The organism is Mycobacterium sp. (genome assembly GCF_049585075.1).
In the GTDB taxonomy this organism is placed as follows: Bacteria; Actinomycetota; Actinomycetes; order Mycobacteriales; family Mycobacteriaceae; genus Mycobacterium.
Genome location: NZ_JBAUZA010000460.1, coordinates 1 through 51,582, shown reverse-complemented (window position 1 = coordinate 51,582; position 51,582 = coordinate 1). Strand labels below are relative to the sequence as shown.

Genomic DNA, 51,582 nt, shown 5'->3' with positions numbered 1-51,582 from the left:
CTCCAACGGGATTCCCTGACACACCCGGTCGAACAACCTCCAGCGCACAGCCCTCGAATGCGGATATCCACTCGGCATCGCAACCCCTTAAATCCACGGATGTTGCACTGACCGTATGAATCCGCCCGCGGAAGCCGCGCATTAAGCCCACGCTCGGCGAGTGGATAGCTCCTCGGCCAGCAGCGTCAGCAATTCCGAGCAGCCGCCGTCGACCTTGACGGTGGCCATGTCGTCGCCGCGGGTGGGCCCGCGGTTGACGATGGCGACCGGAATGCCGCGCGCCGCGGCATGGCGCACAAACCGGTAGCCCGAAAACACGGTCAACGATGATCCGGCCACCAACAGCGCATCGGCCGCATCCACAAGTGAAAATGCTTGTTCGACAACAGCTTTAGGCACACTCTCGCCGAAATATACGATATCGGGCTTGACCATGCCGCCACACGATGGGCAGTCCAGGTAGCGGAAGCCGACAGTGTCGGTGACGACGGCATCAGCGTCCGGAGCAACCGACAGCGCGCCGCCAGCCCCGACGCGTTCGATGAATCCTGGGTTGAGCGCATCGAGTTTTTCGCCCAGCGCCGCGCGGCTCATCGACTCGCCGCAGTTTAGGCAGATCACCTGCGCATAGGTGCCGTGCAGGTTGACGACGTTATAACTGCCGGCCTTGGTGTGCAATAGATCAACGTTTTGGGTGATCACGCCGGTCACCACACCCTCGCGCTCCAGCGCAGCCACCGCCCGGTGCCCGGCGTTGGGCAGCGTTTCATCCATGTGCCGCCAGCCGACGTGATTGCGCGCCCAGTACCGCTGACGAAATAACGGGTCGGAGGTGAACTGCCGGATCGTCATCGGAGTGCTCGGCGGCGAATCAGGTCCGCGGTAATCAGGGATACCGGAGTCGGTGGAAATCCCCGCGCCGGTCAACACAACGACCCGGCGACCGGCCAACAGCGCGACCAGCTCCGGAGATTCCTCGCACGCCGTCACCCATTCGAGGGTACGGCCCCCGGCTGTCCCGCCGCGCTGTCGGTGGACGCGCCGGTCCACATGGTTGCCGCTTGAAAAGACTGTTTGCTGTTTACCCGCTTCGGGCGCCTCGCCGGAATACACTCCCGTTTGCTGGGTAGGAAACCATCCTAGGGCGTGCGCCGATGTCGCAACTGTTCATAAGCCATTCGAGCGCGAACAACGCGGAGGCCGTGGGCCTGCGCGAGTGGCTCGCCGATGAAGGCTGGGACGACATCTTTCTCGATCTGGACCCAGTGAAAGGAATAGCTGCCGGCGACCGGTGGGAGCGCGCGTTAAATGAAGCGGCGTCACGCTGTGAAGCGGTGCTGTGTCTGCTATCCCGCCCTTGGCTGGATTCACGTTGGTGCCTAAGGGAATACATGTGGGCCCAACGGCTTAACAAGCGTTTGTTCGGCGTGCTGATCGATCACCTCGACCCGAGCGCCATTCCGGCGGACCTGAGCGGAACCTGGCAGCTTGTCGATCTGGCTTGCGGCCGCGACCACCGGACTTACTCGGTGACCCTGCCAAAGACGCATCAGCAGTGTGAGGTCAGCTTCTCCGGCGAAGGACTTGAGCGGCTGCGGGCGGGGTTGGTTCAGGCGGGCCTCGATCCACGGTTCTTCGATTGGCCGCCAAAGTCAGACCCGGAGCGACCTCCCTACCGCGGCCTGAAACCCCTTGAGGCTGAAGACACCGGCATCTTCTTCGGCCGGGACGCGCCGATCGTCCAAGCGCTGGATCAGCTTCGCGGCTTGCGCGAGGCGGCGCCGCCACGGCTGATGGTGCTGCTCGGGGCATCGGGCGCGGGCAAGTCGTCGTTCCTGCGAGCCGGCATATTCGCGCGAATTGAGCGCGACGACCGCGCGTTCGTGCCGTTGCCCATCATCCGGCCCGAGCAGGCGGCCATCTCCAGCGAGACCGGTCTACTGCGTGCACTCAAAGGCAGCCTCGATGCCGCGGGGATCGTCAGGCCGCGCGCCGAGTTGCAAGCCGCGATCGACGGTGGCGCTGAAACGCTGCGGCCGATCCTGCAAGGGCTGATCGACAAGAAGACGCCGCCGACCCTCGGCGACGATGCGCCTAAAAAGCAACCGACACTGGTGATATCGATCGACCAAGGCGAAGAACTCTTCGTCGCAGAAGGCCAACAGGAAGCCGACAAGCTGCTGGCCCTGCTCCGAGCTTTACTCGTCGCCGATCAACCCGCGGCGATCGTCATCGTCGCCATACGTTCGGATACCTACAGCCACTTGCAGGAAAGCCAAGCATTCCAGGGTATCCAGAAAATTCTTTTCGATCTCGGGCCGATGCCACGAGGGTCGTATGCAGAAGTAATCAAGGGCCCTGCAACGCGATTGGAGAAAACGAACCGACCCCTGAAGATTGACGAGAACCTGGTTGAAACGCTGCTCGGCGACATTGAGGCTAGCGGCGCCAAGGATGCCTTGCCGCTCTTGAGTTTTACCCTTGAGCGCCTTTACCTGCAGAACAACGGTGCGGGCGCCTTGACGACAGTGGACTACGAAGCACTGGGCGGCATCAAAGGGTCGATCGAGGCAGCAGTCGAGCGAGCTTTTACAACGGCAGATGCCGACCCAACTGTCCCGAACGACCGCAAGACCCGACTGACCCTGCTGCACAACGGTCTGATTCCCTGGCTCGCCAGCGTCGATCCCGACACACGCGCGCCTCGCCGCCGCGTGGCGCGCTTGTCGGAGATACCTGGGGAATGCCGCCCGCTGCTCAAACACTTGGTGGACCAGCGCCTGCTCACCAAAGACGTCGTGAAGAAATCCAAGGAAGTCAGCATCGAGCCGGCGCACGAGGCGCTATTACGGCAGTGGGATCTGCTCGCGGGTTGGCTCAACGAAGACGCGGGACTCCTCGCGGTGCTCGAAGGCGTCAAGCGGGCCACTGGCGAATGGGTGCAAAACGACAAGAACGCAACTTGGCTGGCGCACTCAGCCGGGCGGCTGGCGGCTGCCAACCGGCTGTGCGAACGCTCCGATCTCGCGGCCAACCTCGAGCCGAACGAGCGCGACTACATTACCGCATGTCGGAAGGTCGAGTCGGCAGGGCGGAAAAGAAGGCGCCGCACCAGGATTGGTGTGTACACCATGCTGGTGGGCATCATCATCGGTCTTGTCGGCTGGATCAACCAGGCCACGATCAAAGACCAAATCAATTGGTACACCAAGATGCGCCCGTACATGCTGGCGAACTACCGCCCTTACCGACTCACTGCCGATGCTGAGCGAGCGTTGAAGCCGGGCAACCACTTCCATGAGTGCGGCACGAACTGTCCGGAGATGGTGGTCATTCCGGGCGGCGAATTCACCATGGGATCACCCAGCAACGAACCGGGGCGGGACCGCAACGAAGGCCCGCAGCACCAGGTGAAGATCCCGCATGCGTTGGCGGTGTCCCAGTTCGATGTGACATTCGATGAGTGGGACGCCTGCGCCAAGGTCGGCGGTTGTGCGCAGGCTCCCGACGGTGGATACGGGCGCGGGCGGCAGCCGGCCATCAACGTCACCTGGGATGACGCCGACCGGTACGCGAGCTGGCTCTCGAAAATGACCGGCCACACCTACCGGCTGCTCAGCGAGGCCGAATGGGAATACGCGGCGCGGGGCGGCACGTCGACCGCCTTCTGGTGGGGTGACACGATCGGCAACGGAAACGCCAACTGCAAAGGGTGCGGCAGCACGTGGGACGCCCACGGGCCATCTCCGGTCGGGTCGTTTAAGCCGAATCCGTTCGGCCTCTACGACGTCAGCGGTGACGTCTGGCAATGGGTGCAAGACTGCTACCACTCCAGCTACAACGGCTCCCCAACCGACGGTTCGGCGTGGATCACTGGCGCGGATTGCAGCCTGCGCGTCGACCGTGGGGGATCCTGGGTGACTGGCCGCGACACCGCGCGCGTCGCCGAACGGGGCAACTACGACGAAAACAATCGCAACTACAGCCGCGGGATCCGGGTCGTCAGAGAGCTCACCCAATGAGCCTGGCAGGCTGTGCGTCATGCCGGTCATATCTGCTTGGCGCGTTGCGCTGATCGCCTGCCTGATGTGGTCCGCTGCCACAGCACCGCTTGCGGTGCATCGGTCGGACGCGCCGGCCGTACGGTTGGCTGACACGCTCTCGCCCAACGCCACCGGTCGGATCATCGCGCTGTATCCCCGGATCACGGACGCACAAGCGTTGGCCGTTCCCGGCGGCGAACAGGTGCCCGATTTGCACCTGACCCTGGTGGACTTCGGCGACACCGGTTGCAACCTCGACGAGGCCGCATTGCAACGACGGCTCGACGAACTCACCGCGACCAACGCCCATCCGATCGAGGCCAAGGCGTTCGGTCATGCGATTTTCAACCCGCAGAGCGGGCAGTCCGACACCGCGGTGGTGTATGTGGTGGGAGATTCCGCCGATCTGGACCCCTGGCACGACCAGGCGGTGCAGCTGGCGGCCCAGTTCTGTGCTCTGCCTTCTCAACACGACCCCTGGGTACCGCATATCACTGCGACTTACGGACCCTCGGATGGGGTGCTGACCTTTACCGGCCCGGTGGTCTTCGACCGTCTTGGGCTGATTTGGGACGGCCGCACCACATACTTTCCCCTGCAACCCACCGCGCCCGGCTCCGGGTAGCTATCCGGAGTCCAAACACGCCGCGGCTGACGTCAACTTGACGTCCATGTTCTGCTCCATCATCGTCAGCGCCGCCTTGCCCAACTCGGCGTCGATATGGGCGACGGCGTCCGTCGGGATCACAACCGGGATGTGGCGCACGTAGGCGTCCAGCGCGGTGTAGAGGATGCATTGCTCAGTCACCTGACCGGTGAGAATCAACCGCTTGGTCTCGAGCCGATCAAGCAAATACGCCAATGCCGTCGCGTAGAAAGCACTGTGGCGGACCTTCGTCAGCACCCGGCTTCCCTCGGGCGGGACAATCGGATCCACCAGGTCGGGGCGCGCCCCGTTACAGGCGGAGCAAACAATATCGGAGAACTCGGCGGTGAAATCGCCGTAGTTGTCGTTGACGTACACCAGGTCGACGTCGTCGGATTCACCGGCGCGTCGAACCAGGTCGGATAGCGGTTCCATGATTTCTGCCACATTGGGTATCAGTACTTCAGCGTCGGGATGCTGATAGGTATTCAGCATGTCGACCACTAGGACAGTGGTGTCGCTCATGCTGTGGTGATACCCGATGGTCGGGTGTTGACACCGGCCGGGTGAGAATGGAAGGGCGATGGACTTTTATAACGCCTACAGCCAGGGGTTTGTCCGTGTCGCGGCGTGCACTCACCATTCCGCGATCGGCGACCCGGCGACCAATGCCGCGTCGGTTCTGCGGCTGGCTCGCCAGTGCCACGAGGACGGCGTCGGTCTCGCCGTTTTCCCGGAGCTGACGCTGTCCGGGTATTCGATCGAGGACATCCTGCTGCAAGACGTGTTGCTCGACGCCGTCGAGGATGCCGTGCTGGATGTCGTCACCGCGTCCAGTGACCTGCTGCCGGTCTTGGTGGTCGGTGCCCCACTGCGTTACCGGCACCGCATCTACAACACTGCGGTGGTCATCCATCGCGGTGTTGTGCTTGGCGTGGCACCCAAGTCCTACCTGCCCACTTACCGGGAGTTCTACGAGCGCCGCCAGATCGCGCCGGGTGACGACGAGCGTGGCACGATTCGAATCGCCGGTATGCAAGCGCCGTTCGGTCCGGACCTGCTCTTCGCCGCTTCCGACCGGCCCAACTTCGTGCTGCACGTGGAAATCTGTGAAGACATGTTCGTGCCGGTTCCGCCCAGTGCTGAAGCGGCATTGGCGGGCGCGACCGTGCTGGCCAACCTGTCCGGTAGCCCGATCACGATCGGTCGCGCCGAAGATCGCTGCCTGCTCGCCCGCTCCGCATCGTCGCGGTGCCTCGCCGCTTACGTCTACGCCGCCGCGGGGGAGGGCGAATCGACGACCGACCTGGCCTGGGACGGCCAGACCATGATCTGGGAGAACGGTGTACTGCTCGCCGAATCCGAACGGTTCCCCAAAGGGGAACGGCGCAGCATCGCCGACGTCGACGTCGAGCTGATTCGCGCGGAGCGGCTGCGGATGGGGACATTCGACGACAATCGGCGTCACCACCGGGTGATGGCGGAATCGTTCCGGCGCATCGAGTTTCGCCTTGATCCACCGTCCGGCGACATCGGACTGCTTCGCGAGGTCGAGCGTTTTCCGTTCGTGCCGACCGATCGTAACCGGCTGCAGCACGACTGTTACGAGGCCTACAACATTCAGGTCGCCGGGCTTGAACAGCGGATGCGCGCATTGAACTATCCCAAGATCGTGATCGGGATTTCTGGTGGTCTGGACTCGACGCACGCGCTGATCGTCGCTGCACGCGCGATGGACCGGGAACAACGCCCGCGCAGCGACATTCTGGCGTTCACACTGCCCGGCTTCGCGACCGGGGACCGCACCAAACGCAACGCTGTTGAGCTGTGCCGAGCCCTTGGTGTCACGTTCTCCGAAATCGACATCACCGAGACCGCGAAGCTGATGCTCAAGGAGATTGATCATCCATTCTCACGCGGCGAAAAGGTCTACGATGTCACCTTCGAAAACGTCCAGGCCGGGCTGCGCACCGACTATCTGTTCCGACTGGCCAACCAGCGCGGCGGAATAGTGCTCGGCACCGGCGACCTGTCCGAACTGGGGCTGGGCTGGTCGACATACGGTGTCGGCGACCAGATGTCGCACTACAACGTCAATGGCGGCGTGCCCAAAACGCTTATCCAACACCTCATCCGCTGGGTGATCTCCTCCGACCAGTTCGAGTCGGAGGTGGGTGAGGTACTGCAGTCTGTGCTCGACACTGAAATCACCCCTGAACTGGTGCCCAGCGGTGAAGAAGAAGAACTGCAGAGCAGCGAGGCAAAGGTCGGGCCGTTTGCCCTGCAAGACTTTTCACTGTTCCAGGTGTTGCGCTACGGCTTCCGCCCGTCAAAGATCGCGTTCTTGGCCTGGCACGCTTGGAGTGATCCCGAGCATGGCGGCTGGCCGCCGGAGTTCCCGGAGAACAAGCGACCCTCATACTCGCTCAAGGAGATTCGGCACTGGCTGGCCGTCTTCGTGCAGCGTTTCTACTCGTTCAGCCAATTCAAGCGTTCGGCGCTGCCCAACGGGCCCAAGGTGTCGCACGGCGGCGCGTTGTCGCCGCGCGGGGACTGGCGCGCCCCGTCGGACATGTCGGCGCAGGCCTGGCTTGACGAGATCGAGCGCGAGGTTCCCGAGGAGTAGGACTCGAAGCCCTCTTGATCAGTCCGCCGAAGTCGCTTCGTCGATCGCATCGGCATACGGTGCGCAGTCCCCGGCGCCGGGCACCAGAGTGGCCAGCGCGCCGGCGGCACAAGCCCGACGCAATGCTTGGTCGCGGCCGTTGGTCCACCCCGCGGAGAGCACGCCGGCAAATACGTCGCCGGCACCCGAGGTGTCGACGACCTCCAGCGCCGGTGACGCGACGTTGAGCTCCTCACCGCCGCCGGCATAGCTGGCGCCGCTGCCGCCGCGGGTGATCACTCGATGCGCAACCGGCCAAACCCATTGCGCCGCTTCGGCTTCGTTGACCACCACCACATCGGTCACTTCGGCTAACTCGGCCAGCTCGCCTGGATCGCCGCCGGACGGTGAAGCGTTGACGATCACGGTCGCTCCGGCCGAATGCGCCTCGCGGGCAGCGGCCGTCGCTGTCGTGACTGGGATCTCCAATTGCAGCAACAGCACATCGCAGTCGGCGACGAGCCCGCACAGCGCGGCGGAGTCTAGCGTCAGGCGACCGTTGGCGCCTGGCGCGACAACGATGAGGTTCTCGGCCGCCGAGTCCACCACGACGACTGCGCTTCCGCTAGGACCGGGCAACGTGATCAGTCCATCAGTGCCCACACCATTCGCGATCAAGTGCTCGCGCAGCGCCAGAGCGGCCGGGTCGTCACCCACGGCTCCGACGAACTGCACCTGCGCTCCGGCGCGCGCCGCAGCCACTGCCTGATTGGCGCCCTTGCCGCCGGGTGTCGATCGGGCCGACGTCGCCAGCACCGTCTCGCCCGGGTGCGGCAGCGTGTCGACGTTCAACCCGATGTCCATATTCACACTGCCCACCACGCATATGCGTGTCATTCCGCCGACGGTATTTCAGTCGCGCTCCGTTTCACAACGGGGCGTTGATAACGGTTTTCGGCAAATCCGATTTCAGCAGATCGTTCGCGTTACGCTGCTGCGTGATCTGCGCTTTTCCCGTTTGACAGCGAAAGGAAGCCGATTGACGCCGCCGCGCTCAACTGATCCGGTGCCGGAAGAGCAAACGGTCCCGGCCGGCAAGGGCAGGCGGAACCCACGGGTGCTGTCCCGGCTCAGCATTCAGTCCAAGATCATGGTGATGCTGCTGGTATCCAGCCTTGCGTCGTTGGCGGTGATCTGCGTCGTCGAGTACATAGCGGGACGTCATGCCCTGTTGCCCGCTGCCGAAGATCGAGCGGTCCAGGCGCGTGAGGCACAGAAGCGGGCAATCGAGATGCTGTTCGCGGACTTGACGAATTCCCTGATCGTCTACAGCAGCGGGTCAACCGCCGTCGATGCGCTGCAGGCGTTCACCGCCGGCTTCGACCAACTGGCCAATGCGACGATCGAGCCTGACCAACAACAGTCGCTGATGACCTTCTACAACGAAAAGCTGATCAAACCTATCCAGCAGGCTACTGGCGAGAAGCTGAGCATCGATGCGGTGCTGCCGGACGACAACGCGCAAAAGTATCTTCAACTGCACTACACCGTCCCGTCGTTCGGCACTTCAGCCCCGCCCGATGACCCCGGTGACGGCAGCGCGTGGTCGGCCGCGAATGCCCGTTTCAACAACTACTTTCGCGAAATCGCGACGCGCTTCGAATACCGCGATGCAATGCTGCTCGACGCTCGGGGCAACCTGGTGTACAGCGTGAACAAGGGCCCCGCGCTGGGCACCAATATCCTGACCGGTCCCTATCGCGAGTCCAACTTGCGCGGCGCATATGAAAAGGCAATGGCGGCCGACTCGGTGGACTTCGTGTGGATCACCGACTTCCAGCCGTTCCAGGCCGCGCTCGGGGCGCCCGTCGCATGGCTGGTATCGCCGATCATTGCAGCGGGCAAGACGGCGGGAGTGCTGGCGCTGCCGTTGCCGATCTCGAAAGTCAACAGGCTGATGACGGCCAACAAACACTGGAAAGCTGCCGGCTTGGGAGAGACCGGCGAGACGTATTTGGCCGGTCCGGACAACCTGATGCGTTCTGACTCACGGTTGTTCCTCGAAGACCCGAAGAAATACCAGCGCGAAGCCGTGGCGGCAGGTACACCACCCGACATCGTCGAAAAAGCGATCAAGTGGCACGGCACGACGCTGGTCCAGCCCGTCGAGACGAAAGCTGTTCGCGCCGCCCAGCGCGGACAGACCGGAACCGTCGTCGACACCGGCTATTTGGGAGACAAGGAACTGGCGGCCTACGCGCCGTTATCCGTGCCGAATTCCGACCTGCGCTGGTCGATCGTTGCAACCCGGGACACCGCCGAAGCCTACGCCCGGATCAGGTCATTCACCCGGACCCTGGTATTGACGGTCACGGCGGTAGTTTTCGTAATCTGCGTCGCGGCGATGCTGGTTGCCCAGATATTCGTGCGACCCCTCCGGCGGCTGCAAGCCGGCGCACAGGAGGTAAGCGCAGGCAAGTATGACATCACGATACCGGTGACATCGCGTGACGAGATAGGCGATCTCACTGTCACTTTCAACGAGATGAGCCGGAATCTTCAGATCAAGGAAGACCTGCTTACCGAACAACGCAGAGAAAACGACCGGCTGCTGCTGTCGTTGATGCCCGAGCCGGTCGTGCGGCGCTACCGCGACGGCGAACAGACTATCGCCCAAGAGCACCAGGACGTCACGGTTATCTTCGCCGACTTCGTCGGCCTCGATGAGATCTCGGACCAACTCTCGGGTGACGAATTGGTAGGAATTGTCGACGCACTGGTCCGTGAACTTGATTCAGCGGCAGAAACCCTTGGTGTTGAGCCGATTCGGACCGTGCACAACGGTTACCTCGCCAGCTGCGGCTTGAACGTTCCGCGGCTGGACAGCGTGCCCCGAACCATCGACTTTGCCCTAGAGATGCAACACATAATTGAGCGATTCAATAGCCAGACGGGCCACCACCTCAGTCTTCGGGCCGGCGTTAACACCGGCAACGTCATCAGCGGATTAGTCGGTCGCACTAGCGTGATCTATGACATGTGGGGTGCCGCCGTCAACCTTGCCCACCAGATGCATAGCGGTGCAGGGGAGTCGGGGATCTATGTCACCTCCGAGGTATACGAGGTGATGCATGACATTCGGCAGTTCACGCCCGCAGGCAGCATTACGGTCGGCGGCGTGGAGCAGCCGATCTGGCGATTGGCGGACCGCAGGTGAAATTCTCTGAGCCAGCTTGGCTTTACTGGGCCGTCGGGCTAACGGTCGCACTGCCCGTCACGCTGATTGGTCTCACCGAATTGCACCAGGTGCTCGCACGTAGGCAAAGCGCTCTGGCCCGACCGATCAACGTGCTGCGCAACTATCTGGTTCCGCTGACCGCCCTGTTGCTGCTGTTGACCGAGGTGGTGCAGGTTCCGGCACAGGTCACCTCGGTGCGGGTACTTGCTACGGTATTCGGCTTTTTGGTGCTGGTGCTGCTGTTGTCCGGGCTGAACGCCACCCTGTTCGAGGGAGCCCCGCAAGGTTCTTGGCGCCGACGGGTACCGACGATATTCCGCGACGTAACAAGGCTTTTGCTGATCGCGGTGGGTTTGGCGCTGATCTTCTCCTACGTATGGGGAGTGCGTGTCGGTGGGCTGTTCACCGCGCTGGGCGTTACGTCGGTGGTCATCGGCCTGATGCTGCAGAATTCGGTCGGTCAGATCGTGTCGGGCCTGTTCATGTTGTTCGAGCAACCCTTTCGGATCGGCGACTGGCTGGATACCCCGGCGGCGCGGGGACGCATAGTGGAAGCGAACTGGCGCGCCGTTCACATCCAAACCGACCGCGGATTGCAGATCACCCCAAATTCGGTGCTCGCCGCTACCTCGTTTACGAATCTCAGTCGCCCCCCAGGTGCACACAAATTGTCGATAACCACCATGTTTTCTCCGGCCGACCCGCCCGACCTGGTGCGACGGCTGCTATCGCGGATCGCGGACATGCTGCCGCAGCGCAAGCCCGGCACCACACCGACCGCGGTGGCGACCGGCAGCGGCGAGTACCTCGTCACCATCGGGTTGAAGTCGCCAGCCGACGACGGCCCGGCGCGCTCGACTTTCCTGCGATGGATCTGGTACGCGGCCCGGCGTGAGGGCCTTCATCTCGACGGCGCCGACGACGACTTTTCCACTCCCGCACGGGTGCAGATGGCGATGCGAACTGTTGTGGCACCGGCCTTGCGGCTGAGCCTCACCGACCAACAGTCCCTGCAGGCGCACGCCAGAATCGTTCGATACGGCACCGACGAATTCGTGCTGATGGCCGGTGAAGTGCCCACCGCGATGACCTTTTTGGTCAAGGGCACCGTCCGGCTGACAACCACTACCGAAGACGGTTCAGTGCTGCCACTGTCTGTGCTGGAAGAAGGGTCCTTCCTCGGGCTGACCACACTGACCCGTCAACCACACCTTGGTTCGGCTTATGCGCTGGAAGAAGTCACAGCGCTGGAGATCGACCGCGAGCACATCCAAGATCTCGTCATGCGGTCACCTCTGCTGCTTCAAGAACTGGGACGCATCATCGACGACCGGCGAAAGCGCGTCGGCAGCCCGGCGCCGTGAGTGCGGCCGGCCGAGATGAAGTGGGGTTTCCCATGCAGGTAGAAGGCCACTACTTCGCCGCAGACGCAGACTCGCACGACGAACTTTCGCGGCTGAGGCTGTTGGAGAACGAATGCGATCCGCATACCCGCCGCTTTTTCGAGGCCATCGGCGTCGGCCCTGGATGGCGTTGTTTGGAGGTCGGCGCCGGCGCGGGTGCGATCGTGCGCTGGCTTGCCGAGCGCGTCGGTCTAACCGGACATGTAGTCGCTGCCGATGCCGACCCGAGGTACCTCAGAGATCTATGTCTGCCGAATGTCGAAGTGCGCCAATGCGACATCACCCTCGATGACGTGGAGTCCGAGTCATTCGACCTGGTTCACTGCAGGTTTGTCCTGATGCACTTGGATGACCCTGCAGCTGCGTTACGGCGCATGACCGGCGCGCTGCGTCCAGGCGGTTGGCTGGTCGCAGCCGACCCCGATAACGACGTCGCGGGGTCGGTGGATCCCGATCATCCGCTGTCCGAGTTGTTCGACTCTTGCTATCGCAAACGCGTTGAGTTCGCCTCGGCGGCCAAGATTGCCGATTTTCGGTTCGGCAAGGTCTTGCTGTCACACATGGAGGCGCTCGGACTGGTGCAACTGGGCAACGAGGGCGTCGCACGTGTTGTGCATGGTGGCGACCCATTCTCGGATATGTGGATCAAAACCTGGCAGCGAATCGACGATGCGGTCATCGAGCGTGGCGTCCTGAGCGAGGGCGAGATGGCCAAGATGCGGCAGGCCTACGAGGATCCGACCTTCACCTACCGAACTCAGTTGACCCAATATGTGTGGGGACGCAAGCCCACGCGAGATTGATCGCCTATTTGTGCTTGTGGTGATGCTCGCCCAAGGCTAGTTTCTCGGCACTGTCCGCATATCGCCCTTCGAGATCGGCAATCAGGCCTTCGTCGGTCAAGTCAAGCGGCCGTGAATTCCCCCAGTCATGTTGAGCCACTTCGTGCAAGCGTTCCGTGACGTCGTCGTCGCGCACTTCGATGGCGAGCTCACGCCGGCTATCGAAGCTACCCGGTGCCAGGTTGATGGACCCGACAATGCCCCGAATGCCATCGGCCAAAATCATTTTGGCGTGCAGTTTGAGATGCTTCAGCCGGTGGATCTTGACCTCGACGTCGTCCAAGATGCGTAGGCCGCCGACTCCTTCAATGAGCTTTTCCTTCTTGAGGGTATGCGGCGGCCGAGCCATCACATGAACTTTCACACCACGACGGGCCGCGCGCACCAGACGCTCGATGATGATGGCATCTTGATAGCGCTCATTCTGGATGAAAAGGAAATGCTTGGCTTCATCAATGAATTCAGCGATACGATCTCGCCCGTTGGTGGGACACCAAATCAGGTGTGAGCGGGACCCAGGGTCAAACGCCTGTCGGTTCCAATCGGCTTCAAAGCAGGCGATGATCTCCTTCACCTCGGCGCCGCGGGAGGTCACGACGGCGTAGTCGCGGGTCTCGGTGAAGTTCTCGGTTGCCCAGTTCAGCGACTTGACGAAAGCGTGCGCGTCATCCACCACCATGGACTTCTCGTGGGTGAGATCGAAAGCCGGGTTGCTATCGAGAACTTCGACGCCGCCTGCGGTCAGTCGAGCCCGTGCGTCCTCGTTGTCCGCCTCACCGCTACGCCGGGCGGGATTCAGCATCACTTGAACCTTTACGCCACGTTTCTGCGCGGCGATAACGGCCTGCAACAACGCCGGATCGGAGAAGACGAACATCTTGATTCGCAGCGACTGCGTTGCGCCGTTGATGGCGTTGAGCACAGGCCGCGCGGAGTCGTCAGGGAGAACGATTATCGAATGGGACATTTGACCTCCACGGTATGCCTGAAAGCGCGGCCTACGCCGAGGATTCCTCGTACTGGATGCGATGCAGGCCAGCGTAGACGCCGCCCAGCGCCAGCAACTGCTGATGGGTGCCATTCTCGGCGATCACGCCGTCCTTGAGGACGATGATGTCGTTTGCGTCGCGGATCGTGCTCAGTCGATGCGCGATAGTAATCACCGTCCGACCCTTCATCAGCCGTTCCAGCGCCTCGACCACAAGTTGTTCGGACTCGGTGTCTAGTGCCGCGGTCGGCTCATCGAGGATCAGGATCGGGTTGTCGCGAATGATCGCGCGGGCGATGCCAATTCGTTGCCGCTGGCCACCGGAGAGCGTGAGACCGCGCTCACCGACCGCGCTGTCGTAGCCGTTGGGCATGCGGCTGATGAACTCATGGGCATTGGCCAGTTTCGCCGCCTGCACGATTTCGTCCTCGGTGGCCCGGGGGTGGCCGTAGGCGATGTTCTCGCGGATCGTCCCGCGGAATAGCACGGTCTCCTGTAGGACAAAGCCGATGTGCTTGCGGAGTTCGTGCAGCTTGTAGTCGCGGACGTCGACGCCGTCGATCTTGATGCTGCCCGAGTCTCCGTCGTAGAACCGCGGGATGAGGCTTACCACAGTGGATTTCCCACTGCCGGTGGGGCCGACGAACCCGACCAGTTGGCCCGGCTTGATTGTGAAACTGACGTCGCGCAAGACCGGGCACGCCGGGTCGTAGCCGAAAGACACATGGTCGAATTCGATGAGGCCGCGCAACGTCTCAGGCTCCAGACCATCGGGGCGGTCCGGAATAACGGCGTCGGCATCGAGAATCGCCCGGACTCGCTCCACGCCCACCGATGTCTGTGCGATCGTATTGGTCATCGTGGCGAGATCCTGCACTGGCTTGAAGAACATGGCCAGATACGAAAGAAACACGGTGAGGGTGCCGACTTCCATGGCGTCGGCCAACACCAGCGATGTGCCCCGCCAGAGCACCAAACCGGTGCACAGCGCGACCACGATGGAGACGAACGGAGCGAGCAGTGCCTTGATCCGCCGGGCCCGCAGCGCCGCGTCGATGGTTTGTTTCCCGACCCGGCTCAGCTCCGCCTCCTGCAGGTCCTCGCGCTCGAATGCCTGAACGACGCGAACCGACTCCAGACCCTGCTGCACTGCGCTGACGATGTCGGCCTGGCGTAGGCGCACCTCGTGTGTCGCTTTCTTCACCGCCGTCCGGACTCGCGAGACGAAGAACAGCAAGAACGGCGTCACGATGATCGCGATCAGCGCGAATTCCCAGTCGATTGCGAACATCACGCCCAAGATGCCCACGATGGTGAGCGCGTCGATGAGGATGTCGGTGATGGAGTCGGACGCGAAGCTTTGGATGGTGTCGACGTCATCGTTGATGGTGCTGACAATCGCGCCAACCTGGTGGGTGTCGTAGTAACTGAGCGAAAGCCGCTGCAGATGGTGGTAGGTGCGCGTGCGCAGATCGTAGGCAACCCACTGGCCGACGGTCTCGGTGTAGTAGTTGGCGATGTAGGACGCGACGGCGTTCACGATGGCGATCACGATGAAGAACAGCGCCGCCAGCTCCGCGATGTGCATTTTGTTTTTGCCGCCGAGGATCGGCAGCAGGTCCGTCATCCAATGCGGAAGCGGGTGCTTGGCGACCACCACATTGTCGAGGATGACTTTCAGCGGCCAAGGGCCGGCCAGGCTCATGGCCGTTTGCATCAGCATGGCCGCCAAGATGATCGCGATGACCCACCGGTATGGCCGGACTAATTCAAGGATTAGGCGCGTCATAGCAACCTTCTTCCTTTGTGGGCAGAATGCCAGACGGACGTGATCCCAGCTAACAACTCCGTGTACTCGAAGTGAAGCCCTCCGCGACGAAGCTACCAGCGCAAAGGACGTTTTCGCGCTGCTTTGGTGCAAAACCGGCTGCGCTCGAACACAGCCGCGCTGCCTGGGTAAACCCGCCAAGAGTCGAGCAGTGGCAACTAACGACGAAGGCCCATAGCGAGTTTGGACGGCGGTCGCCGAATTCGCCTCTGCGCAGCTTTCGCGGGCCTTACCCTTAAGCGGCAGCATGTGTGCCGGGGAGGTTCAATGCGGGTCGTTGTCCCGATCGTTTTCGTCGCAGTTGCCGCGGTGGCGGCAGCGGGTTTCGTCGGCGCCGAACCACCGCCCACCCAGGTGATCACGGCAGTGACTGTCGGCCCCAATGGAGAACCAATCAACGGCTACCAAGTGGCGCCGTCACAAAGCAACGTCGACAACGTAGTCGACTGCACCACACCATCTCCAGCTGCGGTAGCCGATGACATTTACTACTGCTCACCGAGCGCGGCCGGCGCTGACGTGTGCTGGCCGTCAACACCGGGATCCCTACTCTGCGGTGACGATCCCTGGAATAGAGAGCTGCATCGGGTGACCTACCCCGATCCGCTGCCGCATGTTCAGCCCGTTGCGGCACCGCAACCGTATGCGCTGCTGCTCGACGACAACACCCACTGCTTGTTGCGCAACGGCGGCGCCTGGGGCGGACGCCAAGACGGCTATGTCGGGGCCTACATTTGCGGCGCGCCCAGCGCGAACCTGGCCGTGCTCGTGTTACCCAGCCAGGGCGCCACTGCCGCGATCGATCGCTCGATGCCGGCATGGACCGTCAAAACCGGCCAGCTCGGATCCCCGACGGCGGTCTTCCCGCCGCCCCAAACGCACACGGTGACCAGCGCCTGGTTCGCCGGTGACTTCATGCCCGTCTGAAACGTGGGGAGGACCAGCATATGAGCGGCATATCAAGGCGTGAGTTCGGCCGGCTCGCAGCCGGGGTGGGTGTGCTCGGCTTGGGCGCGACGACGGTGGGATGCGGGCCGTCCACACCCCCGATGCAAACCGAGACCGCCAACCCGGTGCCGGATGCGACGACCCGGGCCATCAGGCTGACGCAGCCTGCGCTGAACCAGATCATCGGTAACCACGCCCAGACGCTGCTCCAGAATCTGCATGCGAAGACCAACCAGCCCGGGGCCAACTACGGGGTCGCGGTGGCGTTCGCGTATCCGAATCGCCAATTCAATCCCTATTACATGTATGGCACGGTGGCCGACCAGACCCCGCCCACGCCGAGAACGTTGTTCTGCATCGGGTCGATCACCAAAACCTTCACCACTGCGCTGTTTGCCAACGGGGTGGTGACAAATCCCGGTTGCTTCGATTGGGATGCGGGCCTGCAGCGCTACTTGTCCGGATACCTCGGCGGCAGCGGCAATCTCAGCCAAACAATGCTGAAGATCACCCCGCGAATGCTGGCTCAGCACACTTCCGGTCTGCCCACTCCGTCGGGCAGTCCCCAAGACGGCGTGGGTCTCTTCCAAACCAGCCCGTCGGCGCCACCGCCTGGGCTGCTTGACTTCTGGCGGACCCACAACGGTCTGCCCCCGGGTAGCTGCTGGCGTTATTCGGACATGGGTTTCATCACATTGGGCTTCACCACGGCCGCTGCCTACGGCTGCGCGGCCGGGGGCAATCCTCCACCGGCACAGGCATATTCGGCTCTGCTGCAGAGCCAGATCACCGGGCCGCTGAACATGCCCGACACAGTGACGATCGTGCCGGGCGGCGCTCCGGTGGCGCAGGCCTATCCCGACGGCGGCCAGATGGTCTCCGCCAGCGCGGCGTCCGATCTCAAGTCCTCGGCCACCGACATGCACACCTGGCTGCAGGCGCAGCTGGCGGCGCCTAACGGATCTAGGCCGCTGGACAAAGCGCTGGCGTCGACCACCCAGTCGTCGCCGCTGTCGCTCAACCAGTGCGGCGAATCCCAGCGCGGACCTGCGAATATGGGCTTGGCCTGGCAGGTCTCGCCCGGTCCGCCGCGAATTGTCTGGAAGGACGGTCTGACGTCGCTGGGCGGCTGTTCGTGTTGGATCGGTATGACCATGGGCGGTCCGAACGAAGAGCCGCTCGGCATCGCGGTTCTGGCCAACACCTACTGGACCAAGGGCCAGCCGAACATCATTGCCGACAACGCCGGAATAGCTATGCTCAAAGAGATCTCAGCCGCCATCTGATGCGCTGGGCGAGCATGCGCACGGATGCGAAGCCCGGCTTGCCGGGCGGCCATCCTAGAGTCAAATGGGGCCGTGTCAACCGGGCCGTAGGAAGATCGATACCCTGGGTTAATGACAGTGCATGCTCCGTCGGCTCCTGACTTGCGCCAACAGGTGCACCAAGCCGCACGTCGGGCACGGGTCGCCGCCCGAGTGCTGGCCTCACTGCCGACGGTCGCCAAGGACCAGGCATTGTGTGTCGCCGCCGACGCAGTCGTCGCTAACATCGATCGGATCCTGGCGGCTAACGCCGAAGATTTGAACGCGGCGCGGGCCGCCGAGACACCGACCTCGATAATCGACCGGTTGGCGCTGGACCCGAAGCGGGTCGACGGAATCGCCGCCGGCCTGCGTCAGGTCGCAGGACTGCCCGACCCGGTCGGAGAGGTTCTGCGCGGCTACACCTTGCCCAATGGCCTCGCACTACGCCAGCAACGGGTGCCGCTCGGCGTTGTCGGGATGGTTTATGAGGGTCGGCCCAACGTCACCGTCGATGCCTTCGGTCTGGCGCTCAAGTCCGGCAACGCCGCGCTGCTGCGCGGTAGTGCATCGGCGGCCAATTCCAACGAGGCGCTGGTCTCGGTGTTGCGTGCTGCGCTGCGAAGTGAAGATTTGCCCGCCGACGCCGTCCAGCTGCTGTCGTCGGCCGACCGCTCGACCGTCACCCATCTGATCCAGGCCCGCGGCTTGGTCGACGTGGTGATCCCGCGCGGGGGAGCAGGGCTGATCGACGCGGTGGTTCGCGACGCGCAAGTGCCGACCATCGAGACCGGTGTCGGCAACTGCCACGTCTACGTGCACGATGCCGCCGATCTCGAGATGGCTGAACGGATCCTGCTCAATTCCAAGACCCGTCGGCCCAGCGTCTGCAACGCGGCCGAGACGCTTTTGGTCGACACCGCGATCGCCGGACAGGCCCTGCCGCGACTGATTTCGGCGCTGCAAGACGCCGGCGTGACCGTACATCTCGACCCCGACGAGGCCCACTTACGGCGCGAATACTTGGCGATGGAGATCGCAGTCGCCGTCGTCGATGGTGTCGACGAAGCTATCGCACATGTCAATGAGTACGGCACCGGTCACACCGAAGCCATCGTGACCACCAATATGGCTGCCGCCCAACGGTTTACCGAAGCGGTCGATGCGGCTGCGGTGATGGTCAACGCGTCGACAAGCTTTACCGACGGTGAGCAATTCGGGTTCGGTGCCGAGATCGGCATCTCCACCCAGAAACTGCACGCCCGCGGGCCGATGGGACTGCCGGAACTGACCTCGACCAAATGGATCGTCTGGGGAGACGGTCAGACCCGCCCGGCCTGAATTGCTGAGGAGACCACAAAAGTGACTGTGCCCGCGCGGCCCGCACCGCTATTCGCCGACATCGACGATGTCGGTCAGCGGCTGGCCGAAACCGGCTACCTGCCCGACACCGCCACTGCGACCGCCGTTTTCCTCGCCGACCGGCTGGGCAAACCGCTGCTGGTGGAAGGACCCGCCGGGGTGGGTAAGACCGAGCTGGCCCGCGCCGTCGCGCAGGCCACCGGATCCGGTCTGGTTCGGCTGCAGTGCTACGAGGGCGTCGACGAGGCCCGCGCGCTCTACGAGTGGAACCATGCCAAGCAAATCCTGCGCATCCAGGCCGGGTCCGGCGACTGGGACCAGACCAAGATGGACGTGTTCAGCGAGGAGTTTCTGCTGTCGCGGCCGCTGCTGACCGCGATCCGGCGCACCGAGCCCACCGTGCTGCTGATCGACGAAACCGACAAGGCCGACATCGAAATCGAGGGTCTACTGCTAGAAGTGCTGTCGGACTTCGCAGTGACGGTCCCCGAACTGGGCACTATCACCGCCGAGCGGGCGCCGTTCGTGTTGCTGACTTCCAACGCCACCCGCGAGCTGTCCGAGGCGCTCAAGCGTCGCTGCCTGTTTTTGCACATCGACTTCCCCAGCCCTGAGCTGGAACGCCGAATCCTGTTGTCCCGCGTCCCGGAATTGCCCGGACACATCGCCGACGAACTAGTGCGCATCATCGGTGTGCTACGCGGAATGCAGCTCAAAAAGCTGCCGTCGGTGGCCGAGACCATCGACTGGGGACGCACGGTGCTGGCGCTGGGCATGGACACCATCGATGATGCGACCATCGCCGCCACGTTGGGCGTCGTGCTCAAACATCAATCCGATCAGCAGCGCGCTACCGGCGAACTTCGGCTGAACTAGGACACTGATGGCCGTCCGCCGCGTTCGTCCCAGCCATCCACTGGCGCCGAACGGCTTGCCCGGTCATCTGGTGGGCTTCGTCGAAGCGCTTCGTGGACAAGGGATTTCGGTTGGGCCATCGGAAACGGTGGACGCCGGCAAAGTGATGGCGGTGCTGGGTCTCAGCGACCGCGAGGTGCTTCGTGAGGGTCTCGCATGTGCGGTGTTGCGCAGGCCCGAGCACCGTGAGACCTACGACGCGATGTTCGACCTGTGGTGGCCCGCCGCGCTGGGTGCGCGTGCGGTGGTGGCCGAAGAGGTGCAGGCCGATCCCGAGATGCAGCTGCCGCCTGACGATGTCGAGGCGATGCGGCAGATGCTGCTGGATCTGCTCACCGCCAACGCCGACCTCGCCGACATGGATGAGCGGCTGGTCGCGATGATCGCGCAAATCGTCGACGCCTACGGCAAATACAACTCCAGCCGTGGCCCGTCCTACTCGTCGTATCAGGCGCTCAAGTCGATGGCGCTCGACGAGCTGGAGGGCAAGCTGTTGGCCGGTCTGCTCGCCCCCTACGGCGACGAACCCACGCCGACTCAGGAGCAGATCGCCAAAGCGCTTGCTGCCCAGCGAATCACACAGTTGAGGAAGATGGTCGACGCCGAAACCAAGCGGCGCACTGCCGAGCAACTCGGTCGCGACCACGTCCAGATGTACGGAATCCCGCAGCTGGCTGAGAACGTCGAATTCTTGCGCGCCTCCGGCGAACAGCTTCGCTCGATGCGCAGGGTGGTGCAACCATTGGCCCGCACCCTGGCCACCCGGTTGGCCGCCCGTCGGCGCCGTGCCCGTGCCGGGGCGATCGACCTGCGCAAGACGTTGCGCAAGTCGATGTCCACCGGCGGCGTCCCGATCGACCTAGTGCTGCGCAAGCCGCGCCCGGCGCGTCCAGAACTAGTGGTGCTGTGCGATGTGTCGGGGTCGGTCGCCGGTTTCAGCCACTTCACCCTGTTGTTGGTGCATGCACTGCGGCAACAGTTTTCCCGCGTTCGCGTGTTTGCCTTCATCGACACCGCCGACGAGGTGACCCACATGTTCGGTCCGGACGCCGACCTGGCCGTGGCGATCCAGCGGATCACCCGCGAAGCGGGTGTCTACACCCGCGACGGGCACAGTGATTACGGCAACGCGTTCGTCTCGTTCATTCAGGCGCATCCGAACGTGCTGTCGCCGCGCAGTTCGTTGCTGGTGCTCGGGGACGGCCGCACCAACTACCGCGACCCGGCGACCGACGTGCTGGCTCACATGGTGACCGCCAGCCGGCACGCGCACTGGCTCAACCCGGAGCCCAAACACCTGTGGGGCAGCGGCGACTCGGCAGTGCCGCGCTACCAAGAGGTGATCACGATGCACGAATGCCGCTCCGCCAAGCAGCTGGCCGCGGTGATCGACCAGCTGCTGCCGGTCTGACGCAGCTCTTGAAATTCTGCATCATCACATCTGCCCCACCCGTCCCTGACCGCCGTCGTGCGCGATGTGCCCGCCTCACAGCGACAATCGCGGTCTTAGGTCCGCTGCTTTGGCTTCTGCCATGTGGTTGACGAGAGTTGTCGCTGAGAGGCGGGCAGATCGTTGCTCTTGCCGGCGCGGAGATTTCTGAGGCAGATGTGACGATCCGCCGTCCGGAGCTGCGTCGGGCCCTCCAGTAAGCTGGCAAACCATGCGAAAGCGGCGGCTGGGAGTGATGGGTGGGACATTCGACCCCATCCACAATGGCCACCTGGTCGCAGCCAGCGAGGTCGCTTATCTGTTCGATCTCGACGAGGTTGTCTTCGTGCCCACCGGGCAGCCCTGGCTGAAAGGTCGCCAGGTCAGCGCCGGCGAGGACCGCTACCTGATGACGGTCATCGCCACGGCGGCCAACCCCCGTTTTTCGGTGAGCCGGGTCGACATCGACCGCGGCGGGCTCACCTACACCAAGGACACATTGCGGGATTTGCACAACCTCAACCCCGACGCCGAGCTGTATTTCATCACCGGCGCCGATGCGCTGGCCTCGATCTTGTCGTGGCAGGACTTGGAGCAAATGTTCGCGATGGCGCGGTTCGTGGGGGTCAGCCGGCCCGGCTACGAGCTGGGCCGCGACCATCTCGCCGATGTCCTCGACGGCCTTCCCGATGACGCCCTGACGTTGGTCGAAATCCCGGCGCTGGCTATTTCGTCCACCGATTGCCGTCGGCGTGCGCAAGAGTCGCGGCCGTTGTGGTACCTGATGCCCGACGGCGTCGTGCAGTACATCTCCAAGCGTGAGCTCTACCGCAAACCTGGGGACCAGAGGTGACGGCCAGCCCGGAGGCGATCGAGATGGCCCGGGTCGCGGCGTCCGCGGCGGCGTCGAAGCTTGCCGAAGATGTCGTCGTGATCGACGTCTCCGGTCAACTGGTAATCACCGACTGCTTCGTGATCGCCTCGGCGTCCAACGAACGACAGGTCAACGCGATTGTGGACGAGGTCGAGGAGAAGATGCGCCGGGCCGGCTACAAGCCTGCACGCCGCGAGGGTGCCCGCGAGGGCCGCTGGACCTTGTTGGATTATGTCGACATCGTCGTGCATATCCAACATCAAGACGAACGCAATTTCTATGCGCTGGACCGGCTTTGGGGCGACTGCCCGCTGGTGGCGGTGGACTTGTCGGCGGACTCTGCGAGCCGGTCATGACGACGCGCCGACTGGTGATGCTGCGGCATGGCCAAACCGAATTCAATCTTGGCAGCCGGATGCAGGGCCAGCTAGATACCGAGCTGAGTGAATTGGGTCGCGCGCAGGCGGTGGCCGCTGCCGAAGCGCTGGCCAAACGCCAGCCGCTGCTGATCGTGTCGTCGGATCTGCGACGCGCCTTTGACACCGCGGTCGCGCTGGGGGAGCGCACGGGCTTGAAGGTTCAGGTCGACGAACGGTTACGCGAGACTCACCTCGGCGACTGGCAGGGCATGACGCACGCGGAGATCGACGTGAAAGCGCCGGGCGCTCGGCTGGCCTGGCGCGAGCACGCCACCTGGGCACCGCACGGCGGCGAAAGCAGGGTCGACGTGGCGGCGCGCAGCCTGCCGTTGATCGCCGAGCTGATCGCTGGTGAGCCGGAATGGGGCGCCGACGAGGAGCCGGAGCGGCCGGTAGTGCTGGTCGCCCACGGCGGGCTGATTGCGGCCCTGACCGCGGCGCTGCTGCGGCTGCCGATCGCTAACTGGCCCGCGGTGGGAGGCATGGGCAACGCCAGCTGGACGCAGCTGGCCGGGCACTCCGCCGAGAACGTCGATGACATTCGGTGGCGCCTGGACGTGTGGAATGCTTCGGCACAGGTCGCCGGCGATGTCCTCTGAACAACCGCCGCGCCCGGCGCTGCTGATCTTCGCCGATTCACTGGCCTACTACGGCCCGACCGGCGGCCTACCCGCAGATGACCCCCGCATCTGGCCCAATATTGTTGCTGCGCAGCTAGGTTGGGATCTGGAACTGATCGGCCGCATCGGCTGGACATGTCGGGATGTGTGGTGGGCAGCCACTCAGGACCCGCGGGCCTGGGCGGCGCTGCCTCGCGCCGGGGCGGTGATCTTCGCGACGGGTGGAATGGATTCGCTGCCGTCCCCGCTGCCGACCGCGTTGCGTGAGCTCATCCGATATGTGCGGCCGCCGTGGCTGCGGCGATGGGTGCGCGACGGCTACGGTTGGGCGCAGCCGCGGCTGTCTCCGGTGGCCAGGGCTGCACTGCCGCCACATCTGTCGGCCGAATACCTCGAACTGACGCGCGGCGCAATCGATTTCAACCGGCCCGGCATCCCGATCGTGGCGTCGTTGCCGTCGGTGCACATCGCCGGGACTTACGGAAAGGCCCACCACGGCCGTGCAGGCACGGTCGGGGCGATTACCCAGTGGGCTGAGCAGCACGGCGTCCCGCTCGTTGACCTGAAAGCCGCTGTCGCCGAACATGTTATGAGTGGTCGCGGTAATCCCGACGGTATCCACTGGAACTTCGAAGCCCACCAGGCGGTCGCGGAGTTGACGCTGAAGGCGCTGGCCGAGGCCGGCGTGGCGACGATGCAGAACGCGCAGCGTGATGAGGAGGAGCCGCGCAATCAAGCCGAAGCCACGACCGAGACGCAGCGGGGCTGACCTCAGATGCCTGTCATGGTGGTCACTGACTCGTCGGCGCGTCTTCCCGGCGAACTGCGCCGACAGTGGGGAATTCGGCAGGTGCCATTGCATATCCTGGTCGACGGCCTCGACCTGCGGGACGGCGTGGATGACGTTCCCGACGACATCCACGACTTCGGGCAGGCCACCACAGCCGCAGCCACTCCAACAGAACTGAGCGAGGCTTACCGGCAGGCGCTGGATGACAGCGGCGGCGATGGCGTGGTGGCGGTGCACCTTTCGGCGGCATTGTCGGGAACCTTTGGCGCCGCCGAAACCACTGCGGCCGAGATCGGTTCAACGATCCGGGTGATCGACTCGAAATCGACTGCGATGAATACGGGTTTCGTGGCGTTGGCCGCCGCCCGGGCAGCGGCCGGCGGGGCCGATCTGGACACGGTTGCGGAATCGGCGGCCGCGGCGGTGGGCCGCAATCATGGATTCATCGTCGTCCATCAGCTGGACAATTTGCGGCGCAGCGGACGGATCGGTGGTGCCGGTGCCTGGCTGGGCACCAAGCTGTCGCTCAAGCCGCTACTGCGGATTGAAGACGGCAAACTTGTGCTGGCACAACGGGTTCGCACCGCCAGCAAAGCGGTCGCAACGATGATCGACCGGGTGGGTGAAGTCGTCGGGGAGCGGTCAGCCACCATCGCGGTGCATCACGTCGCCAACCCCGACGGAGCCGCCGACCTGGTCGCCGCACTCGGCGAGCGCCTGCCTGCGTGTGAACCGGCGGTCGTCACCGACTTGGGCCCAGTGCTGGCGTTGCACGTCGGCGCCGGCGCGCTCGCGGTGTGCGTCGAAGTAGCCGAGTAGCCGGGCGCAGCGGGTCGCCGCCATCATCACCGCTGCGCCTGGACCGCCAATGGCGCGGTGTTGTCCTCCTCGGCGGGTGATACCGGCCGAGGCTTTCGTTTGCCGTAGTCACCGCGCGGATGGACCACCAGGGGCCACCAGAACCAGCGGCCCAGCATCGTCGCGAGCGACGGCATGAACAGGGTGCGCACCACCAGCGTGTCGAGCAGCAGACCGATGCAGACCGTCGAGCCGAACTGACCTAGCACCGTCAGGTCGCTGCCCAGCATCGCCGCCATGGTGAAGGCGAACACCAGACCCGCCGATGTCACCACCGCGCCGGTGCCGGCCATCGACCGGATGTATCCGGTCTTGAGCCCGGCGTGAATTTCTTCTTTGAACCTGGATACCAACAACAGGTTGTAGTCGGAGCCGACCGCCAACAGGATGATGACCGAAAGGGCCACGACGATCCAGTGTAGGTGCACGCCGAACAGGTCTTGCCAGATCAGCACCGACAGCCCGACGGACGCGGCGATCGAACTGCTTGCCGTACCGACGATGACCAGTGCTGCCACCACGCTGCGGGTGAGCAGCAACATGATCATGAAGATCAGCGTCAAAGCCGAAATCACCGCGATCATCAGGTCGTATTTCTCGCCGTCGGCCATATCGCGGAAGGTCGCTGCGGTTCCGCCGAGATACGCCTTGGCGTCGGACAGCGAGGACTGCTTGAGTCCCTCTTGGGCGGCGGTTCGCTCCGCGGACACTCGGGAAATTCCCTCGGGTGACATCGGATCACCCTGGTGAGTGATGAAGAAGCGCACCGACTTTCCGTCTGGGGAGAAGAAAAGCTTCACGCCGCGTATGAATTCCGGGTTACTGAACGCCTCCGGCGGCAGGTAGAACAAGTCGTCGTTTTGCGAGGCGTCGAAGCTTTGCCCCATCACGATCGAGGTGTTGCTCATCGCCTCCATCTGGTTGATTATCGCGTTGAACGTTTGGTACAGCGTCAGCGTGATTCCCTTAGTGGTCTTCAGCGTCGCAATCATCGTGGGGATCAACACCAGCATCTCGTGGGTGGCCGTGGCAGTGCGTCCGATGTCACCCGAAAGTTCGTGAAACTTCTCGGCGAGTTGGTCGAAACCATCGAGCGAGTCGAACAACGACCGGAACGAGATGCAGAGGGGGATGTCGTAGCAGTGCTTCTCCCAGTAAAAAAAGCTGCGCAGCGGGCGCCAGGTGTCGTCGAAGTCCGCGATGTGGTCACGCAGGCCATCGGTAATCTGCGAGGTTTCCTCCGTCGTCTTCGCGCTGTCGTCGGCGGCGCTCGAAAGGTCTTTCGTTATTTGAAACAAGCGCTCGGTGTAGTCGATCTGGACCTGCAGCTCGTCGGCCATCTTCAGAATGTCTTTCATTCTGTCTTTCAGAAAATCCATGTTCTGCATGGTTGTCTGGGCTTGGATGCTGTTCTGGAACGGAATCGAGCTGTGCTGGATGGGAATTCCCAACGGCCGGGTGATGTCCTGGACCATCGCGATACCGACGGTGCGGATCTCGTTTTTGGCAACCTTGTCCAACACCAGCATGTCGGCCGGATTGCGCATGTCGTGGTCGGCCTCGATCATCAGCATGTCCGGATTCATCCGCGCTTCGGAGAAGTGTCGGTCGGCCGCGGCATACCCAATGTTGGACCGCGCTGACTCGGGCAGGTAGTGGCGGTCGTTGTAACTTGGTGTGTACCCGGGCAATGCCACCATCCCGACCAGCACGACCGCGCCGCTGATTGCGAAAATCGCTGCGGGCCAACGCACGACCGCGGTACCGACCCGCCGCCATAGCCGGCCGCGGGATTGGCCCTTCTTTTCGAACAGGCCGAAACGACTGCCCAGGAACACCACGGCCGGGCCCAGCGTCAGGCCGGCCGCAACCACGACGATCATGCCGACGAACACCGGTACGCCCATGGTGTGGAACCAAGGCAACCGGCAAAACCACAGGCAGAACGTTGCGCCGGCGATCGTCAGACCCGAACCCAGCACGACGGGGGCGACCCCGCGAAATGTCGTGTAGTAGGCGGTCTCCCGGTCTTCGCCGGCCGCGCGCGCTTCCTGGTACCGGCCGATGAGAAAGATCCCGTAGTCCGTCGCGGCGGCGATCGCCAGCATTGTCAGGATATTCGCGGCGAATGTGGTGAGGCCGAACGCGTTGTTATAGCCGAGCACTGCAACGGTTCCGCGCGCACATAGCAGCGCTAAGAACGTCATGAACAGCTGAATCAACGTGGTGACGATCGATCGGTAGACCAGCAGCAGCATGATCGCGATCGCAGCCAAAGTGAACAACGTGATTTTGGCCAGGCTGGCGTTGCCGATGACGTGCATGTCGTCGGATAGCGCCGCCGAGCCGGTGACGTGCGCCTTGACCCCCGGCGGCGCTTGTTCGTTGTCGACAACCTTGCGGACTGCTTCCACGGATTCGTTCGCCTGCGTGGTGCCCTGGTTACCGGCGATGTTGACCTGGACGTAGGACGCCTTGGCATCGGCGCTCTGCGCACCTGCCGCGGTGAACCGATCTCCCCAGAAGTCCTGGATGTGCTGAACGTGGTCCCGGTCCTGCCGCAACTTACGGACGATGTCGTCGTAGTAGCGGTGCGCGGCGGCGCCGAGTGGCTGCTGGCTTTCCACCACCACCATCACGGTGCTGTTGGAACTGAATTCCTTGAAGTTGTGCCCCATCCGCACCATCGCCTGATTCGACGGTGCTTCCAAGGGCGCCATTGGCGCCGAATGGTTCTCGCCGACGATTTCCAGGCTCGGGACGGCGACGTTGACCAGGACGGTCAGCGCGATCCAGCCCAAAACGATCGGAATCGCGAAGATACGGATGAAGTGCGGGATGACCGGTCGGTGCGGGTGCCTGGACTGGCTTGTCGCGGTGTCGGTCATGCCGACTTCACCAGGCAGAAGGCTTGGGCGTTGTGGCCGTCCGAGCTCCGTTGCTCGCGCAGGACGCCATCGACGGTGATCCGGCAGCCGATGTGGCCGGCGTCAGTTTGGGCCATGATGTTGGCGCTTACCGCGGGCAGCGTGGTGGAAATGGTGTACGACCACGGCAGCGGCGCACCGTTGACCTGGTGCGTGTTGGCGTCGGCGTCCCAGTAGTTGATGTTCGCGACGCTGCCGGGTGGCCCGTCGATCTCATACTTCACGACTTTCGGGTTGAACTGAACGATCTTGATCCCGGCCCCCGCGTTCGCATTGAGGTCTTGCGAACCGAACACCTTGTGCAGCCGAAACACCACCAGTGCCGACACAGCCACCACGACGACCAGAAGCAACGGTATCCACCAACGTCGGAGCAAACCGCCAACCGTCATTCGGTCTACCTCCCGCCCGTCCGCCGCCGTCGAAGCTTCAGTCCGAAACCACCACCGCTGGTCATGTCCATAGAACCTTCGCTCGGCTAACTATGCTAGACGGTAGGGCACGATAGCGTTCCGCTAGGTTCCCTCGATGTGTCCGGTGTCATTACGGCAGTGCCGCACGCCCGGTGATCGGGGGCAGATCGGCGAGCGTCACGATCCCGGGCCTGGCCGCGACGACCGCCGGCACGGCGTTGGTCACCGGCATCGCGGTGTAGATCATGCCCAGCCCCATGAATCCGGGCTCGGTCCAATCCTTCGGCGGTAGGCAATGAACCACCGTGCGCATGTTGGGCAACCCGAAGACTTGGATGACGTGGCCGTGTTCGAGCGGCTTAGGCGGCACCACGTGATTGCCCATGATCCAGTTGAAGCCGACGCTGACCACGTTGCGGTCGCCGACCCAGCCGCGGTGGTAGCCGTACACGCTGCCGACGGTTCCGGCCGGGATCTTCATGAACCCCAAGTCGGAGTCGGCGGTGGCCGCAGTGAAGGTGACGTCGAAGGTGATCTTGTCCAGCGTGGCGCCGATCGCGTCGGCCATCATTGCGGCCGATTCGGCGAAGACTTCGCTTTCGCGCCGGACATTCTCGGCCAGCCCCGGCGTATCCGGGTCCTGCGAAAAACCCATCGCGGTTTGAGTTTCCGCGGACTCGTAGGTGGAGCAGTCCACCGATTCGGTGATGCGGATCTCGTCGACGCGTTCGCAGGACCCGCTGAGCGCCATGCCAACGAGGTTGGTCATTCCAGGATGCGCGCCGCTGCCGAAGATGGTCGAGCCGCCGCGCTCGCAGGCGTCGAGGATTCGCTGTCGGTCTTGCGGGGTCTGCTTGCCGCCGGTGATCCAGGCCGCGCTGGAGCACACGTTGACTCCCGATTCGAGCAGCCGCACGAGCTCATCGATATTGGGCCATAACGGGTTATAGCAACACGCGTCGGGCCGCAGTGCCAGCAGCGCGTCGATGTCACTGGTGGCCTTGACCCCCGTCGCCTCAGGCCAGCCGGACAGTTCGGCGGCGTCGACACCGACCTTGTCTTGGCCGTGGGCGTAGACGCCGACCAGCTCCATGTCCCGTCTGCCGATGATGGCGTGCAACGATCGCCGCCCGATGTTGCCGGTGGTCCACTGGATCACCCGAAACGGACGGTCTGCGCTGATCTTGCTCATCGGGGCCTCCTTTGCCGGTTGCGCCCAACGGTGGGCTTAGGCGTCCAACCGGGTGAATTGGTCCTGGTGGTAGTGCTCGACACACGCGGCGCGCCGGATCTTGCCGCTCGTCGTGGTGGGGATCGACCCGGGGGATACCAGAACGAGGTCTCCTACGTTCAAGCCGTGTGCATTGGAAATCGCTGAGGTGACATCGCTTTTGACGCGGCCGAGCCACTGCAACGCCTCGTCGGTGGAATCGTATCGCTTCTTAAGTTCGACGACGGTGACCAGCTCCTCGGTACTGTTCACCGGAACCGATATCGCCGCGACCCGGCCACCTGTGATCTCTTGGACGGTCGCCTCGATGTCCTCGGGATAGTGATTACGGCCGCGGATGATCAGTAAATCCTTGATGCGGCCGACGATGAACAGCTCACCGTCGAAGATGAAACCCAGGTCGCCGGTTTTTAGCCAGGGTCCGTCCGGGGTGCCTGGTGACGGGTCGACGAGCGTTGCGCCAAAGCAGCGCTGCTCCTCCGGTGGTTTGTGCCAATAGCCGTCGGCGACATTGGCGCCATGGATCCAGATCTCGCCGACTACGTCTGGCGGGCACTCGCGGTTGGTGTCGTCGACGATTCGCACCGTGGGTGATTGCGGCACTTTGTATTTCACCAGCGTCGTGCCCGTCCCGGCCGCGCACGGCTGAGCGCGGCCTGCGGACAGCTCCCCGAGATCGAAGTCAACCGCCCCCGACGAATCACTCCACATGCCAGTCGCCACGAAGACGGTTGCCTCCGCCAGACCATATGACGGACGCATCATGCGGTCTTGAAAATTGAAGTGAGCAAACCGATCAGCGAAACGTTGCAAAGTGGCCGGCTCGACACGTTCGGCACCGCTGATGATGCCAAGCACCCCGCCGAGGTCGAGACCGGCCAGGTCACTGTCAGTTGTCTTGCGCGCGGCCAAGTCAAAGGCGAAGTTCGGCGCCGCCGACCACGCATGAGGATTGCCAGCCAGTGCTCGCACCCATCTGGCCGGCCTTTCCAAGAACGAAACCGGAGTCGTCAGCTCGACGCGATGCCCGTTTAGGATTGGCGCGCAAACTCCCAGCATCAAACCCATGTCGTGGTACAAGGGCAACCACGACACCATCGTGGTATCGGATGGGGCGACCAGGCCGGCGTCCGCGAAGAAGGCGCGCATGAGCTGCTCGACATTCACCTGCAGGTTGCGGTGCGAGATCGTGACGCCGGTCGGCAGCCGGGTCGAACCTGAGCTGTATTGCAAATAGGCGATGTCAGGCAAATCGGCTGTGCCAACAGTCGTTCCGCCATCGACGTCCAGATTCATCGCATCGATTTCGATGATCTTCGGAACAGCGTCCAAACGTGCTTCATCAACGTAATCGGCGATATCTTCGGCGACCGCGGACGTTGTGAGAACAACCGAGGGTGACGTATCGGCAAGGATCGCGCTTACCCGCTCATGACTCGAGCCGCGGTGCGGCAATGGCAGCGGAACTGCGATGAGCCCGGACTGTATGGATCCCAGAAATGCCGCAATGTAATCAAGGCTCTGGGGAGCCAGTATCACTGCCCGGTCTCCGGCCGATCCGTAGGGACGCAGCTCGCCCGCGAGATTTAGTGTCCGACGGGATAACTGCGACCAGGTGAGACTCTCGGCTACACCCGGCCAGTCGTCTTCGTAGTTGGTAAAAGTGAAGGCCACGTCGTTGGGCCGCAGGCTGGCGCGCCCGTGCAGCATTGAGAGAACAGATGACTGGGGCATAAGCGTCTCAGTGGTCAGCTTCGCCTGCGCCGTGCGACAACACGGACATGGCACCAGCGAGGATCTGCGAGAACGGGTCTGCGCCGCCGCCGAATGTCGCCTGGTTGGCTGGCGCAGTGACTTCTGCTGGGTCGAAGCCGTGCACCGGGTCCACCTGAACCGGAGCGGTCGACGGGTCGTCGTTTCGCGAATAGCCTGCGTTCACCCGGGGGATCAGGATTGCGTCGAGCTTGTTCAGCGTGCCCTCGTCAATCCCGATGTATTTCAACGGCATGACAAGAGGAAGGTGCCTCTCCGGGACCATGATCGTCGTGTCTTTTGCGCCCCTGGAGTTGATCGTGGTTCTGATGTTCTGCGGCGGCACCATGCTCTTGTTCGTGAACGCCACCGCGGTGTGACCGGTGGCCAGACCCATCAGCGTGTTAGCGAGAGCAAACATGTTGTCCGGCCGGTCGGGGAAGTCTGCGATGGAGTCGTACGCGGCCACGAACCGGTTGGTGTCGTACTGGCTCTCGTACGGCGGCGGCATGGTGAAGTCGAGTGCGGGAACAACGCTGCCGACCGGGAACGTGGCGGTGAGGAAACTCTGACCGAAGGCGTGATGCCCAATGGGGTCGCCGAACGTTGCGAAGTTCAGAGTGTTCGGCGGGGGAGCAGCCGGGTCAGTCGCCAGCCGGGCCTGCGCGCCATCGACCACGAACCCGCCCTCGGACAAGCCGATCGCCGTACCGGGGCGACCGGTTTTGATCGCCGCTTCGAGGTTGTCTACTCCCGCGTCGACCGACTCGCCGACGCTGGGACCGTCGACCCCCAGGCCGGGGAACAGCGCATCGATCTTGCCGATGCCCGGAAAGAGTCGCTCCAGCACGTGCCCCTGAACCTGGCCTGCCGGGTAGCGGACGATTTCGCGCTTCTGGCCGGGGAACCATTGGGCGCCTTCCTGGCGGATGTACTCGTCGTAGGGGATGCCCAGCACGTGAGCGCCGCCGAGGGCAAACGCTGTCTGGTCGCCCGGCGCACCGGGGGTTGGCGGACCGCCGATGGGCGTGTCGTCGGCCGACGCGACGCTAACGCCGAAACATGTTGTGGCACTGAGAGTTACCAGCGTCGTAACCTCTGCGAGTAGTTTCTTCATACCTACTCCTGACCCCTCGGCTTCTCTCGTAGTCTCACATACGTCATGGGTGCGCGCTAACCCGGCTGTGGCTCGGCACGTCCGGCCGATTTCCGCGACATCGACCGTCGCATTCCCAGTCGTGACGGCCACCAGTTCGCCCGCCCGACCAGCGCCGCGATGGCGGGAACCGTGATGGTGCGTACCAAGAAGGTATCCAGCAAGATTCCCACACCGATCACGAAACCGCCTTGGACCACGGTGCCGATGCTGGAGAACAACAGGCCGCACATCGAGGCAGCGAAGATCAGACCCGCCGCGGTGATCACACCGCCTGTCGAACTCAGGGTGCGGATGATGCCATAACGCATGCTGTGCGGTGACTCGTCACGCATTCGCGAGACAAGCAGCATGTTGTAGTCGGCTCCCACCGCGACCAACACCACGAATGCAAGCGGAGGCACACTCCAATGTAAGTGCTCGCCGAGGATGAACTGATATACAAGCGCACCAATGCCCACCGCTGACAGATACGAAATGACTACGGAGGCAACCAGATACAGCGGGGCGACAATCGCGCGCAGTAGCGCGATCAAGGTGAGCAGCACGACGAAGAGGGTGACCGCGATGATGAACCGGATGTCGTGCTGGTAGTAGTCGCGGGTGTCCTTCAGCCCAACGGTGTAGCCCGCCATCGATATCTTGGCGTCCGCCAACGCGGTATTCGGTTGAGCTCCCCGCGCCGTCGCAAGGATGGCGTTGACCTGATCCATGGCTTCGGTGCTGAACGGATTGAGTTTGGTTTGAACGAGGTACCGCACCGAGTGACCGTCTCGCGAGATGAATACCTTGGCCGCCTCCTGGAACTCGTCCAGATGCAACAACTGGGCCGGGATGTTGAACCCGGCCATTGCAGGTTTTGCAGCGTCGTGCTTCAACGACAACAAGAATGTCGCTGCCTCATTGAGCCCACCGCCCAGCTGTTTGACCTGGTCGACGAGCTGGTTCACCGCGTCAGCAATTTGCCGGCTCCCGCCGGCGAACTGGTTGGCGCCACTTTGCAGCTGGTCGAGGTTCGCCTGCAGACCGCCGGGCTGGTCCATCCCCATGGAGCGCAGCACAAGGGTGAGCTTCTCGACTCCCGCACGCATCCGGTCGGTCGTGGCTTTCAGCGCCTTTTTGTCCGGGTAGTCCTGCAGCTGGTGGGCCAGGTCATTGATCGCGTCGAGGTCTTCTTGATCACGCGAACCAACCAGCTGCTCGAACGCGCCGCGGGTGGTGCTGCAGGACTCATCGAGATCGCAGACCGGGTTGCCCCGCAGCGCGGCCAGCACCGGACCGATCCATTCGAACATGTTCTTGGCCGCGCTGTAGTTCCAGCCCATGGTGTTGCTGAGCGAGTTGACGTGGTCGACGAGTTGGGCCGCGATGTCGACCTCGTGGACCAACGTGTCGCCGCTGTATTGGTCCTTGGAGGACTTAAAGGTGTTCTCCAGTTCCTGCACGCTGGCCGCGAGTTCGCCGACTTGACCGCGCACTTCGTCGAGTTTGTCGGCAAGCGTGACCGACCCTGCCGACAGCTGGTTGAGGTCATTGGTGTGGTCGTTGATCAGCGTGGAACCGCCGGCCAGAAACGTGCCGATAGCGCCCGCCTGATAGGTGGCCCGGAACTGTTCCGGCACGTTCCCGGTGGGGCGCGTAATGCCGCTGATTGCAGCGACATTCGGCAGTTGGCTCACGCGGTCCGCCATCTGCTCCAGGTCTGCAAGGGCTTGCGGCGTGCGAAGGTCACGCGGTGACTGGATGAGGATGTACTCCGGAATCGACTGGTTTACCGGGAAATGGTGATCCAGCGCGGTATAGCCGATGGAGCTCGGAGCAGAAGATGGCAAGGCCTTGCGGTCGTCGTAGTTGTAGCGCACCAAGCCCGCGCAGCTGGCCAGGATGGCCAACACGAGCACACTGGCGACCAGATGGGCCCGTGGCCGGCGCACGATGCGAATGCCCGAACGCCGCCAGAACCGGGCGGTTAGTTCGCTTCGTGGGTTGACCCAGCCGCGTGGTCCGGCGAGCACCAGAATCGCCGGCAGCAACGTCACCCCGGCCAGAAATGCCACGCCGACGCCAATTGCCGCGGCGATGCCGACCGTTTTGAACACACCCATCCGGGCGAAGCTGATCAACAGAAACGTGATTCCCACGGTGGTGGCGGATGCTGCGATCACTTTTCCGATTGAGATCAGGGCCCGCTTGACTGCCTGGTCGAAGTCCTCACCTCGCCGCAGATAGTCGTGATAGCGGCTGATGAGAAAGACCGCGTAATCCGTTCCGGCGCCGGCCATGATCGCGCTCAGAAACACGATGGATTGGTTCGAGACGCCCGTGCTGGTCAGTTGCGAGTAGCCGGCGACGATCGACTGCGCGATCACCAGGGAGACCCCAATGGTGATCAACGGCAGCACCATGGTGACCACGCTGCGGTAAACGACCAGCAGAACGATGAGCACCAGCACGCCGATTGCCAACTCAATTGGAAGCCGATCCCGATCGCCTGCGACCGTGAGGTCGGCGACGGTTGCCGCGGGCCCGGTGATGTTTACCGTCATGCCTGATCCGGCGACCGAGTTTTTGACGAGGTTGCTGATCTGATTGAAGGCGCCGTAGGACCTCGGAGTGCCTAACTCACCCGCGACGCCGACCGGTAGCACCCAAGCCTTGTTGTCCTTGCTGGTCACGATCGAACGCAGTTGCGGCGTGCTGATGAAATCCTGCAACATCACGACGTCTCGCGGGTCCTGGCGCAGAGCGCCCACCAACTGCGAGTAAGTGGCTTCGTCGGCTTTGCCAAGCCCCTTGTCGTCGGTCAGGACCACCAGCAGCAGGTCTTCTGTGCCCGATTCGTGAAACGCTTCGGTCATCTTTCGGGCGGTGACGCTCGACGGCGCATCGCTGGGCAAGATGGCGAGCGGATGCTTCTGGGACATCTCACCCAGGGACGGCAAAGTCAGTGGCAGTGCGACCGCGATCGCGACCCAGATCCCGATGACTGCCCAGGGCCACCGCACCACAAAATTGGCTAGCCGTTGCATGTCGCCCTCACCGCCCGCACATCACTCAAATTGCGCCACGCTATGCGACGCGCCCCCAGTGCCCGCTGTCAGCGACCCGCACGCACACAGACTTCATCGCCTCCATGTAGCGGGTAACTGATTTCTGGGCGACCGGGTTATCGGGATGCATGATCGCCATGACCGTGCCTTCGCCGTACCGGAATATATAGATGGTCAGTTGATAGGAATACCGACCGTCGGGGTAGATTCCTATATTGTTCGCCAGGCCCAGGTCGGCGGCCGCCAGAATAGCGTTGAGCGGTGCAGCGCCGCCATGGAAGAAGTTCGACACGGGAAAGTTCGGCTCTGGCCACTTCAACCACGGTGCCAATTCCAATACCCGGTAATACGGCACCTTCGCCATGTCCAAAGCTGAATCGAAAGAGGCCTGCGCCGCCCACGCGGCATCGCTGAAAGAGGTCGCCGCTATTGGGACAGTGATCGGGATCAAGCCGGTAAACCAACCCTGCGTCATGAAATTGTCGCTGGCTGTGCGGGAATCCCTCGGAGTCAGTCCGTAGTACGTGAGAGCACCCGTGAACTCGTGTTCCACTAGGCCCAGGCAGGCGAACAAGCCGCCGACGAACCGCGCACTGGCCGCAGCGCAGGCCGATTCGAATCGCTCCGTCTGTTCTGGGTCCATCAGGACTTCGGAGGTCATGTAACTGCTCGTCGCCTCCGACGAGTTACCTAACGGCAGTGGGAACTCAGGAAAGCCACCATCGTTGTTCTCGGCGAAGTCAATCCACGCGCGTACCTGAGGCGAATCGACGGTTAACGTTGACGTGAAGTCGCGCTCGCGGGCACAGAAATCGTCAAAGCTGCCCGCGTCGGGGAGCGCAAGGGCCGCACCACCTCCGCTCAACGCCGTATACATTCCGTTGGCTTCCAGCATCGTTGTGCCGATCAGCGTTGCGTCTCCGTGGACATGGTCCATGGCGGCAAAGAGTGTGAAGTAATCTTCGGTCTGGATTATCCCGAAGGTGAAACAGCCCCATTCCAGCGGATTCGGTATGGCCACCACATGAGCTCGTATTTGATCAACGGTCATGTTGCCGTAATTAATGGGCTCAAATTCAATATCAGCTGGATCGCTGATGGCATGCCTGATGAACTCTCCATCACCGTTGTGCTCGAACCAACTGCGGAACGTGTCATGTCGACGCAGGTATGCGTTAAGGGCTTGATCCATTGCAGAAACATCACACTGGCCGGGCACATCACAGCTACCGATGATTTGCCGGGAAAAGCTAAGCCCCGCGGCTGTTCGTTCGCAATAATTACGAAGATGTTGGCCCTGCATGTAGCTGACCGGCACGGAACTGACCGGCGCGTGCCGGGCCTTTTCGGCAGCTGCGGAGGTCGGGTGCCAGGAGGTGACTGAGCCTGGGGTCAACGTCCACTCATTGAGTGAGCCGACGGTAATCTTCCCGATACGCAAAACTTCCTACCCTCCTCGGTTTTGGACGGTTCGCCTCCGGCCACGCTGAACAAGATAACCCTCGCGGCTGTCACTGTGGCGGTCATACATGCGCCTGTGAAAGCTCACAGTAAGTTGACATGTCGCCACGCGGCGTGATGCGCAAGCCGTCAACCATATTTGGCGTAGGGTGCGCGGTGTGTGCGGCGCCCGCTTTCGGCGCCACTTTTGCAATACTGGCGGCGGTCGTGCTTCTGGCGCGTAACCGGGCCGCCCGCTGCAATCGGTCTTCATCGTCCTAAAGCAGAAAGGACAACCGCATGGCATCCGTCGCAGGTCAACAGCACCCGGCACCGGGTTTTGCGATCGTTGGCTATGCGGCGCGCTTTCCGGGTGCCGCGGATGCCAACGAGTTCTGGCAGGTGCTGGCCGAAGGCAGGGATGCGATATCGGAGGTGCCTGCCGACCGGTGGGATGTCGACGAGTTCTTTGACCCGGATCCCGACACGCCCGGGAAGGTTGCGACCCGTCGGGCGGGTTTCGTCGATGACGTGACGGGGTTCGATGCGCCGTTCTTTGGTATGTCGGCGCGCGAGGCCAGGATGTTGGATCCGCAGCATCGGCTCTTGCTGGAAACGGCGTGGCGGGCAGTGGAGCACTCGGGTACCGCGCCAACGGCTTTGGCGGATACCAACACCGGTGTGTTCGTCGGTTTGGCCACCCACGATTACCTGGGGATGGCATCGGGCGAACTGACTTTCCCCGAGATCGAAGCCTATATGGCAATCGGGACGTCGAACGCCGCCGCAGCGGGCCGGATCAGCTTCCGGTTGGGGCTGCAAGGCCCGGCAGTCGCCGTCGACACGGCGTGCAGCTCGTCGTTGGTGGCAATTCATCAGGCGTGTCAGGCGCTGCAGTTGGGGGAATGCGACCTCGCCCTGGCCGGCGGTGCGAATGTCCTGCTCACTCCGGCGACCATGATCACTTTCTCCCACGCTCACATGCTCGCGCCGGACGGTCGGTGCAAGACGTTCGACGCGGCGGCAGATGGCTATGTGCGCGGCGAGGGTTGTGGCGTCATCGTCATCAAACGCCTTGAGGACGCGATCCGCGACGGTGACCGGATCCGGGCCGTGATCCGGGGCAGCGCGATCAACCAGGACGGCGCATCGGGTGGCCTGACGGTGCCGAACGGCGTTGCCCAGCAACGGGTTATCGCCGACGCGCTGAAGCGGGCCGGCCTGGCACCGACCGATGTTGACTACCTGGAGGCGCACGGGACCGGTACATCGCTTGGTGACCCGATCGAGGCTCAGGCCGCCGGTGCGGTGCTCGGTGCGGGCCGCGAGACGAGCGACCCGCTGTTGATCGGCTCGGCAAAGACGAACATCGGGCACCTGGAAGCAGCCGCGGGCATAGCGGGCGTCATGAAAGTCATCCTGTCGCTCGAGAACGAGCTGTTGCCGCCGCATCTGCACTTCCGCAACCCGTCGCCGCACATTCCGTGGGACCGCCTGGCGCTGCAGGTCGTGCAAGAGCCCACCCCCTGGAAACGCAATGGCCGGCCACGCATCGCGGGAATCAGCTCGTTCGGATTTGCCGGCACCAACGCGCACATCATCCTCTCCGAAGCCCCCGCCGAGGCCGTCCCGGCCATCGCGGCGCCGGCCGACCAGCCCGCGGAAGGGCGGTTCAGCATCCTGCCCATCTCGGCGCGCACGCCCGATGCACTGGTTCAGATCGCTGATCAGTACCGCAGCTGGTTGAGCGGGCACCCGGAGGCCACCCTGGCCGACGTCTGCTTGACCGCCGGGGCGGGGCGAGCGCACTTCGAGCACCGGGCCGCGCTGGTGGTGAACTCCAAGGAATCCGCCAGCGAGCTGCTCGGTGCACTCGCTGACGACCGCCCGGCGCCCGGCTTGGTGCGCGGGGTTTCCGATGCCACACCGAAGACAGCGTGGTTGTTCACCGGTCAGGGCAGCCAGTACCCGGGCATGGCGCGGGAGCTGTTCGAGACCGAGCCGGTGTTCGCCGAGACATTGAACCGCTGCGCGGCCGCTGTCGCCGATGTGCTCGACAAGCCTTTGCTGGACGTTATTTTCGACGTGGATAGCCCGCAAGCAGAGGAAACGCTGCGGCAGACCACCTACGCGCAGCCCGCCTTGTTCGCGGTGGAGATGGGTCTGGCCCGGCTATGGCAGTCCTGGGGATTCGAGCCGGCCGTGGTGTTGGGTCACAGTGTCGGCCAGTATTCGGCGGCCTGCGTTGCGGGCGTGTTCAGCCTGGAGGATGGCGCGCGGCTGATGGCCGAGCGCGGCCGCCTCTTCGGCAGCCTGCCCGCGGGCGGCCGGATGGTCGCGGTCTTCGCGGCCGCGGACCGCGTCGAGGGCCTGACGGACCGGTTCCCGAGCTTGTCCGTCGCCGCCTACAACGGGGCGAACACCGTATTATCCGGTCCTGCAGGTGATTTGGACCAGGCCGTGGCCATTTTGACGGCTGACGGTGTGCGATGCGACTGGCTGGAAACCAGCCACGCGTTCCATTCGGCGCTGCTGGACCCGATCCTCGACGAGTTCGAATCGTTTGCGAACGGGTTCAAATACACGTCGCCGCAACGGATTTTGGTGGATAACCGCACCGGTGCCGTGATCGGCCGCAGCCAGAAGCTGGACGGCAACTACTGGCGTCGCCACGCGCGCCAGCCCGTCGAATTCGCCAAGAGCGTGCAGACGCTGTCCGACCTGGGCTGCAAGGTGCTGCTCGAAATCGGCCCGCAGCCGGTGCTTACGGCCGCGGCCCTGCGGGCATGGCCCGACCCCGCCGCCACGCCGCGCGCAATCGCGTCTCTGCGTAAGAACACCGCCGACCACCGCCAGATCATCGAAGCCCTCGCGGACGCATACGCCCTTGGACATCTCCCGAACTTCGGTGGTGTGCAACAGGGGGCGGCGCGAAAGCTCGACCTGCCCACCTATCCGTTCCAGCATCGCCAATACTGGTTCCGGGAAAATCGCGATCTGCCTACCCAGCAATCGCATATGTCGTCGAGTAGCGAGACCGTTCGGCTGCTCGAAGACGGCAAGATCGAAGAGCTGGCCGCGCTTCTCGGTGGTGCCGGCGATGACGGCCAAACCGTGAATGTGTTGACAAGGCTGGCGGCGCAACACAACCAGCAGCGCAAGACCAAGTCGATCTCAGACGCGCGTTACGAGTTCCGTTGGGAGAAGAGCAACGCCGCGGCATCCGCCGCGGGTGAGGCGGCTACCTGGCTGCTCGTCGGCGACGACGGCGAGGCGATCGCGCCGATTGTCGAGGCGCTGACCACGCGGGGCCAGCAGCACCGGGTCGTAGGCTTGCCGGCATCGGAGGCCGACGAGCAAGAGCTCACCGCGACGTTGCGTGCCGCGGCTGAAGCGACGCCGGTGCTGCGCATCCTCCACTTCGCGGCGGTGGAATCCGACATCGTGCCATCGCAGCGATCGCTGCTGCGGCTGCAACACCAGGTTTTGAGCGGAACCCGGCGGCTCTTCCGCGCCGCGGCGGCCGCCGAATTGCGGGCGTCGATCTGGGTGGTAACCCGTGGCGCACAACGCATTACCGATGGCGACAGCGTGTCACCCGAGCAGACCGCGCTGTGGGGATTCGGTCGTGCCGCCTCGCTGGAGCTGCCGCAGCTATGGGGCGGCCTGGCCGATTTGTCGCAAGGCAGGGAAAATGAAGCCGACGAATGGTCGCAATTGGTCAGCCAGGTCGCGGCTGAACCGCGCCGCGAAGACCAGTTCGCGGTGCGTGGGCAAGACGTCTACGTGCCCCGGCTGGTGCGACGGGCCGGGCAGCCGAACGCCAGACCGCTGGCATTGCGCGATGACGCAACCTATTTGGTGACCGGTGGACTGGGCTCGATCGGACTGGAAATCGCCGGATACCTGGCCGCCCACGGCGCCAAGTATCTCGTGCTGACCAGCCGGCGCTCGCCCAGCGAGGGCGTGCAGCAGCGCATCGATACGTTGAGCGAACAGCACGGCAGCGATATCCGGGTCTTCACGGCCGATGTCGCCGACGCGCACGACGTCTCGCGGCTGTTGTCCACCATCAAATCCGAACTGCCGCCGCTGGCCGGCATAGTTCATGCCGCAGGTGAAATTGGCACCACGCCGCTGATTGACCTCAACGACGCCGAAGTCGATCGGGTCTTCGCCGGAAAGGTCTGGGGTGCATGGTATTTGAGTGAAGCAGCCGCGGATCTGAAGCTGGACTTTTTCCTCAGCACCTCGTCGATCGCCTCGGTATGGGGCGGGTACGGTCAGACCGCCTACGGTGCGGCCAACGCCTTCCTGGACGGTCTGACCTGGCGTCTGCGCGAGCAGGGTGTCGCCGGGGTCAGCGTGAACTTCGGTCCGTGGTCGGCGGGCATGGCCGACGAGGAGTCGCGCGCCAAGCTGGGTAAGCGTGGGATCAAGGCGTTGTCACCTGCTGATGCTCTGGCGGGTCTGGCCGAGTTGATCGCAGTGTCTGGCGAGGAAGGTCCCGTACAAGGAGTAGTGGCCCGGATCGACTGGGCGCGTTTCCTTGCGCTCTATCAGCAAGCGGGCCAGCGGGCGTTCCTCGCCGAGCTGGAGCGTGAGCTGCCCAGCGCGGTGCCGGTGACCTTGCCGTCGGGAAAGACGGAGCTGGTCGAGCGCCTCACCAATGCGCCTGTGCAGCAACGCCGGAAGCTGCTATTGGACTTCCTGCGCGACGCGGTGGCCGATGTGACCCGGGTCGATCCCTCCGAGATCCGCGAGGACGCCGGATTCTTCGACCTCGGCATGGATTCGCTGATGGCCGTCGAGCTGAGGCGCCGCATCGAGCAAGGCGTGGGCAAACAGATCCCAGCGACGCTGGCAATGGACCACCCGCGACTGTCGGACACGGTGGATTACCTGCTCGGCGATGTGCTCGATTTGAGCGAACAGAGGTCCGGCCCGTCGCCGGCGGCCACGGTGACGGTCCGCACGGACGAGCCGATCGCGATCATCGCTGTGTCATGCCGTTTCCCGGGCGCTCCCAACCCGGAAGCGTTTTGGGATGTGTTGTCCGGCGGCATCGATGCGATCCGAGAGGTCCCCGAGGACCGCTTCGACATCGACGAGTTCTACGATCCCGATCCGGAAACTCCGGGCAAGACCTACACGCGCTTCGGCGGATTCCTCGACGGCATCGACGGATTCGATCCCGAGTTCTTCGGCATCTCTCCGCGTGAGGCCGTCTGGATCGAGCCGCAGCAGCGGTTGATGCTCGAAACGGTCTGGGAGGGCTTAGAAAGGGCGGGGTACGCGCCTGCGGCGTTGCGCGGCAGCCGAACCGGCGTCTTCGCGGGCGTGGCAGCCAACGAGTACGCCCATCTGCTGTCCGCCGAATCGATCGACAAGATCGAGCCGTACTTCATCACGGGTAACGCGCTCAATGCGATCTCCGGCCGGGTCGCCTTCGCGTTCGGTTTCGAAGGACCCGCCGTCGCCGTCGACACAGCGTGCAGCTCCTCGCTGGTCGCTGTCCACCAGGCGGTGCAGGCTTTGCACTCTGGTGACTGCGATCTCGCGGTGGCCGGCGGTGTGAACGTCTTGCTCAGCCCGGTGACGGTGGTCGCCGCATCGCGGGCCCGGATGCTGTCGCCGGTCGGGCGATGCAAGACCTTCGATGCGTCGGCCGACGGCTACGTTCGCAGTGAAGGCTGCGGGATCCTGGTGCTCAAGAGGCTCAGCGACGCCGAGCGCGACGGCGACCGGATCGCGGCGGTGATCCCGGGCAGCGCCGTCAACCAGGACGGTGCGTCGAGCGGTCTGACTGTGCCCAATGGGGGTGCACAGCAACGGCTTATCGCCACGGCGCTGGCCCGGGCCGGTCTTTCCGGCGGGGACGTCGATTACCTCGAGGCACACGGGACGGGTACTCCGCTCGGCGACCCGATCGAGGTCCAGGCGGCCGCGGCGATCTACGGAGCATCCCGCGATGCCAACCGGCCACTGCTGATGGGTTCGGTGAAGACCAACATCGGTCACACCGAATCGGCCTCGGGTGCAGCGGGTCTGATCAAGGTCGTGCTGTCGTTGCAGAACGGGGTGTTGCCGCAGAGCCTGCACTTCGACAACCCGTCACCGCACATCCCGTGGGGTTCGCTGCCAGTGAAGGTCGTCGACAAGTCGACGCCGTGGGAAGCCAACGGCCGGACGCGGCGGGCCGGTGTGAGTTCGTTCGGATTCACCGGCACCAACGCTCACGTGCTGATCGAGGAGGCGCCGGCGCCACAGCCGGTGATCATCGACGAGCAGCCGGCGGATGGCGCTGCGGCGGAGCCGTCGTCGGAGTCGACCGGCCCGGAAACTTCGGTCAACGTGCTGCCGTTGTCGGCGCGCTCCGCCGACGCGCTGGTCGAGTTGGCGCAGCGGTACGGCTCGTGGTTGGCCGGCCACCCGGACGCTGACATCGCCGAAGTGGCCTTGACGGCCGGAGTGGGCCGCTCGCACTTCGAGCACCGCGCCGCCCTCGTTGTTGATTCGGTGCAGAGCGCAACCGCGGGTCTGGCCGACCTGGCCGCCGGCCAACTCCGTCCCGGTGTGGTCCGTGCCGAGTGCACCGATCGGCCGACGACGGCATGGCTGTTCACCGGCCAGGGCAGCCAGTACCCCGGTATGGCGCGCGAATTGTTCGCCGCCGAGCCGGTTTTCGCCGAGACAGTGAAGCGGTGCGCCGACGCGGTCAGTGGGATCCTCGAGCAGCCGCTGCTGGAGGTGATCTTCGCCACCGACCGCGAGACCGGTGGCAAGGCCGGAGAAACTCTGAAGCACACGTCCTTTGCGCAGCCGGCGCTGTTCGCCATCGAGATGGGTTTGGCTCGGCTGTGGCAGTCGTGGGGGATCGAGCCCGACGTGGTGCTCGGCCACAGCGTCGGCCAGTACGCGGCGGCCTGCGTCGCCGGGGTGTTCAGCCTCGAGGACGGTGCGCGCCTGATGGCCGAGCGCGGCCGGCTATTCGGCAGCCTGCCCGCGGGCGGACGAATGGCGGCGGTGTTCGCCGACCCCAAGCAGGTCGAACAGGTCGCCGGCGAGTTCCCGAGCGTGTCGGTCGGCGCGTACAACGGCCCCAACACGGTGCTCTCCGGACCGGGCGGCGACCTCGAGCAGGTCGTCGCCAAATTCAGCGAGGACGGCGTGCGCTGCACGTGGCTGGAGACCAGCCACGCCTTCCACTCCGAGCTGCTGGAGCCAGTGCTCGGTGAATTCGAGTCGTTCGCAAGCCAATTCGAATTTGCGACGCCGACGCTGCCGCTGGTCTGCAACCGCACCGGGGCCATCCTCACGGCGGAGACCCCGCTGGATGCGCAGTACTGGCGCAAGCACTCCCGCCAGCCGGTGCAGTTCGCCGAAAGCGTGCGCACCATCGCGGCGCTGGGCTGCTCGGTGCTGATGGAAATCGGCCCGCAGCCGGTGCTGACCGGTGCCGCGGTCCAGGTGTGGCCGGAGCATCTGGCCGCGCCGCGGGCGATCGTGTCGCTGCGCAAGGGTGTCGGTGACCGCGGTCAGATTGCCGACGCGTTGGCCAACGCCTACGTCAGCGGACACCGGCCCGCATTCGCTGCGCTGCACCAACAGCACGGCCGCCGGCTGGAATTGCCGACCTATCCGTTCCAGCGGCGTCGTTTCTGGCCGAAGAGCTCGGCGATCACTGTCGACGGTCCGGCGATGTCCGGATTGCTCGGCAGCGGAAAGGATCTCGCTTCCGGAGATTCCGTCTACACCAGCAGGCTGTCGGTCAAGTCGCAGCCGTGGCTGAACGATCACGTCATCTACGGCACCGTCGTCGTTCCCGGCGCCACGTATGCCGCGATGGCGCTGGCGGCGGTCGGGATGCCGGCACACGTCAAGGAGGTCTTCTTCTACGAGCCGATCATCCTGCCGGAGAAGGCTTCCCGTGAAGTGCAGCTGTCACTGCATCCGCTGGACGAGGGCTGGAAGTTCCAGGTGCACAGCCGCCCCTACGGCGTTCGTGACGCCGAGTGGTCGCTGAACGCCGACGGAACCGCCATCGCCGGCGCCGGCGAAGAGCCGGAGGCCGATGAGCAAGTGGTCCCGGCGGAGCCGATCGACGCGGCGATCGAGCGGATGGAGCGCATGCGTCCGCAGGAGTTGTTCGAGACTTTCGACGACATGGAACTGTCCTGGGGCCCGAACTGGTCCGGATCGCTGAAGTCGTTGTGGCTGGGGGACGGTGAAGCGATCGGCGACATCTCGGTCGGCGAAGAACTGTCCGAGAACCTCGGCACCGAACCGATGCACCCAGTCCTGATGGACCTGTGCACCGGCGTCGCCTTCCCGGCCTTCCCGGCGCTGCGTGCGGTCGAGCAGGGCGTCAGCGGTCTGTTCCTGCCGCTGCGCTACGAGCGGGTGACGCTGAAGGAGAAAATGCCGCGCCGGTTCTACTGCCGGGCGAAGTGGCACACCAATGAGCTCGACAGCGAGACCCAGGTGTTTGACCTCGAATACCTCGATCGGGACGGCCGCAACCTGGGCGGGATTCGCGGCTTCACCGTCAAGCGGGCTCCTCGAGAGGCGTTGCTGCGGGGGCTCGGTGGCGACACCACCCGGCTGCTGTACACCCTCGGCTGGCACGAGGTGCCACTTGCGCCATCGAGCGCTGATGTCGGGGTCGCCGCAACCCCCAGCGGCACTTGGCTGATCGCCGGATTCAGCGAGCTGGCGGCCGGCTTGCCGGGTTGCATCCCGTTCGACCGGACCAACGACGCCGAGCTGCTGGGCCAGGCGTTGGCGCAGGCGCACGAGAAGGGGATGCCGTACGCCGGCATCGTGTGGCGCAGCTTCCGGCCGAAGGCCGAGGAGTCAAGCACAGAGTCGACCGCAGAGCAGATCACCCGGCTGGAAGCCGAGATCGAGAATCTGCTTAGCGCGGTGCACACCGCGCAGGCCGACAACTCGGTGAAACTGCCTGGCGGGCTGTGGCTTGTCACCGAACGGGCGGTCGCGACCGAATCCGGAGAGCCGGTCGATGCGGTGCAAGCAGCATTGTGGGGCCTCGGTCGCACGATCGCCAACGAGGAGCCCGGCCTGCGCAGCAAGCTGGTCGATGTCGACGGATCGCCGGAAGCGGTGAAACTCTTGACCGGCCTGCTCGGCGCGCCGATCGACGAGCCGGAACTCGCTTTGCGCCAAGGCAAAGCATTGGCATCCCGGTTGCTGCAGTGGTCGCGCAGCGGTCACCTCACGGTGCCGCGCGCCGACGATTACGCCCTGCTCCCGACCGAGCGCGGCGCGATCGACAACCTGCGTCTCACCGAAAAGGAAGTGTCGCCGCCGGACGAGGGCTACGTCCAGGTGCGCGTCGAGGCCGCAGGCCTGAACTTCCGCGACGTGCTCAACGTGTTGGGCCTCTACCCGGGCGACCCGGGGCCGGTCGGTGGCGACTTCGCCGGCACCGTCACGCAATTGGGCGAGGGCGTGACCGGACTGGAGGTCGGTCAGCGGGTCTACGGCTCCATGCAGGGTGCGTTCGCCAGCCGCTTCAACGTGCCGGCCCAGTTCCTGGCGCCGATCCCGGACGGGGTGAGCGCAGTTGAGGCCGCGACCATTCCGGCCGCGGCGCTCACGGTCCGGCTGTCGTTCGACTGGGCAAAGCTCAATCCCGGCGACAAGGTGCTCATCCACGCCGCCAGTGGTGGTGTCGGATTGGCCGCCATCCAGATGGCGCAACAACTTGGTGCAGAGGTCTACGCGACGGCAAGCACCTTCAAGCGGGCGACGCTGCGCAAGCTCGGCGTGAAGCATGTGTACGACTCGCGCACAACCGATTTCGCCGACCAGATCCTGGCTGACACCGACGGCGCCGGCGTTGACGTGGTGCTCAACAGCCTGACCAGCGAAGGGTTCGTCGAGGCGACGGTCCGGGCGACCGCCAAGAACGGCCGTTTCGCCGAGATCGCCAAGCGCGACATCTGGACTGCCGAGCAGATGGCCGAAGCCCGGCCCGACATCGTGTACGAGATCGTCGCGTTGGACACGGTGATGTTCACCGAACCCGACCGGATTCACACCTTGCTCAGCGAGGTGTCGGACGGGTTGGCGAAAGGGCAGTGGACGCCGCTGCCCGCCGAGATTTACCCGCTGACGGAGGCCAGGACGGCGTTCAGGCGCATGCAGCAGGCCCGGCACATCGGCAAGATTGTGTGCCAGATGCCGAATCCGCTTGCACCGCAGCCTGATCGGAGCTACCTGATCACCGGTGGTCTCGGTGCGATCGGTCTGAGCACGGCGTCGTACCTGGCGCAGCTCGGGGCCGGTGACATCGTGCTGACCAGTCGGCGGAAGCCGGATGTGGAGGCACAGCGGACGATCGACGAGATAACCGAGCGCTACAAGACCCGCATCCACACCTTCTCGGCCGACATCGGTCAGGAGTCGGACGTTGCGAAGTTGCTGGAGCGTATCCGCGCGGAGTTGCCTCCGCTCGCGGGAGTCGCGCATCTGGCCGGTGTGCTCGACGACGCGCTGCTCAACCAGCAGGATCTGGACCGGTTCCGGACCACGTTGGCGCCCAAGGCGTTCGGCGCGTTACACCTAGACCGCTTGACGAGGAACGACAAGCTCGACTTCTTCATCGTGTCGTCGTCGGTGTCGAGCTTGCTGGGCTCACCGGGTCAGGCCAACTACTCGACGGCCAACGCGTTGCTCGACGGTCTGATCGCCGACCGCAAGGCGCACGGCCTGCCGGCCACCGGGATCAACTTCGGTCCCTGGGGTGGGGGCGGTATGGCGTCGTCGGAGGCCGCCAGCGCCAACATCAGTGCGCAGGGTCTGCTCCCGCTGGATGCGTCGGCTGCCCTGGGTGCGCTCGCCGAAGTGGTTGCCAACGGGACCGGGCAGGCGATCGTCCTGAAGGCCAACTGGGCGCGCGCGGCGAAGGTGCTCGGCAGTTCCCGTCCGCCGATCCTGGACCTGGTGTTGCCGAGTGAGATGGCCGAGGTCGTCGACAGCGAATTGCTCAAGCAACTGCAGGAACTCCCGGTGGCTGAGCGGGCGACGTTCATCACCGAGTTCCTGCAGCGCGAAGTGCAGGGCTTCCTGCGGCTCGCGCAGCCGCCCGCCCCGACGAGCCGGTTCCTGGACCTGGGCACCGACTCGCTGATGGCGGTCGAACTCCGCAATAGGTTGCACAGTCAGTTCGGTGGCAAGTTCACGATCAACGCCACCGCGGTGTTCGACTACCCGACGATCGGCGGGCTGGGCGAGTACCTCGCGGCTCAGATGCCCGACGCCGAGTCGGACTCGGGTGACGCGGCACCTGCTGCGGCCGAAGCCGAGGCCGAGCCGGAAGCCGTTGAGCGGCAAGCGGAAACAATCGCGGCGTCGTCGTCCAACGGCTCGTCGAACGGTTCGTCGAACGGCTCGGGTTCTGCCGCGGCGCAGCCGAGTGCGGAGCCGGAGCCGGCCGGGGAGCAGAGTTGATCGGGGACGGGTTCAGTCGGCCACGCGGAACGTCGCGTTGACCTTGGTCGGCTGAACCCGCACCACCAGCTCGCCGGGCACGGCGTTGCGCTGGCCGAATTCGTCGGCGCGGTGGGCTCCCATGTAGCGCCCGCCGATCCGGGTCGCGATGTCGAGCAGGTCCTCGGCGTCGTCCTGCATAGACGCCGTTCCCTGTACCTGCACGAACGAGTACGGCGGATGGGGATCGTCGACACAGATGACGACCCGTGAATCCCGGGCCAGCGCACGGCCTTTCGCCGTCTCACCACCGGTGGTGAACACCAGCTCGCCGTTGTCGACAATGAACCACACCGGAGCTACCAGCGGCCGGCCGTCGGCCGCGACGTAGCCCAGCATTGCGGTGCGGGTGCCCTCGGAGAGAAAGTCGACGACTTCCGCTGAAAGCTCGGCCATCACTGGCCTTACAGCGTCACGACGTCGTAGTCGCCGACCTGATCGATCAGCACATGCAACTGGTCCTGGGAGGAACCAAGTGTGCGTTCGATCGCGGTCAGCCTCGCCGCATAGTGGCCGACTGGATACTCCGCGGTCATACCGATACCGCCATGCAGCTGAATCGACTCCTGCGCGACGTGCCGTCCCGACCGGCCAATCTGCAGCTTGGCCCGTGCCGCGACCACCGGGTCGAGATTGCCGTCGGCGATCGACATCGCGGCGTAGAGGTTCATGCTGCGGGCCAGTTCCAGCGACACATACATGTCGGCGGCACGCTGGGTAAGAGTTTGAAACTTGTTGAGCGTGACACCGAACTGCTTGCGGGTCTTGAGGTAGTCGGTGGTCAACCGCAGCGCCTCTTCCATGGCGCCGACCGCCTCGGCACACAATGCGGACTGGATGCGGACGATGCCATTACGGATGGCGACCGAGGCGTCCACCGCATCGCCGACCGGCTCGCCCGGCGCCTGGCTCAGGTCAATCTGCGCGCCGCGTTGGCCGTCGAAGGTGCGATACGGCCGGCGGGCGACCGCATCACCGTCGACTAGGAACAACCCCACGCCGCTGTCGGGCAACCCCGCGGTCACCACCAGGGTGTTGGCACCGTCGCCGGCCAGCACCGGGTTCTTGCGCCCGCTGAGCAGCCACGAATCGCCTTGCTGCACAGCGGTTGTCCCAACACCTTTGCCCGGCGCTCCGCGCATCCCGGGTTCGAGGTGGGCAAATGCCAGCAACCGCTGCCCGGCGGCGACCTCGTCCAGTAGTTCTTTTTGTGCGTCGGTGCCGACCTCGGCGATGATCGCCCCCGGCCCCAGCGCCGCGTGCACGATGGGCTCGGGTGCCAGCCGGCGCCCGACTTCGGTGAGCACGACCATCACCTCGATCTGGCCGGCCTCGTCAGGATCGAAGCCCAGCCCGAGAATCCCGGTGTCGGCCAGCTGACTCCACACGTCGCGGCTCCAGCCCAGCTCGCTGCCGATGACCTTGTTGCGGCTTTCCGGGTCATAGGTTCGGGCTAGTAAGTCGCGGGTGGTGTCGCGGAGCAGAACCTGTTCGTCGCTCAACTGAAAGTCCATGGCCTTACCTCATTTTCCTGAAACGCTGCCGCGTTCCTACAGTCCCAGAATGGTGGACGCGATGATGGTGCGCTGTACTTCGTTGCTGCCGCCATAAATCGACGTCTTGCGGTAGTTCAGGTAGTGCGGCGCGCTGCCTTGAGCCCACTCCGGCGACACGATCTCGTCGCCGGCGTCGAACGGCAGCGCATCCGGCCCGGCGACTTCAACAAGCAATTCGCTGGCGATCTGCTGCAATACGCTGCCGCGCAGCTTAAGCACGGACGACGCCGGATTGGGCTTGCCGGCCGCGGAGCCGGAAGCGACACGCATTTGTGTGAGTTCCAGTGCCAGCAACTCGTTTTCGGCTTCGGCGAGCCGGGCGGCGAAGAGCGGGTCGTCGAGCAGGCCGGTGTCGGTGGCGCATTGTTTGACCTCGGCGAGACGAACCTTGGTGCGGCCCACCCCCGCGATGCCGGTTCGCTCGTTGCCCAACAGGAACTTTGCGTAGGTCCAGCCCTGGTTCTCTTCTCCGACAAGCTGATCGGCCGGTACCCGGACGTCTTCGAAGAACACCTCGTTGACTTCGAAACTGCCGTCGATCAGCTTGATCGGGCGCATCGTGATGCCCGGGGTGTCCAAGTCGATCAGCAAAAACGAGATGCCGGCTTGCTTTTTGGGTGCCTGCGGGTCGGTGCGCACCAGGCAGAAGATCCAGTCGGCGTATTGGCCCAATGTCGTCCAGGTCTTCTGACCGTTGACGACATAGCTATCGCCGTCGCGCAGGGCGGTGGTACGCAGCGAGGCCAAATCCGAGCCGGCTTCGGGCTCGGAGAATCCTTGGCACCACCAAATGTCGAGGCTGGCCGTCGGAGGCAGGAAGCGCTGCTTGGTTTCCTGGGACCCGAACTCGGCGATCACCGGTCCGACCATCTTGGCGTTGAAGTTCAGGGGTTCGGGGACAGAGGCCAGCTGCATCTCGTCCAACCAGATCTGATGCTGAGCGGGCGTCCAGTCTTTGCCTCCCCACTCGACGGGCCAGCTGGGCACCGCCAGCCCGTGATCGTTGAGGATCTTATGGCTGGTGACGTAGCCGTCGCGGCCGAGCGGTAGACCCTGGCGGGTTTTCTCGCGAAGGTCCGCCGGAATCTTCGTCGTGTAAAAGGTGCGCAGCTCGTCGCGGAAGGCGGCTTCGTCCGGTGTGAGTGCCAGTTGCACGGCAGTCTCCTCTGCTGGATCCGACGGTCCTGTCGTGCACGTTATCTGCACACCCAACCAACCGGTCAGGCGGCTGGCTCATAGCGACGCGGCGAGCGCCTGCAACGTTTCGGCGGAGGTGTACTGCGGCGTCCACCCGAGCTGCGTTTTCGCCTTTCGGGTATCCATCACCACCGATGTGCGCGCGATGTGCAGCCATTCGGCGGCCGATGGAACCATGGGCAAACGCGCGACGATCGCCGAGGCCGCAGCCGCGGCAACGGCGGGCACACGCAC

The 51,582-nt window shown here is 64.0% G+C and carries 31 protein-coding genes and 2 pseudogenes; 17 read left to right on the top strand and 16 right to left on the bottom strand.

Going from position 1 to position 51,582, the window contains the following annotated elements:
- Positions 1-141: 141 nt before the first annotated feature.
- Positions 142-990, bottom strand: coding sequence for a Sir2 family NAD-dependent protein deacetylase (locus WB785_RS21790; protein ID WP_424081726.1), 849 nt, complete (start codon positions 988-990; stop codon positions 142-144).
- 164 nt (positions 991-1,154) lie between these two features.
- On the opposite strand from WB785_RS21790, the gene WB785_RS21785 reads away from it, so the two are divergent.
- Together WB785_RS21785 and WB785_RS21780 are read left to right on the top strand one after the other, a co-directional pair.
- Entirely contained in the window at positions 1,155-4,022 is a 2,868-nt protein-coding gene (locus WB785_RS21785; RefSeq protein WP_424081725.1) for an SUMF1/EgtB/PvdO family nonheme iron enzyme, read from the top strand.
- A 19-nt stretch (positions 4,023-4,041) separates the two neighbouring features.
- Positions 4,042-4,668, top strand: coding sequence for a hypothetical protein (locus WB785_RS21780; RefSeq protein WP_424081723.1), 627 nt, complete (start codon positions 4,042-4,044; stop codon positions 4,666-4,668).
- Here the strand turns inward: WB785_RS21780 and WB785_RS21775 are convergent, their stop codons facing one another.
- Positions 4,669-5,214: a cysteine hydrolase family protein gene (locus WB785_RS21775; protein WP_424081721.1), complete on the bottom strand. Its 546-nt coding sequence runs from the start codon at positions 5,212-5,214 to the stop codon at positions 4,669-4,671.
- A 58-nt stretch (positions 5,215-5,272) separates the two neighbouring features.
- Between WB785_RS21775 and WB785_RS21770 the strand changes: the two genes are divergently transcribed.
- A complete protein-coding gene (locus tag WB785_RS21770) occupies positions 5,273-7,315 on the top strand; it encodes an NAD(+) synthase (RefSeq protein ID WP_424081719.1) in 2,043 nt (680 codons plus the stop codon).
- 18 nt (positions 7,316-7,333) lie between these two features.
- On the opposite strand, the gene WB785_RS21765 is transcribed toward WB785_RS21770, so the two are convergent.
- A complete protein-coding gene (locus WB785_RS21765; protein WP_424081717.1) occupies positions 7,334-8,191 on the bottom strand; it encodes a PfkB family carbohydrate kinase in 858 nt (285 codons plus the stop codon).
- A 142-nt stretch (positions 8,192-8,333) separates the two neighbouring features.
- Here WB785_RS21765 and WB785_RS21760 point away from each other — a divergent pair, with 142 nt between their 5' ends.
- Genes WB785_RS21760 through WB785_RS21750 form a run of 3 tightly spaced genes read left to right on the top strand, consistent with a single transcriptional unit; the run spans position 8,334 to position 12,738 of the window.
- Positions 8,334-10,511, top strand: coding sequence for an adenylate/guanylate cyclase domain-containing protein (locus WB785_RS21760; protein ID WP_424081716.1), 2,178 nt, complete (start codon positions 8,334-8,336; stop codon positions 10,509-10,511).
- Positions 10,508-11,896 carry a mechanosensitive ion channel domain-containing protein gene (locus WB785_RS21755; RefSeq protein ID WP_424081714.1) on the top strand — a complete coding sequence of 463 codons (1,389 nt, stop codon included), beginning with the start codon at positions 10,508-10,510 and terminating at the stop codon, positions 11,894-11,896. The genes WB785_RS21760 and WB785_RS21755 overlap by 4 nt, the downstream gene beginning before the upstream one ends.
- A gap of 32 nt (positions 11,897-11,928) precedes the next feature.
- Positions 11,929-12,738 (top strand): class I SAM-dependent methyltransferase, encoded by an 810-nt coding sequence (locus tag WB785_RS21750; protein WP_424081712.1) that lies wholly within the window; start codon positions 11,929-11,931, stop codon positions 12,736-12,738.
- A 4-nt stretch (positions 12,739-12,742) separates the two neighbouring features.
- Here WB785_RS21750 and WB785_RS21745 read toward each other — a convergent pair whose 3' ends face one another.
- Together WB785_RS21745 and WB785_RS21740 are read right to left on the bottom strand one after the other, a co-directional pair.
- Positions 12,743-13,744, bottom strand: a complete 1,002-nt coding sequence (locus WB785_RS21745; RefSeq protein WP_424081710.1) for a phospholipase D-like domain-containing protein — start codon at positions 13,742-13,744, stop codon at positions 12,743-12,745.
- 31 nt (positions 13,745-13,775) lie between these two features.
- Complete coding sequence (locus WB785_RS21740; RefSeq protein WP_424081709.1) at positions 13,776-15,554, bottom strand: ABC transporter ATP-binding protein; 1,779 nt, start codon at positions 15,552-15,554, stop codon at positions 13,776-13,778.
- A gap of 306 nt (positions 15,555-15,860) precedes the next feature.
- Here WB785_RS21740 and WB785_RS21735 point away from each other — a divergent pair, with 306 nt between their 5' ends.
- The 10 genes from WB785_RS21735 (at position 15,861) to WB785_RS21690 (ending at position 25,073) form a co-directional block, all read left to right on the top strand.
- On the top strand, positions 15,861-16,520 hold the full coding sequence (locus WB785_RS21735) for a hypothetical protein (RefSeq protein ID WP_424081707.1): 660 nt from the start codon (positions 15,861-15,863) through the stop codon (positions 16,518-16,520).
- A gap of 20 nt (positions 16,521-16,540) precedes the next feature.
- On the top strand, positions 16,541-17,827 hold the full coding sequence (locus tag WB785_RS21730) for a serine hydrolase domain-containing protein (protein ID WP_424081705.1): 1,287 nt from the start codon (positions 16,541-16,543) through the stop codon (positions 17,825-17,827).
- Positions 17,828-17,938: 111 nt separating this feature from the next.
- Complete coding sequence (locus tag WB785_RS21725; RefSeq protein ID WP_424081703.1) at positions 17,939-19,186, top strand: glutamate-5-semialdehyde dehydrogenase; 1,248 nt, start codon at positions 17,939-17,941, stop codon at positions 19,184-19,186.
- 21 nt (positions 19,187-19,207) lie between these two features.
- The gene (locus WB785_RS21720; RefSeq protein WP_424081701.1) at positions 19,208-20,083 is read left to right on the top strand and encodes an AAA family ATPase; all 876 of its coding nucleotides are present in this window, start codon (positions 19,208-19,210) and stop codon (positions 20,081-20,083) included.
- A gap of 7 nt (positions 20,084-20,090) precedes the next feature.
- Positions 20,091-21,533 (top strand): vWA domain-containing protein, encoded by a 1,443-nt coding sequence (locus tag WB785_RS21715; RefSeq protein ID WP_424081699.1) that lies wholly within the window; start codon positions 20,091-20,093, stop codon positions 21,531-21,533.
- Between the two features lie 250 nt (positions 21,534-21,783).
- Positions 21,784-22,404: a nicotinate-nucleotide adenylyltransferase gene (gene nadD / locus WB785_RS21710; RefSeq protein ID WP_424081698.1), complete on the top strand. Its 621-nt coding sequence runs from the start codon at positions 21,784-21,786 to the stop codon at positions 22,402-22,404.
- Entirely contained in the window at positions 22,401-22,781 is a 381-nt protein-coding gene (rsfS, locus tag WB785_RS21705; protein WP_424081696.1) for a ribosome silencing factor, read from the top strand. Before nadD ends, rsfS begins: the two co-directional genes overlap by 4 nt.
- A complete protein-coding gene (gpgP, locus tag WB785_RS21700) occupies positions 22,778-23,443 on the top strand; it encodes a glucosyl-3-phosphoglycerate phosphatase (RefSeq protein ID WP_424081694.1) in 666 nt (221 codons plus the stop codon). Before rsfS ends, gpgP begins: the two co-directional genes overlap by 4 nt.
- Positions 23,433-24,233: a diglucosylglycerate octanoyltransferase gene (octT, locus tag WB785_RS21695; RefSeq protein WP_424081692.1), complete on the top strand. Its 801-nt coding sequence runs from the start codon at positions 23,433-23,435 to the stop codon at positions 24,231-24,233. Before gpgP ends, octT begins: the two co-directional genes overlap by 11 nt.
- Before the next feature lie 6 nt (positions 24,234-24,239).
- The gene (locus tag WB785_RS21690) at positions 24,240-25,073 is read left to right on the top strand and encodes a DegV family protein (RefSeq protein WP_424081690.1); all 834 of its coding nucleotides are present in this window, start codon (positions 24,240-24,242) and stop codon (positions 25,071-25,073) included.
- Positions 25,074-25,099: 26 nt separating this feature from the next.
- Here the strand turns inward: WB785_RS21690 and WB785_RS21685 are convergent, their stop codons facing one another.
- The 7 genes from WB785_RS21685 to WB785_RS21655 all read right to left on the bottom strand — a co-directional run bounded on the left by WB785_RS21685 (position 25,100) and on the right by WB785_RS21655 (position 37,082).
- Positions 25,100-28,000 (bottom strand): RND family transporter, encoded by a 2,901-nt coding sequence (locus tag WB785_RS21685; RefSeq protein WP_424081688.1) that lies wholly within the window; start codon positions 27,998-28,000, stop codon positions 25,100-25,102.
- Positions 27,997-28,431 carry an MmpS family transport accessory protein gene (locus WB785_RS21680; protein WP_424081687.1) on the bottom strand — a complete coding sequence of 145 codons (435 nt, stop codon included), beginning with the start codon at positions 28,429-28,431 and terminating at the stop codon, positions 27,997-27,999. The genes WB785_RS21685 and WB785_RS21680 overlap by 4 nt, the downstream gene beginning before the upstream one ends.
- Positions 28,432-28,582: 151 nt before the next feature.
- Positions 28,583-29,644, bottom strand: a complete 1,062-nt coding sequence (locus tag WB785_RS21675) for a dihydrodipicolinate reductase (RefSeq protein ID WP_424081685.1) — start codon at positions 29,642-29,644, stop codon at positions 28,583-28,585.
- A gap of 36 nt (positions 29,645-29,680) precedes the next feature.
- Positions 29,681-31,417 carry an AMP-binding protein gene (locus WB785_RS21670; protein ID WP_424081683.1) on the bottom strand — a complete coding sequence of 579 codons (1,737 nt, stop codon included), beginning with the start codon at positions 31,415-31,417 and terminating at the stop codon, positions 29,681-29,683.
- Positions 31,418-31,424: 7 nt separating this feature from the next.
- Positions 31,425-32,552 (bottom strand): acyltransferase PE, encoded by a 1,128-nt coding sequence (pe, locus tag WB785_RS21665; RefSeq protein WP_424081681.1) that lies wholly within the window; start codon positions 32,550-32,552, stop codon positions 31,425-31,427.
- A 56-nt stretch (positions 32,553-32,608) separates the two neighbouring features.
- Complete coding sequence (locus tag WB785_RS21660; protein ID WP_424081680.1) at positions 32,609-35,620, bottom strand: RND family transporter; 3,012 nt, start codon at positions 35,618-35,620, stop codon at positions 32,609-32,611.
- Between the two features lie 40 nt (positions 35,621-35,660).
- Positions 35,661-37,082: a condensation domain-containing protein gene (locus tag WB785_RS21655; protein WP_424081678.1), complete on the bottom strand. Its 1,422-nt coding sequence runs from the start codon at positions 37,080-37,082 to the stop codon at positions 35,661-35,663.
- A gap of 299 nt (positions 37,083-37,381) precedes the next feature.
- Between WB785_RS21655 and WB785_RS21650 the strand changes: the two are divergent.
- A pseudogene (locus tag WB785_RS21650) lies at positions 37,382-48,365 on the top strand (type I polyketide synthase); the annotation flags it as partial.
- Positions 48,366-48,568: 203 nt separating this feature from the next.
- Here the strand turns inward: WB785_RS21650 and WB785_RS21645 are convergent.
- The 4 genes and pseudogenes from WB785_RS21645 to WB785_RS21630 form a co-directional block, all read right to left on the bottom strand.
- Positions 48,569-48,991: a PPOX class F420-dependent oxidoreductase gene (locus WB785_RS21645; protein ID WP_424081676.1), complete on the bottom strand. Its 423-nt coding sequence runs from the start codon at positions 48,989-48,991 to the stop codon at positions 48,569-48,571.
- An 8-nt stretch (positions 48,992-48,999) separates the two neighbouring features.
- Positions 49,000-50,109, bottom strand: a complete 1,110-nt coding sequence (locus WB785_RS21640; protein ID WP_424081674.1) for an acyl-CoA dehydrogenase family protein — start codon at positions 50,107-50,109, stop codon at positions 49,000-49,002.
- Positions 50,110-50,145: 36 nt separating this feature from the next.
- Positions 50,146-51,306: an acyl-CoA dehydrogenase family protein gene (locus tag WB785_RS21635; protein WP_424081672.1), complete on the bottom strand. Its 1,161-nt coding sequence runs from the start codon at positions 51,304-51,306 to the stop codon at positions 50,146-50,148.
- Positions 51,307-51,384: 78 nt separating this feature from the next.
- A pseudogene (locus tag WB785_RS21630) lies at positions 51,385-51,582 on the bottom strand (epimerase); the annotation flags it as partial.

Excerpts from the sequence above, each read along its gene's own strand:
- WB785_RS21785 (WP_424081725.1), top strand. The coding sequence starts at position 1,155 with ATGTCGCAACTGTTCATAAGCCATTCGAGCGCGAACAACGCGGAGGCC.
- WB785_RS21780 (WP_424081723.1), top strand. The coding sequence starts at position 4,042 with ATGCCGGTCATATCTGCTTGGCGCGTTGCGCTGATCGCCTGCCTGATG.
- WB785_RS21775 (WP_424081721.1), bottom strand. The coding sequence starts at position 5,214 with ATGAGCGACACCACTGTCCTAGTGGTCGACATGCTGAATACCTATCAG.
- WB785_RS21770 (WP_424081719.1), top strand. The coding sequence starts at position 5,273 with ATGGACTTTTATAACGCCTACAGCCAGGGGTTTGTCCGTGTCGCGGCG.
- WB785_RS21765 (WP_424081717.1), bottom strand. The coding sequence starts at position 8,191 with ATGACACGCATATGCGTGGTGGGCAGTGTGAATATGGACATCGGGTTG.
- WB785_RS21750 (WP_424081712.1), top strand. The coding sequence starts at position 11,929 with ATGCAGGTAGAAGGCCACTACTTCGCCGCAGACGCAGACTCGCACGAC.
- WB785_RS21745 (WP_424081710.1), bottom strand. The coding sequence starts at position 13,744 with ATGTCCCATTCGATAATCGTTCTCCCTGACGACTCCGCGCGGCCTGTG.
- WB785_RS21740 (WP_424081709.1), bottom strand. The coding sequence starts at position 15,554 with ATGACGCGCCTAATCCTTGAATTAGTCCGGCCATACCGGTGGGTCATC.
- WB785_RS21735 (WP_424081707.1), top strand. The coding sequence starts at position 15,861 with ATGCGGGTCGTTGTCCCGATCGTTTTCGTCGCAGTTGCCGCGGTGGCG.
- WB785_RS21730 (WP_424081705.1), top strand. The coding sequence starts at position 16,541 with ATGAGCGGCATATCAAGGCGTGAGTTCGGCCGGCTCGCAGCCGGGGTG.
- WB785_RS21725 (WP_424081703.1), top strand. The coding sequence starts at position 17,939 with ATGACAGTGCATGCTCCGTCGGCTCCTGACTTGCGCCAACAGGTGCAC.
- WB785_RS21715 (WP_424081699.1), top strand. The coding sequence starts at position 20,091 with ATGGCCGTCCGCCGCGTTCGTCCCAGCCATCCACTGGCGCCGAACGGC.
- nadD (WP_424081698.1), top strand. The coding sequence starts at position 21,784 with ATGCGAAAGCGGCGGCTGGGAGTGATGGGTGGGACATTCGACCCCATC.
- gpgP (WP_424081694.1), top strand. The coding sequence starts at position 22,778 with ATGACGACGCGCCGACTGGTGATGCTGCGGCATGGCCAAACCGAATTC.
- octT (WP_424081692.1), top strand. The coding sequence starts at position 23,433 with ATGTCCTCTGAACAACCGCCGCGCCCGGCGCTGCTGATCTTCGCCGAT.
- WB785_RS21690 (WP_424081690.1), top strand. The coding sequence starts at position 24,240 with ATGCCTGTCATGGTGGTCACTGACTCGTCGGCGCGTCTTCCCGGCGAA.
- WB785_RS21685 (WP_424081688.1), bottom strand. The coding sequence starts at position 28,000 with ATGACCGACACCGCGACAAGCCAGTCCAGGCACCCGCACCGACCGGTC.
- WB785_RS21680 (WP_424081687.1), bottom strand. The coding sequence starts at position 28,431 with ATGACGGTTGGCGGTTTGCTCCGACGTTGGTGGATACCGTTGCTTCTG.
- WB785_RS21675 (WP_424081685.1), bottom strand. The coding sequence starts at position 29,644 with ATGAGCAAGATCAGCGCAGACCGTCCGTTTCGGGTGATCCAGTGGACC.
- WB785_RS21670 (WP_424081683.1), bottom strand. The coding sequence starts at position 31,417 with ATGCCCCAGTCATCTGTTCTCTCAATGCTGCACGGGCGCGCCAGCCTG.
- pe (WP_424081681.1), bottom strand. The coding sequence starts at position 32,552 with ATGAAGAAACTACTCGCAGAGGTTACGACGCTGGTAACTCTCAGTGCC.
- WB785_RS21660 (WP_424081680.1), bottom strand. The coding sequence starts at position 35,620 with ATGCAACGGCTAGCCAATTTTGTGGTGCGGTGGCCCTGGGCAGTCATC.
- WB785_RS21645 (WP_424081676.1), bottom strand. The coding sequence starts at position 48,991 with ATGGCCGAGCTTTCAGCGGAAGTCGTCGACTTTCTCTCCGAGGGCACC.
- WB785_RS21640 (WP_424081674.1), bottom strand. The coding sequence starts at position 50,109 with ATGGACTTTCAGTTGAGCGACGAACAGGTTCTGCTCCGCGACACCACC.